This window comes from Aromatoleum aromaticum EbN1, from assembly GCF_000025965.1.
Classification (GTDB): Bacteria; Pseudomonadota; Gammaproteobacteria; order Burkholderiales; family Rhodocyclaceae; genus Aromatoleum; species Aromatoleum aromaticum.
On record NC_006513.1, the window covers coordinates 1,759,217 to 1,816,330 of the forward strand.

Below are 57,114 nucleotides of genomic sequence, written 5' to 3' on the forward strand. Positions count from 1 at the left end.
CCGCAACCCGCACCTGATCTATCCTGGGCAGATCGTCGTGCTCGACCGCAGCGGCCCCTACCTGTCGATCGGTCGGCGGATCGGCGGCCCGCTCTATGAAAAGCGTTTCCCGCAGATCCATTCGGAAGAGGTCGACAGCGCGATCCCGAGCATTCCGATGCAGATCATCGAGCCTTTCCTGACGCGGCCGCTCGTCGTCGACGACGCGAAACTTGCCGGCGCGGGCACCGTCGTCGCCACTGAAACCAGCCGCGTCTTCATGGGCACGGGCGACACGGTGTTCGCCAAGGGCGTGGAAGGCAGCGACGTCTGGCAGGTGTTCCGGCCCGCGCGGCCGCTCGTCGATCCGGTGACGAACGAGGTGCTCGGCCACGAGGCGATGTTCCTCGGTACCGCGCGCGTCACCGGGCACGGCAGGCCGGCGACGCTGAAGCTGGTCTCGAGCGTCGAGGAGATCGGCGTCGGCGACCGCCTCGTCGTCAGCGAGCGGCCCGAGGTTTTCTCCTTCGTGCCGCATGCGCCCGACGCGCAGGTCGAAGGACGGCTGATCGGCATCTACCGCGGCGTCGTCGAGACCGGGCGCCATAACGTCGTCACCCTCAATATCGGCAGCCGCGCCGGGCTCGAGCGCGGGCACGTCCTCGCGTTGCACCGCGAGCGTGGCAGCGTCGTGTACAAGGACGACGAAGGCGGCAAGGAAACATTCGATCTGCCGCAGCAGCGTTACGGCCTCGCGTTCGTGTTCCGCGTGTTCGACCGCGTCGCCTATGCGCTGGTGATGGATGCGGACGGCCCGGTGACGGTCGGCGACAGCGTGCGCAAACCCTGAGCGTGACGCCGAGCGACGACGAACTGGCCGGGTGGCTGCGACTGACGCTGTATCCCGGCGTCGGCACCGAACGCCAGCGCGCGCTGCTGGCGGCGTTCGGACTGCCCGAGCAGATCTTCGCCGCCAGCCGCAGCGCCGTCGCGTCCGTCGTCGGCGCCGAAGTCGCCGACCTGCTGCGCGCGCCGCCCGACAACGAGAAAATCGATGCCGCGCTGACATGGGCCGCCCAACCCGGCAACCGCATCGTCACGCTCGCCGATCCGGAGTACCCGCGCGCGCTGCTCGATATTGCCGATCCGCCCGTCCTGTTGTATGTCAAGGGCGATCCGGCGCGGCTCTGCGGCCCGTCGCTCGCGATCGTCGGCGCGCGCTCGGCGACCGCACCCGGCATCAGCAATGCCGCTGCGTTCGCGAAGAGCCTCGCCGAATCCGGCCTCACGATCGTCAGCGGCCTCGCGCTGGGCATCGACGCCGCAGCGCACCGCGGCGCGCTGGCTCATCCGGAAGGCATCACCGTCGCGGTGATCGGCACCGGCGCCGATCGCGTCTATCCGGCACGCAATCAGGCGCTCGCCCGGCAGATCGCCGAACGCGGCGTGATCATCAGCGAATACCCGCTCGGCACGCCGGCGCTGCCGTACAACTTCCCGCGCCGCAACCGCTTGATCGCCGGCCTCGCGCGCGGCGTGCTGGTCGTCGAAGCCGCAGTCGGCAGCGGCTCACTGATCACCGCGCGGCTCGCGACCGAGAGCGGACGCGAAGTGTTCGCGATCCCGGGCTCGATCCATTCCCCGCTCGCACGCGGCTGCCACCGCCTGATCCGCGACGGCGCAAAGCTCGTCGAGACGGCCGCGGACGTGCTCGACGAGCTCAGCTGGGGCCTTCCGTCGCATACCCATGCGGCCGAAGCGGACGCTCCGGGCCGCCCGGCCCGACCCGCAAGGACGCGCGAAACCCGGCCCGCAGATCCGCCGTTCGAGCCCCGAACGCCGCCTCCCGCAGCGTCCGCCGAGGAGATCCGGGTGCTCGACACGCTCGGCCACGAGGCGCTGGATATCGACACCCTCACGGCCCGTTCCGGCTTGACGCTCGATGCGCTGTACGCCATTCTGCTTGCGCTGGAGCTCGAAGGGCACGTGACCCGCTTGCCGGGAGGCCGGTTCCAGCGCCTTTGATTCCCTCGTGTGCCAAACATGTTCGACATCCTGGTCTACCTCTTCGAGAACTACCTCCACGCCGCCGCGTGCCCCGAATCCGAGCAGCTTGCGCGCAAGCTCTCCGCAGCAGGCTTCGAGGAGGACGAAATCACCGAAGCGCTCGACTGGCTTTCCGGTCTGCGCGCAATCGCCGTGTCGCCGCTCGCGAAAGTGCCGCAACCGGATTCGATCCGCCTCTACGCCGCGGAAGAACAGGCGAAGCTCGACACCAGTTGCCGCGGCTTTCTCGCGTTCCTCGAAAACGCCGGCGCGCTCGATCCGCAGACCCGCGAGCTGATCATCGAACGCACGATGGCGGTCGACGGTTTCCACGTGAACCTGCACCGTTTCAAGGTCATCGTGCTGATGGTCCTGTGGCAGCAGGAGCAACCGCTCGACAGCCTGATCCTCGACGAACTGCTGACCGACGAAGCGGAAGAACTCGCTCCGGTCCTGCAGTAAAGTCTCCGGCCTGCGCTTGCACGTGCCGCAGCGGCGTGCTTATCATGCGCCGCTCGATAACCCTCAACCGAAAACGCCCCGGCGCTTTTCGAAGGCAGCCCTACCGGCATGAGCAAGCAACTGATCATTGCGGAAAAACCCTCCGTCGCGCAGGACATCGCCCGCGCACTCGGCGGTTTCACGAAGGAAAAGGACTATTTCGAGTCCGACGAATACGTGCTTTCATCGGCCGTCGGCCACCTTCTCGAACTGGCCGTGCCCGAGGAATACGAAGTCAAGCGGGGCAAATGGACGTTCGCGCACCTGCCGGTGATCCCGCCGCGCTTCGCACTGAAACCGATCGAGAAGACCGATGACCGGCTGAAGCTGCTGACCCGCCTGATCAAGCGCAAGGACGTCACCGGGCTCATCAACGCGTGTGACGCGGGACGCGAAGGTGAGCTGATCTTCAGCTTCATCGTGCAGCACGCGAAGACCGACAAGCCCATATCGCGGCTGTGGCTGCAGTCGATGACCGCCGGCGCGATCCGCGACGGCTTTGCGCAGCTGCGTTCGGCACAGGAAGTCGAAGGCCTGCGCTCGGCGGCAGTGTGCCGCGCCGAGAGCGACTGGCTGATCGGCATCAACGGCACGCGCGCGATGACTGCGTTCAATTCGAAGACCGGCGGCTTTCACCTGACCACCGTCGGTCGCGTGCAGACGCCGACGCTGGCGATCGTCGTCGAACGCGAAGAGAAGATCCGCCGCTTCAAGCCGCGCGACTACTGGGAGCTCGAAGCGACGTTCGGCTGCAAGGCCGGCCGCTACGTCGGGCGCTGGTTCGACGAAAGTTTCCGCAAACCCGAAGGCGACGAGCACGCGACCGCGTTTCGGCTGTGGGACCGCGCCCGCGCCGACGCGATCAAGGCGAAGTGCGACGGCAAGCCGGGCATCGCCAGCGAGGAATCGAAGCCGTCGACGCAGCTGTCACCGCTGCTGTTCGACCTCACGAGCCTGCAGCGCGACGCCAACGGCCGTTTCGGCTTCTCGGCGCGCGTGACCCTGCAGATCGCGCAGGCGCTGTACGAAAAGCACAAGGCGCTGACCTATCCGCGAACCGATGCGCGCGCATTGCCGGAGGACTACGTCGGCACCGTCAAGGACGTGCTGCACGCGCTGCCCGACGACTACGCGCCGTTCGCCGGCGAAATCATGAAGCAGGGCTGGGTCAGGCCGAACAAGCGCATCTTCAACAACGCGAAGATCTCGGACCACTTCGCGATCATTCCGACCGGCACGGTGCCGAAAAGCCTGTCGGAAGCCGAACAGAAGATCTACGACCTCGTCACCCGGCGCTTCCTCGCGGTGTTCTACCCGGCTGCGGAATACCGCATCACGACCCGCATCACGCGCGTCGAGAACGAAGCGTTCAAGACCGAAGGCAAAGTGCTCGTGAACCCCGGCTGGCTCGCGGTGTACGGAAAGGAAGCGGCGAAGGCCGACGACGAAGGCGGCGCACAGCTCGTCGCCGTCGAGCAGAACGAACGCGTCGCGACCGAGGACATCCTCGTCAAGGCGCTCGTGACGAAGCCTCCCGCACGCTACAACGAAGCGACGCTGCTGTCGGCGATGGAAGGCGCCGGCAAGATGGTCGACGACGAGGAACTGCGTGCGGCGATGGGCGAGCGCGGACTCGGCACGCCGGCCACGCGCGCGCAGATCATCGAAGGGCTGATCGCCGAGCAGTACCTGCACCGCGAAGGCCGCGAGCTGATCCCGAGCGCGAAAGCGTTCTCGCTGATCACGCTGCTCAAAGGCCTCGACGTGTCGTCCCTGACGTCGCCCGAACTCACCGGCGAATGGGAGCACAAGCTCGCGCAGATGGAGCGCGGCCAGCTGTCGCGCCCCGAATTCATGCGCGAGATCGCCGAAATGGCGCGCGAGATGGTCGAGCGCGCGAAGCGCTACGAATCCGACACCGTGCCGGGCGATTTCGCGACGCTGTCCGCGCCGTGCCCGAAATGCGGCGGCGTCGTCCGGGAAAACTACAAGAAGTTCGCGTGTCAGGCGTGCGACTGGAGCGCGTGGAAAATCGTCGCCGGCCGCCAGTTCGAGATCCACGAGATCGAGACCCTGCTGCGCGAACGGCGCGTCGGACCGCTGACCGGCTTTCGCAGCAAGATGGGACGGCTGTTCAACGCCGAGATCCGCCTCAACGACGAGCAGCAGCCGGAGTTCGATTTCGGCCAGCCGAAGGACGACGGCGAAGGCGCCGAGCCGGTCGATTTTTCCGCGCAGGAGCCGCTCGGCCCGTGTCCGAAGTGCGGCGCGCGCGTGTTCGAGCACGGCATGGCGTATGTCTGCGAGAAATCCGTCGGGCCGGAAAAATCCTGCGATTTCCGTTCGGGCAAAGTCATCCTGCAGCAGCCGGTCGAGCGCGAACAGATGGTGAAGCTGCTCGCCGACGGGCGCACGGACCTGCTCAAGGGATTCGTGTCGACGCGCACGCGGCGCAAGTTCTCGGCTTTCCTCGTACGCGGCGGCGACGGCAAAGTCGGCTTCGAATTCGAAGCGAAGACGCCGAAAGCGGGCGCGAAAGGCAAGACGGCAGCCGCCGCGGACGACGAAAAACCCCCGGTCGCCGCCACGGCGACGGCGAAACCCGCGCGCGCGCCGGCGCGCAAGCGCAGCAGCGCCGCCTGACATCGATTCGGCAGGGCTGCGGTTTGTCGCGAAACGGCCTCGGTCGCATACCGTCGTAAGCCGTGCGGCGCGGCTGCGGCCAAGACCGGTTCAGCGACCGAGCTCGCCGAGCAGGCGCTCGGCTGCGGCGACCTGATCGCCGAGCAGCGCGAATCCGCGCAGCGCCCCGCGGCGGTCGCGGAACACTGCCCTGACGCCGCGCTGCGTCGCCGCCTCGTGCCATTCCCCGGCGAGCGGCGGCGGTTCGCAGACGGTCACCGGGCAACTTTCGATCTGCAGGCGTCGTAGCCGCGCCGGCCAGCGCATGCGCCGTTTTCTCCCGCACAGCACCTCGGCAAGCACTTGGGCGCCGGCTTCGATCTCTTCCGCAAGCCTGAACAGGCGGCCGTCGATCTCGGCGCATTCGCCCAGCGCAAAAATGTCCGGATCGACAGTGCCCAGTGCCGGATCGACGACGATTCCGCGCGCCACGGCGAGCCCCGCGTCGCGCGCAAGTTCCGTCCGCGGCACCACGCCGCGCGCCAGCACCAACAGGTCGGCCGGAAACCGCACGCCTGCGAGCGTCGTCAGCTCCAGCTCGTCCGGACCCTGGTCGATGCGCTGGATGCCGTCCTCGGTCATCACCTGCACTCCTGCGGCCTGCAGCGCCTGCGCGACGCGTGCCGCGCTGAGCGCCGGCAACGTTTCCGCGAGCAGCTGGTTCGCGGGTTCGAGGAGCGTCACGTGACAGCTCGAACGCGCGAGATTGTCGGCCAGTTCACAGCCGGCAAGGCCTCCGCCGAGCACGACGACGCGGTTTCGGCCGGCCAGTTCGCTGCGCAGATAGGCATAGTCGGCGAGACTTCCCAGCGTCAGCGCCTGCGACGCCGCCGTTCCCCGCAGCCCCGGCTCGCGCAGCGCCGCGGCGCCGGTCGCGAGCACGAGTTGTCCGTACCCGTGCCGGCCTTCGCGCATCACCAGTTCATGGCGCAGCCGGTCGATCCGCAGGATGTGGCGATGCGCGAGGATCGTCGCCCCGTAGCGGTGCGCCATTTGCTCGACGGTTGCGAGGACGAGGCCCCGGGGCCGTGTGCGCGCGCCGAGCGCGCGCGCCAGGTGGAATTTTTCGTAGGCTGCGCCGTCGTCCCGCGTGATCAGCACCAGCGGCCGGTCGCGATCGATCTGCCGCAGCGCACGCAGCAGCGCGTACCCGGCAGCTCCGGTGCCGACGATGACGAGCGGCGCATTCACCCCGCCGCTCCTGCACATCGGGCGCTCGGGCGCCCGCCTGGGCTTCGTTCGCCGGGCGTGACCGCCTTCAGCGTCACGCCGGCCGCCCGCCGCGTGGCCGGCAGTCCATCGCCCGGAAGTTCATGGTGCTTCCGCCGTTTCCACCGCCGCGAGCCGTCCGATCGGCCGGACTCCGGGCAGCGCGCTTTCGAGGATCGCGGTGCGCAACACGTCGATCGCGCCGCTGCGCGGATACGTCACGCGCCACGCCAGCGCAACGCGCCGGGAAGGCTCCGGCGCCGCGAACGGACGGACTGCGACGAGCGGATTGTGCGCCGGGAGCTCGTCGGCTGCCGAGCTCGGCAACACCGTCACGCCGAGGCCGGTCGCGACCATGTGGCGGATCGTCTCCAGCGAGCTGCCTTCGAGCGTGCGCTGCAACCCGCTGACGTTGCGGCAGTGCGGGCACACTTCGAGCACCTGGTCGCGGAAGCAGTTGCCGGCGCCGAGCAGCAGCAGCTGCTCTTCGGCGAGCATGTCGGGGTCGATCCGCTCCTGGCCGTGCCACGGATGCGCGGCCGGAATCAGGACGCGGAACGGCTCATCGTAGACCGGCTGGGCGACGATCCCGGGCTCGGCGAACGGCAGTGACAGGATCACGACGTCGAGTTCGCCGCGCTTGAGCGCCTCGGCGAGGCGGGCCGTATAGTTTTCCTGGATGATCAGCGGCATGCGCGGCGCGAGTCGATGCACGCGCGGGATCAGGCGCGGCAACAGGTAAGGCCCGATCGTGAAGATGACTCCGAGCCGCAACGGCTCCGCCAGCGGGTCTTTGCCGGCGGATGCGATCTCCGGGATCTGCGCCGCCTCCAGCAGCACTTTCTCGGCCTGCGAGACGATGCGCCGTCCGGTCGCGGTGATCTTCACTTCGGTCGCACTGCGCTCGAACAGTTGTACGCCGAGTTCCTCTTCGATTTTCTTGATCGCGACCGACAGCGTCGGCTGGCTGACATGGCACTTCTCGGCCGCGCGGCCGAAGTGGCGTTCACGGGCAAGCGCTACGAGGTATCGCAGGTCGGTCAGGGTCATCGCGTCGGTCCGCCGCGGAAAAAATATCGAAAGATATTACTCCGTACCCCGCCGGCGCAGACAAGCTCCGCCGGCCGCTTCCGGATCGCTCCCTGCGCAAACGAACCTCTTGGCCGGCGCGATGGAATCTGAAACCCGGCCGGGGACGCTGCCCGCACTGGATCGCACGCCGGTTGCGCCGGCTCCGCCCGCGATGACGCAGGGATCGCCGACGAATTCATGCCGGGAACAATTTGCCTGCCCTGCAAGTCCACCGACGCAGGCAATTTTCTTCAGGGATACAGGAAAAACATGAAAAACCATCCGTTCAGCCGCTCGCTCGTCGTCGCTCTCGCCGCCATTGTGCCGGCCGCAATCGGCCTGCTCCCGTCTCCGCCGGCATTCGCCGCGGCGGAATCCGTGGCGCCCCTGGTCGCGCCAAACTCCTTCGGCCTGCCCGATTTCGGTGACCTCGTCGAGCGCGTCGGCCCGGCGGTGGTCAATATCAGTGTCGTGCAGGAACGCGCCGCACCGGAAGGCGGGGCGCTCGAAGATCCGTTCTACGACTTCCTCCGGCGCTTCGGCGTGCCGGTGCCGGGCATGCCGGGGATGCCGGGCATGCCCGGCCAGGGCGGCCCGCAGATCAGTCGCGGCATCGGATCGGGTTTCATCGTCAGTGCCGACGGTTACGTGCTGACCAATGCGCACGTCGTCGGCGCGGGCGCGGGCGCCGGTGAGGGCGAAGTCCAGTCCGAAGTGACCGTGCGGCTCATCGACAAGCGCGAGTTCAAGGCGAAAGTGGTCGGCACCGATCCGCGCACCGACATCGCGCTGCTCAAGATCGACGCCACCGGCCTGCCGGTGGTGCGCACCGGCAACGCCGAGAAAGCGCGCGTCGGCGAATGGGTGGTCGCGGTCGGTTCGCCATTCGGCTTCGACAACACCGTGACGGCAGGCATCATCTCGGCGAAAGCGCGGCGCCTGCCGGACGAGAACTACGTGCCGTTCATCCAGACCGACGTCGCGATCAACCCCGGCAACTCAGGCGGCCCGCTGTTCAACCTCGCTGGCGAAGTCATCGGCATCAACTCGCAGATCTACTCGCGCTCGGGCGGCTTCATGGGCATCTCGTTCGCGATCCCGATCGATGTCGCGTTGAACGTCAAGGACCAGCTCATCCAGTATGGCCGCGTGCAGCGCGGCAAGCTCGGCGTCACGATCCAGGGCATGACGCGCGAGCTCGCGCAGTCGTTCGGACTTGCCGAACCGAAAGGCGCGCTGGTCTCAAACGTCGAAGCGGGCAGCGCCGCGGACAAGGCCGGCATCAAAGCCGGCGACGTCGTGCTCGGCGTCAACGGCACGAAGATCGATGACTCGGGCGACCTGCCGCGCATCATCGGCGACAAGCGCCCCGGCACCGAGGTGAAGCTTGAACTGTGGCGCGACGGCCGCACCCGCACGGTGACGGCGACGCTCGGCGAGATGCGCGGCGAAGCGATCGCGGGAGGCCGCGGCGAGCCGGGCAGTCCGCAGGGCGAAGACGCCGGCGGCAAGCTCGGCCTCGTCATTCGCCCGCTGACTGCGGAAGAAGCGGCGCAGCTGGACGTGCACGGCGGCATCGTCATCGAGCGCGCAACCGGTCCGGCGCAACGTGCCGGGCTGCAACGCGGCGACGTCATACTCTCGCTGAACAACCAGCCGGTGTCGGACGTCGCGTCGTTCCGCACGATGATCGAAAAAGCCGGCGACCGCTTCGCGCTGCTGATCCAGCGCGGCGGGGCACGCATCTTCGTGCCGATGCGCGTCAACTAGGCGGAACCGGGCGTCGTTCTGGCCGCGCCGGCGGAGAGGGCTCCGCCGGCGTACCCACGGACACCACGCTGCGTGCGGCGAGGAACTCTTTGAGGATCACTGCCGTGTGCGAAGCGAAACACTCGCACACGGCCTCGACCGGCCCCTGCGCGACGATTTCGCCGCCGCCGTCTCCGCCTTCCGGGCCGAGATCGATCAGCCAGTCCGCTTCGGCCATGACGTCCAGATCGTGCTCGATCGCCAGCACCGTATGGCCGGCGTCGGCGAGCCGCTGCAGCACGCGGATCAGCTTGTCGACGTCCGCCATGTGCAGCCCGACGGTCGGCTCGTCGAGAACATACAGCGTGTGCTTTTCCGCCGGCAGCGGCCGTCCGGCGGTCGCCGCACGCATTGGGGTGCTGTCGCCGGCGCGGCTGCGCACTTTCGCCAGTTCGGTGACCAGCTTGATGCGCTGCGCTTCGCCGCCGGACAGCGTCGGGCTCGACTGGCCGAGCGTCAGGTAGCCGAGGCCGACGTCCTGCAGCAGCGCGAGCGGGTGGGCGATCGACGGATGCGCGGCGAAGAACCCGACCGCTTCGTCGACCGGCATCGCGAGCACGTCGGCGACTGTCTTGTCGCGCCAGCGCACCGCAAGCGTCTCGGGATTGAAGCGCGCGCCGCCGCACGCGTCGCACGGCAGCTTGACGTCCGGCAGGAAGCTCATCTCGACCGTCGTCTGGCCCTGCCCTTCGCACACCGGGCAGCGCCCGGCGCCGGTGTTGAACGAGAAGCGCGACGCGCTCCAGCCGCGTGTCCTGGCTTCGAAAGTCTCGGCGAACAGCTTGCGGACTGCGTCCCAGAAGCCGACGTAGGTCGCCGGGCATGAGCGCGGCGTCTTGCCGATCGGCGTCTGGTCGACTTCGAGCACGCGGCCGATCGCCTGCCAGCCTTCGATCGCGCGGCAGCCGAGCAACTCGACATCGCTGCGCTGCGGCTGCGCCTGGCCGCGGCGCCGCGCGCGCGCTGCGTCCGGGTCGCCGAGCAGCTTGCCCAGGTTCGCGTGGATCACGTCGCGCGCGAGCGTCGATTTGCCTGAGCCGGACACGCCTGTGACGACCGTCAGGCGCGCGAGCGGGACGGCGGCCGACACGTCGCGCAGGTTGTGCAGGTTCGCCCCGACGACGCGGATTGCCGGATGCGCGTCGTCGAGCGGCCGGCGCGGACGCAGCGGATGCTGCAGCGGCGCGCGCAGGAAAGCGCCGGTCGCCGATTCGGGCGCAGCGATCAGGTCTGCGAGGCGACCTTCGGCGACGACGCGGCCGCCGCGCACGCCGGCGCCGGGACCGAGGTCGATGACATGGTCGGCGCGGCGGATCGTCTCCTCGTCGTGTTCGACGACGAGCAAGGTGTTGCCGCGGTCGCGGAGCCGCTCGAGCGTGTCGAGCAGCAGGCGGTTGTCGCGTGGATGCAGCCCGATCGTCGGCTCGTCGAGGATGTAGCACACGCCGCGCAGGTTCGAGCCGAGCTGCGCGGCGAGCCGGATGCGCTGCGCCTCGCCGCCCGACAGCGTCGGCGCGCCGCGGTCGAGCGCGAGGTACGCGAGCCCGACCTGCTGCAGGAAGTCGAGCCGGCCGCGAATCTCGGCGACGAGGTCGCGCGCGATGTCGATCTCGCGCCCGACGAGCCGCAGGCCGTCGAAGAACGCGGCGAGCGCCGCGACCGGCTGCGCCGACAGTTCGTGGATGCCGCGCTCGCGGAAACGTACCGCGCGCGCGACCGGGTTCAGCCGCGTGCCCTCGCACGCCGCGCAGACTGCGTCGGTCACCTGCTCGGTGTCGGCGAGATCGAGTTCGTTCGCATCCTCGACGCGGCCGACGACGTGCTGCCCCGTGCCGTAGCAGCTCGGGCACCAACCGTGTTTGGCGTTGTACGAGAACAGGCGCGGATCCGGTTCCGGAAAGCTGTCGCCGCAGCACGGGCAGGCGCGCAGCGTCGAGAACGTGGCCGGACTCGCGCCGAGTTTGCCGAGCTCGAGCACCTTGACGACGCCCTTGCCGTGTTCGAGCGCTTCGGCGAGCTGCATGCGCAGCGCCGCCTCGTGCTCCGGCGCGACGACGACCATGCCGACCGGCAGCTCGATCGTGTGCTCGACGTAGCGGTCGAGGCGCGGCCATTTGGCAGTCGGCACGTACTCGCCATCGACGCGCAGCTGCGTATATCCCTTGCCTTTCGCCCATTTCGCGATCGCCGTGTACAAGCCCTTGCGGTTCGTCACGAGCGGCGCAAGGAGCTCGATCGATGTGCCGCGGTAATCACGCTGGACCTGCGCGGCGATCGCATCGAAGCTCTGCGGCGACACCGGCACGTCGCACTGCGGGCAGTACTGCGTGCCGAGCTTGACGTACAGCAAGCGCAGGAACGGCTGGATCTCGGTCAGCGTGCCGACCGTGCTCTTCCTGCCGCCGCGGCTCACGCGCTGCTCGATCGCGACCGTCGGCGGAATGCCGAACAGCGCATCGACGTCCGGGCGCGCGGCCGGCTGGACGAACTGGCGCGCGTAGGCGTTCAGCGATTCGAGGTAGCGGCGCTGCCCTTCGCCGAACACGATGTCGAATGCGAGCGTCGATTTGCCCGAGCCGGACAGGCCGGTGATCACGGTGAAGCGGTCGCGCGGGATCGACAGGCTGACGTTCTTCAGGTTGTGCTCACGCGCGTGGCGGATCTCGATCGCCGGCGCGGCGGGGCGGTAACGCGCAGCGGGTTCGGCGGCCACGAGGCCATTCGCGGGGGGCGCGCCGGGCGCCTCCGCCGCGAATTCCGCGTCATACGCGCGCAACGCGCGGCCGGTATGCGACGCGGCGCAGGCGATAACGGCGTCCGGCGGCCCGGCGACGACGAGGGTGCCGCCGTCCTCGCCGCCTTCCGGGCCGAGATCGATGATCCAGTCGGCGGCGCGCAGCACGTCGAGGTTGTGTTCGATGACGACCAGCGCATGGCCCGCATCGAGAAGCTTTTCGAACGCCCGCAGCAGCGTCGCGACGTCGTCGAAATGCAGCCCGGTGGTCGGCTCGTCGAACAGGAACAGCAGCCGGCCGGGCGCTTGCGCGTTACTGCGCGCAGCTTTGCCGGCAGGTCGGCGGCCGGCGAGTTTCGCCGAATCGGCGAGATGGCCGGCAAGCTTCAGGCGCTGCGCTTCGCCTCCCGACAGCGTCGGCACCGGCTGGCCGAGCCGCAGGTAGTCGAGGCCGACATCGGCGAGCGGCGCGAGCGCAGCCTGGACCGCAGGCTGGTCGGCGAAGAACGCGAGCGCTTCCGACACCGTCAGCGCGAGCACGTCAGCGACCGACCGGCCGCGCCACGCGAGCTCGAGCACTTCCGGCCGGTAGCGCTTGCCGTCGCAGTCCGGGCAGCGCAGATAGACGTCGGACAGGAACTGCATCTCGACGTGTTCGAAGCCCGAGCCGTTGCAGGTCGGGCAACGGCCGGTGCCGGCGTTGAAGCTGAACGTGCCGGGCGTGTAGCCGCGGCTTGTCGCTTCGGGCAGTGCGGCGAACAGCGCGCGGATCGCGTCCCACGCGCCGACGTAGCTGACCGGATTCGAGCGCGCGCTCTTGCCGATCGCCGACTGGTCGACCATGACGACGCCGGCAAGCGTTTCGGCGCCTTCGAGGCGCGCGAACGCGCCGGTCGCGTCGCTGCCCTGGCCGAAACGCTTCGCCAGCGCCGGGTACAGCACGTCCTGGATCAGGCTCGACTTGCCCGAACCGGACACGCCGCTGACGCATACCAGGCGGCCAAGCGGAAAATCGACATCGATGCCGCGCAGGTTGTGCTCGCGCGCGCCGACGAGCCGCAGCAGCGGGTCGCCCGGCAAGACCGGGCGCAGCCGGCGGCCGGCATCGACGCGCTTGCGCCCGGCGAGATAGGCGCCGGTCAGCGACGCCGGGTCGGCCGTAATCGTGGCGGGCGGCGCGTAGCCGACGATCTCGCCGCCGCGCTCGCCGGGACCGGGTCCGATGTCGAGCAGGCGGTCGGCCGCGCGCATCAGCTGTGGGTCGTGTTCGACGACGACGAGCGTGTTGCCCGCGTCGCGCAGCCGTGTCATTACCGCGAGGATACGGTCGATGTCACGCGGATGCAGGCCGATCGACGGCTCGTCGAGGACGAACAGCGTATTGACGAGCGAAGTGCCGAGCGCAGTCGTCAGGTTGATGCGCTGCACTTCGCCGCCCGACAGCGTGCGCGACTGGCGGTCGAGCGTGAGATACGCCAGCCCGACGTTGGCGAGGTAGTCGAGGCGGCTCCTGATCTCGCCGAGCAGCAGTCCGGTCGCTTCGTCGAGGCCGGCCGGCAGTTCGATGCGGGCGATGAAATCGCGCACGCGGCTGACGGGAAGCGCCATCAGTTCGTGGATCGCAAGGCCGGGGCGGCGCGAATCCGCAGGGTTTCCGTCACCCAACCGCCACAGCAGCGCTTCCGGCTTCAGCCTTGCGCCGTGACAGGCCGGGCACTCCGTGTAGCTGCGGTAACGCGACAGCAGCACGCGGATGTGCATCTTGTAGGCTTTGCTCTCGAGCCAGTCGAAGAAGTGGCGCACGCCGTACCACTTGCGCGGCCAGGACGCGTCCCAGCTTTTCCACTCCGGATCGCCTTCGAGCACCCAGCGACGATGTTCCGGCGGCAGGTCGCGAAACGGGATGTCCATCGCCACGCCGTATTTCTTCGCCATCTTCGCCATGTCTTCCTGGCATTCGCGGTAGCTCGCGGTCTGCCAGGGTTTGACGGCGCCTTCGGCGAGCGTCTTCGATTCGTCCGGGATCACGAGGGCGAAATCGACGCCGATGACGCGGCCGAAACCGCGGCAGGTTTCGCACGCGCCGAGCGGCGAGTTGAACGAGAACAGGCCCGGCGTCGGCTCGGCGTAATGGATGTCGCAGTCGGCGCAGTGCAGGTCGCGGGAAAAGCGCCATACCGTTTCGCCGCCGTCATGCTGGGCGCACACCGCGAGGTGCCCGTGGCCGTGCTGCAACGCCGTCTCGATGGCTTCAATGACGCGGCTGCGCCCCGCGTTCGACAAGCGCAAGCGATCCTGCACGACGTGCAGCAGATCGCCTGCCGGCGCGGATTCGCGCAGGTGGATGCGCGTATAGCCCTGCCGGTTCAGCAGCGCAGTGATCTCGTCCTCGCTGAAATTCGCCGGAACCGGGACCGCGAACGTCAGCACGAGGCGCGGATCGTCCGCGGCGCAGCGCTCGACGAGCGCAGCAAAGATGCTGTCCGGATCGTCACGCCGCACCGGTGCGCCGCAGCCCCGGCAATACAGCCGCGCGGCGCGGGCATAGAGCAGCTTGAAGTGGTCGGCGAGCTCGGTCATCGTGCCGACCGTCGAGCGCGAGCTCTTCACCGGGTTGGTCTGATCGATCGCGATCGCCGGCGGCACGCCTTCGATGCGATCGACCTGCGGTTTGTCCATCCGGTCGAGAAACTGGCGCGCGTACGGCGAGAACGTCTCGACGTAGCGCCGCTGCCCTTCGGCATACAGCGTGTCGAACACCAGCGACGACTTGCCCGACCCCGACACGCCGGTGACCACCGTGATCTCGTTCAACGCGATGTCGAGCGAGAGGTTCTTCAGGTTATTCTGGCGTGCGCCGACGATGCGGATGTGGTCTGACATGGGGCGGAAGCGGACGATCCGGGATGGGGGTCAAGAAAATGGATTCTAGTCTCGCTCCGCGGTTTCCTCGGCGAAATCGGTGATGCGCCGGCACGCCTCTTGCGTTACGGCTTTGCGTCATTTTCGCCGGGTGAGCCCGGAATGCTCGTCCGTTCCGTATCGTGCGCACTGACTGGTAGGCTGTTCAAACACTTGAGACTTGCGATCCGCTGCCGACCGGCGCCGGAATCGCGGGCCGCCGAAGCGGGCGACATCATTCTGGTGCGCGGGATCACCAAAAAGATGCCTCCGTCCGACCAAAGGAGACCGAGATGTTGAGCCTGTTCGACTGCATGGATTTCATCGACCTCGACAGCGACACCATCGATGTCATCGCCCGGCACGATCGCCTCCCTGCAATGCTCGCCGCCCAACGCGGCAGCCAGTTGCTCGCCGACCCGAACGGCATCTGGCAGCTGCATCAGATGCACCGCGAATTGATCGAGCAGGCGGCTCGGCGCGGTCTGCTCGGACAGGAAAAAACGCTGCGCGGGATCTACGCCGCGTTCAGCCGCAAGTACCCGATGCCCCGCCAGATGTAATCACGAAGACCGCCACGGGACCCGCACGCAGCGGGTCCCGTGGCGGCGACATCGGCTTACTTGACGCGGTTCTTGTACTCGTCGGTGCGGGTATCGATTTCGATCTTGTCGCCGATCTCGACGAACGCCGGCACCGGCAATTCGAAGCCGCTGGCGATCTTCGCCGGTTTCATGACCTTGCCCGACGTGTCGCCCTTGACGGCGGGTTCGGTGTAGATCACTTCGCGGACCACCGAATTCGGCAGGTCGACCGAAATCGCCTTGCCGTTGTAGAACACCACTTCACACTGCAGGCCGTCTTCGAGGTACTTCAGCGCGTCGGTCATGTTCTCGGCTTCGACTTCGTACTGCTCGTAGTCCGCGTCCATGAACACGTACATCGGGTCGGCGAAGTACGAGTACGTGACTTCCTTCTTGTCGAGCTGGACGACTTCGAACTTGTCGTCGGCCTTGTACACCGACTCCGAAGGCGCCCCGGTCAGGAGGTTCTTGAGTTTCATCTTCACGACCGCGGAGTTGCGGCCGGACTTGTTGTATTCGGCCTTCTGCACCACGAGCGCGTCGGCGCCCACCATGATGACGTTGCCCGAGCGAAGTTCCTGTGCGGTTTTCATGCTGTTTCCTGTCGAACGGGGCGGCCCCGTAAATATTTAAAAACCGGTCATTTTACTGCGTTCCGCGAAAATTGCACCAGCGAGGAAGCCAGATCCGGCGCGCTCGCAAGCGCCTGCGCCCAGGACCGGTTATGGGCGCGGAGCGCAGGCAACGCGACCTCGAAAAGGCGCCACGCCGCGGCGACGTCGCCCCATCCGTTCCACGCGAGCCAGAACTGCCTGACCGCTGCCGCTGCGCTGCGTTCAATCGTCGCCGTGTAGCGGTCGAGAAAAGCTTCGAGCTTGATCCGGTGGGCGTCCTGTTCCTGCCGGTAAATGTGCCACGCGAACGGCTGGGCGGCCCACTGCGCGCGCACGAACGAGTCTTCGCCGCGGACGAAATTGACGTCGCACGCCCACAGCAGGCGGTCGTAGCGCTCCTGGTCGACGAAAGGCAGGACGGCCGCCGTCAACGCGCCGCGCCGGCGACACGCACCCGGTGCCACTCGCTCATCGCCGAAAAAACGCATCACGTCGCCGACGACGGGGCCTTCGGGCACGAGCAGCAGTACCGGTTCGTCGCCGTCCGCCCAGCGCGCGAGCAGCGCTGCGAGTGCGGGTTGTGCGTAGGCGAACAGCGAGATCAGGCGCGTTCCCGGTGGCGGCGTCGCGACCCCCAGCGAGCGCAGCAGCGCCTCCCGTGCCGCCGGCTGTGCCTGGAAACGGTCGCGCGCATCCAGCAGGCCCCGTTCGCGCAGCAACCCTGCGGTGCGCGGCGAAAAACCCGGAAAAAAGAAATGCTTCACCAGTGGCAGGCGGGGGTGCGGCGACGTCATGCGGTGGCAATCGTCGACCCAGCTTTCGGCCGACAGGTATTCGAGATTGACCCACGGCGGCGGCGATGGGCGCGCCGCCATCGCCGCCAGATAACTTTCCGGCAGCTCGCAGCCGAACGCCTCGATGACCGCGGCGGCCGGCTCGACGGACGGAAAGTCGCGACTCCAGCGACGAATTTCGACGCCGGCGGCAAGGAGTCGTCCGTCGACCGTCGAAATTTCCGGACACAGCCGCGAGAACGCTTCCAGGTCATCGATCCACAGGCGGACTGCGAGCCCGTGATCGCCCGCAAGCCCTTTGGCCAGGCGCCAGCAGACCCCGATATCCCCGAAGTTATCCACAACCCGGCAGAAGATGTCCCAGTCGAAAAGGCGTTCGTCAGCGCAAGCGTTCATTTTGGTGGACAAGCACAGGGAACAAGCGTGAATGCATTGTGGAAAAAGGGCTTCAACGGCGAATAGCCTGAATTCGACCACAATCCGCACACAGGTGAACAGCAGGTTTATCTACGGCTTTGTCCCGCGCCGAATCGCATGGGACTGCTGGAGAAAATCGACTTATCCACAGAAAAGCGGGCACTGTATACTTCTTTATCTTTAATTAATCTTAAAAAACAGAAGAACAAAAACACGAACCCGCGAAACGCGGCAAACGAAAACCCGCAGCCTCACCGAACCTGCGCAAAACCACTTCGAGCGGCGCTGGACGGCGCCCGGACTCTGCTGTACAAAGCGTCTTCAGCGAACGGGAAAATGATTTGGCTGGCAGGTCGCCGAACGTTTCCGGGTGCGGTTTTTCAGTCTGTTGTCGTATCGAAATCGGCCAACCGGGCGAGATCGCCGTCGTCCAGCCAGCGCCACTGGCCGGGGGCGAGGTCGTCGGGCAGCATCAGGCCGCCGATGCCGCTGCGGTGCAGCGACTCGACGCGATTGCCGGCAGCAGCGACCATGCGCTTGACCTGGTGGTACTTGCCTTCGGTGATCGTCAGCTTTAGACTCCGCTCCCCGGTCCGTTCGCAAGCCGCCGCTGCGACCGGTTCGGGATCGTCGTGAAGCTGCACGCCGGCGAGCAGCGCCTCGGTCATCGTCTCGTTGACGGGGTGACGCACGGCGACTTCGTAGATTTTCGGCACGCGTTTCCGGCCCGAGCTCCAGACGTGGATGAACTGGCCGTCATCGGACAACAGCAGCAGGCCGGTGGTGTCCTGGTCCAGCCGGCCGATCGGCTGGACGCCGCGGTTCACCAGCGGTTCCGGCAACAGCGCGAACACCGGCGCATGGAACTGCGGCTGGCGCGAGCACTCGTAACCGGAAGGTTTGTGCAGCATCAGGTAGGCCTTGTCGCGAAACCGCCAGGTCTCGCGATCGACCGTGAAGACCAGGTCTGCGGTCGGCAGGTCGGCAAAAGGATTGTCCTGGATCTGGCCGGAAATCGTCACGCGGCCGGCACGGATCAGGGCGCGACAAACCTTGCGGCTGCCGAAGCCCTGGGAGTGGAGAATTCGTTCGATATGCATCGGCGGATGCTAACCGAAGCGTTGGACTGTTGCCCCCCGCGGTACGGGAGTGGAGTGTGAACTTTGAACATGTGGTGGTGGTGAATGACCCCGCCGACCCCTTGCTCACCGAGCTCAATCGCGAAGAAGTGTGGTTCGGCCTGCTGTGCCGGGCTGAAGATGCGCGGCCGTTCCTGCCCGGGCTCGAAGCGTGCATGATCGTCGAGCGCAGCGAGAGCGAGCTCGTCCGGGAACTGCAGTTCGGCAGCGCGCTGATTCGCGACCGGGTCACGTTGATGCCGATGGAATCGATCCGCTTCGAGTCCGAGCGCACTGCAAGCCATCCCGGAGGCAGCCTGACGATCACGATCGAGGAACCGGCCGAAGGCGTCCTCGTGCTGCGTTTCCGCTACCTGACGACGTTGCCCGAAGAGGCGGGAAGTCCGGACCGGGCTTACGCCGAATACGTCAAGGCCGCTTATCATCAGTCGGATCTCGACACTGTTCGCGTGATCCGCATGATCGCCGAGTCGGGACGCATCCAGTAATCTCTCGTCATGCGCCGCATCGTCGCGAGTGCGCCGGAGCGGCCGTCCGATCATCGAAAATCCGGAAAAATCTTCATGTGGTTCAAGAACCTGCAGGTTTATCGCCTTCCCGCCGGCTGGGACATCAGCGCCGAGACGCTCGAGGACCAGCTGGCGCGCAAGCGGTTCGTGCCATGCGGCAGCCAGGATCAGGAAACCCGCGGCTGGGTGTCGCCGACCGGTGACGAATTCCTGCTGCACCGCGTCGGCGGCCAGTGGCTGATCGCGCTCGGCCTCGAGCAGAAGCTGCTGCCGTCGTCGGTAGTCAAGCAGGAGGCCGAAGAGCGCGCCGAGGACATCGCCGCACGCCAGGGCTACAAGCTCGGCCGCAAGCAGATGAAGGACCTGCGCGAACAGGTGATGCAGGAACTGCTGCCGCGGGCCTTCACGCGACGCCGCAAGGTCTTCGCGTGGATCGACCCTGTCGGCGGGTGGCTGGGCATCGATGCGCCGAGCCAGGCCCGCGCCGAGGACGTGCTGGAGGCATTGCGTCAGTCTCTCGATGCACTCCCGCTCGGTCTGCTGCGCACCGAGCGTTCGCCGACCGGCGCGATGGCCGACTGGCTCGCGGGTGGCGAAGCGCCGGCCGGGTTTACGATCGACCAGGATTGCGAGCTGCGCTCGGTCGGCGAGGACAAGGCTGCGGTGCGCTACGTGCGTCACCCGCTCGAAGGCGACGAGGTGCGCGGCCACCTCGCGGCCGGCAAGCTGCCGACGCGTCTCGCGCTGACGTTCGACGATCGCGTCAGCTTCGTGCTGAGCGAGAAGCTCGAGATCAAGCGCGTCGATTTCCTTGATGTCGTCAGGGAAAAGCTCGACGAGCAGGGGGCGGACGATGCGCGCGCGCTGTTCGACGGCGGTTTCGCGCTGATGACGGCAGAATTCGGCCGATTGCTGCCGGCGCTCATCGACGCCCTGGGCGGCGAGCTGAACGCCGGGGCGAGCGGCGTCGAGCTGCGGCCGGCGGCGTGACCGGCGACGGCACGGCTAGCGCGCGCGTTGGGCGAGCAGCTTTGCGAAATCCTCGGCCGGCAGCGGGCGGCTGAACAGGTAGCCCTGGTACGCGTCGCAGCCCTGCTCGGTGAGGAACGCGAGCTGCGCGTCGGTTTCGACCCCTTCGGCGAGCACCTTGATGTTGAGCTTGCGCGCCAGCGCGATGATGCCGGCGGTGATCTCCATGTCTTTGCGGTCGTCGGGAATGTGGCGGACGAAGCCCTGATCGATCTTCAGCATTTCGATCGGGAAGTTCTTCAGGTACGCGAGCGACGAGTACCCGGTGCCGAAGTCGTCGATCGCCAGCCCCAGCCCCATCGACTTGAGCAGGCCGAGGCGCTGCTCGGCCTGCGCTTCGTGCCCCATGATCATGCTCTCGGTGAGCTCGAGCTCGAGACATTCGGGCGGCAGCCCGGTGCGCTGGAGGATCGCCGCGATGCGGTCCGGCAGCTCGGCCTGCCACAGCTGGCGCGCCGACAGGTTCACGCCCACCCTGAGCGGCGCGAGGCCGGCGTCGCGCCACGTGCGCGCCTGCCGGCAGGCGGTCTCGAGCACCCACTCGCCCAGCGGCACGATCAGGCCGCTTTCCTCGGCGAAAGGAATGAAGCGGTTCGGCGACACCGCGCCTTCGTCCGTGGCCTGCCAGCGCACCAGGGCTTCGCACCCCGTCACGCGGCCGGTGGTGATGTCGATTTGTGGCTGGTAATGGACGACGAACGCCTGCTGTTCGAGCGCGACACGCAGGCGGCGCTCGAGGTCAACGTGCCGTTGCGCCGCCTGGCTCAAGGCTTCGGTGAAGAAGCGGAAAGTGTTGCGTCCCTGCGCCTTGGCCTGGTTCAGCGCGGCGTCGGCATGCTGGATCAGCTCGGCGGCGCTCGTGCCGTCCTGCGGATAGAGGCTGATGCCGACGCTCGCGCCGACATACACGACTTCGCCGCCGGGCAGCGAGAACGGTTCGCCCATCAGGTCGATCAGGTTCTGCGCGACGCTGGCCGATTCGTCGGGTTTCCTGAGGTTGTCGATGATGACGAGGAACTCGTCGCCGCCCCAGCGCGCCAGCGTGTCCTCCGGGCGCAGGCGCGTGCGCAGGCGCCACGAGATCGCGACCAGCAGCTCGTCTCCGGTGGCGTGGCCGAGGCTGTCGTTGATGTTCTTGAAGCGGTCCAGGTCGATGAACAGCACGCCGAGGCCGAGCTGCTGGCGGCTCGCCTGCTCGATCGCGTGTTCGAGGCGCGATTGCACCAGCAGGCGGTTCGGCAAGTTGGTCAGCGGGTCGTAATGCGCAAGGCGCTCGAGTTGGGCCTGGGACTGCTTCAACTGGCTGATGTCGGTCATCACGCCGACGTAGCGGACCGGCTTGTGGTCCTCGTCGTAGACGGTGCTGACGCTCAGCCACTGCGGATAAAGCTCGCCGTTCTTGCGGCGGTTCCAGATCTCGCCCTGCCAGTGGCCGGTGTGCGCGACGGAGTCCCACAGCTGGCGGTAGAACGCGTCGTCCTGCAGGCCGGATTTGAGCATGCTCGGAGTTTTCCCGAGCGCTTCCTCTTCGGAGAAACCGGTGATTTCGCACCACGCCCGATTGACGCTGACGATGCGCTGCGACAGGTCGGTGACCATGACGCCGTCACGCGTGCTCTCGATGACCGCTGCCGTCTGCCGCAATGCCGCTGCGGCGCGGAATTTCTGCACCGCGAGCGACGTCAGGCCCGAGAATTCGTCGATCAGTTCGATCATCGCCGGGTCGATCGGGCGCGGCCGGTAGAAATAGACTGCGACAGTGCCGAGCAGCTTGCCGCCGTCGTCGCGGAACGGGAATGACCAGCAGGCACGAAAATTCGCCTTGCGTGCGAGATCGCGATAAGCGTCCCAGTCCGGGTCGACGAACACGTCTTCAGTGAACACCGGCTCGCCGCGGGCCATTGCAGTGCCGCAGGTCCCCAGTCCTTCCGCCACTTCGAGGTTTTCGATGGCGTCGACGTAAAAGGCGGGAAGGTTCGGCGCGGCGGCATGGACGAGGCGGCTACCGGCTTCGTCGAGGAGCAGGATCGAGACGCGCATTTCCGGTGCGAGGCTTTCGAGCCGCCGCGCGACATCGTCGAGGATCACCGGCAGCGGATCGTCGCCGATGAGCCGGTTCAGCACGGCGCTACGCGCGGCCTGCAGCAGCTCGGTCTGCTTTTGCGCCGTGATCTCGGTCCAGGTGCCGACCACTTCGACCGCTGTCCCGCTGTCGTCACGCAGCACGCGCGCGTCGTCGCGGATCCACGTCACCTGCTCCTTGCCGCCGAGCAGGCGGTATTCGTGGCTGCGGTGCCCTTCGCGCAGCAGCACCGTCTGTGTCGCGATCCACGCCGCGCGCTCGTCCGGATGCACGTGCGCGAGCCACCAGCCCGGTGAAAGGGCATCTGCGGAGCTGACGCCGAGGATCGACACGATGTTGTCGCTGACCCAGCTCGTCTGCGGCTTGCCGTCGTCGCGGATCTGCAGCGTGTAGAGAACCGTCGGGCTCGCCGACAGCAGGTGCGTGAGATGGGCTGTGGTCGCCCGCAGTTCCGCCCGTTCGCGGATCAGTTCGGCGCGTTCGCGCACTTTTTCGAGTGTCGCCGGCAGCGCGTGCAGGTAGCCGGGGTATTTCGCGATGAAATCATCGACGCCCAGTTCCATCGTCCGCGCGACGAGGTCTTCGCCGCCGTGGGCGGAGACCAGCACGAGCGGCAGCGCGAGGCGGCGCTCGTGCCGCACGATGCGCGCGAGTTCCAGGCCGTCGAGGTCGCCGGGGGCGTGATCGAACAGCAGCACGTCGAAGTCGGATGCCGTGTCGAGAGCGGCCGGCAGGCGGGCCAGCACTTCGGCGGCGCTCGTGGCGATGGTCAGGTGGATGTGCGGCGCATAGTGCGCGAGGTGGCGGTGGGTTCGCAGCGCTTCGAGTTCGTCCTGTTCGCCATACAGCACGCGCAGCGGGCGAGTGCGCCGCCCGGCCGGGTCGCGAAATCGCGCCAGGGCGCCGCGCAGCGTGGCGGGCAATTGGTCGAGGTAGTCGGCGCGCTTGACCTGGTACGCATCCGCGCCGGCTTTCAGCGCTGCCATCGCTGCCTCGTGGTTGCCTGCGCCGGTCAGGACGACCACTGCGACCGGCAGATGATTCAGGCGCACGTGCGCAAGCAGGTCGAGGCCGGTGCCGTCGGGCAGATGCAGATCCGACAGCACGACGTCGAACGGCGGCGGCTGCGCTGTGAGGCGAGACAGTCCGCGCTGCAGCGTCGTGACCACTTCCAGCGCGATTTCGGGAGCCCGCTGCGCGAGCCTGCGCCGCGCCAGATCCGCATCCGTTTCGGAGTCCTCGATGTAGAGGACGCGCATCGTCTTCATCTCTGGCTGTGGTTCACCGTGCACCAGTACACCTCGATCTGCTCGGCGACTTCGATGAATTTGCCGAATTCGATCGGTTTGACGATGTAGGAATTCACGCCGGCAGCGTAGGCCGTCCTGACATCCTCGTCTTCGGTCGATGAAGTCAGCATCACCACTGGAATGCGCCGGAAGCGCTCGTGCGTCTTGAGCTTTCGCAGCACGTCGAGGCCGCTGACGCGCGGCAGCTTGTTGTCGAGCAGGATCACTGCGGGCGTCGGATGACCGCTTTCCCAGCGTGGCAGGAAGGCGAGCGCCTCTTCGCCGTCGCGTGCAACCTCGATCGCGAGCGGGCTGGTCCGGTCGCGGCGCGCGAAGGCGCGCAGTGCCAGATCGAGGTCGACGGTGTTGTCCTCGACGAGGAGGATCGGGCCGGAAGCGGCTTCAGTGGTCATAAGGGAAACTCCACGAGGAAGGTGGCGCCTTTGCCGGGCCCGCTTTCGGCCCGCACAGTCCCGCCCATGCGTTCGATCGCCTTGCGCACCAGCGCCAGGCCGACGCCGGTGCCGGGATAGTCGTCGGCGCGGTGCAGCCGCTGGAAGATGCCGAATATGCGATCGTGATATTTCATATCGAAACCGATGCCGTTGTCGCGAACCTCCAGCCGCACCGCGCCCGCTTCCTCGCGGCTGCTGATTGCGATGCGGGGAGGAGCCGCGTCGCGACTGAACTTCAATGCATTGCCGACGAGGTTGCGCAGCGCCAGCGCGAGGCCGTTGCGGTCGACCGAGAGTTCCGGCGTTCGCACATCGACGTCGATTTTTGCGCCGAGCGCGGAGATTTCGTGGGCGTAACTGTCGAGGACCTCGTCGACGAGCTGCTGCAGTGACACCGGTTCAGGTTGCGGCGCCGAGCGCTCGATGTGGGCATAGGCAAGCAGATCCTCGATCAGTTCGTGCATCTGCGCGACGCCGCGGCGGATGTTGGCCAGGAACTGCCGCCCCTCGTCGTCGAGCCGGTCGCGGTAGTCTTCGAGCAGGATCTGGCTGTAGCCGTCGATGCCGCGCAGCGGGGCCTTGAGATCGTGCGAGATGGCGTACGAAAACGATTCGAGTTCGCGGTTGGCTGCTTCCAGCTGTCCGGTGCGCTCGACGACGCGCGCTTCGAGCGTCGCATTGAGGCGCAACAGCGCCGCCTCGGTTTTCTTCAGCGAAGTGACGTCGAGCAGCACGCTGCGGACGTGCGTGACCCTGCCGCTCGCGTCGCGGCTCAGCCAGGTGCGGCCGTCCAGCCAGATCCACTGGCCGCTCACGTGACGCACGCGATGCTCCCCGCGGTAATCATCCGGCCCTCCGGCCAGATGGCTGACCAGGGCGGTCCGCAGGCGCGGGCGGTCTTCGGGGTGAATCAGGTCGCGGTAGCGGACTGCGCCCGACAGCAGTTCGTCCGGCGTGTAGCCCCATTGCCTGACGCTGTCGCTGACATACGTGACGGGCAGGCCGGCTGCGTTGCGCCACTCGATCGCGACGACCGGCGAATGGTCGATCAGCGCGGACAGCTGCTCGAGGTTTGCCTGGCGTATTCGCAGATCGTCGGCCATGCGGTCGAGCGCCCGGCCGATCTGCCCCAGCTCGTCGCGCCCGGCCAGGCCGCTGCGCGTGTCGAATCGCCCTTCCCCGATCGCCGCCACTGCCTGGGTCAGCCGGGCAGTGCGGCTGAACCACAGCACGTGCAGCAATATCGCGAGCGCCGCAGTGAAAAGCAGGATCAGCGCGGTTTCCCGCCAGAGCTCGTAGTGCCCAGCGGCGGCGCGGAGCGCGAGCGGAATGCCGAGATCGTTGCGCACGATCAGCGTCATGTCGGGACGGATCGCCACCCGACCCACCAGCGCGAAGTCGCCGTGCGGCTCGACGATCTCGATCCCTTTCCCCCGGCTCGACGCGATTGCCAGCAGGCCGGCGCGAACCGCCGGAGCTTCGGAGGCGATCGCATCGGTGAGAGGGCGGTGGAGCCGCGCGCGCAACATCGCGCCGACGACCTGGCCGTTGGCATCGACCAGCAATGCGTTCGTGAGCGCGGAGCGAAGGCCCATGCTGGCGACGATACGGCTGAGGTGAAAGCGGCTTGCCAGTCCGATCTGGATCTCGAGCCGGTTCTGTTCGAAGTTCAGGATCTCGGTGAGCCGTCGCCGCTGCTCGCTGGCGACCTGGTCGCGGAACTCCTGCACCTGGATCACGTAATTCAGCGCCGCGCCGATGAGCGCAAACCCAGCCAGCAGCAGCGGCGCGAGGATGCGGCCGGGCAGGACCGTCAGCGCTGGCCAGACCATGACCCGCTTTCCGTTCGTTTCACGGCCGCGCGCGCCGGCCTGTCATCGATCAGCGCTTGCCAGTCCGGTAGCCCGTCGATCATTTCGAGATCGACCAGCAGTTCTGCGAGCGCCGCGTGACGGGCGGCGAACCGAGCCGGCTGGCCGGCGAGGAGTTCCACGCTCTGCCGCAGCGGCACCAACGTCAGCCCGTCGAGCGCCGCGCGGTATTGCGCCGGGGTGAGGCTCGTGCTCGGCGCAAGGAAGTCGGCGAAGGCGTCGGGGGTCGTGTGCAGCGCCGTGACGCCTCGTTGCCACCCTGCCAGGAGGGCCACGACATCGTCGAGACGACGCTCGAGCACGTCGGCACGCACGACCAGCACATCGATGAGCTCTCCGGACATCGCGCTGCTGTCGAATATCACCTGGTAGCCGTCGCCCTGCAGGCGCGACTTCATCGGTTCGTAGGTGATCACCGCATCGACCCAGCCGTCGCGCAGCGCGTCTTCCTGCTGCGAAGCTTCGAGCCGCAGCAGCAGCACGTCGCCGGATCGAAGCGGGCTCCTCTCGATCATCCGCGCGAGCACCAGCCTGCCGGCTGCGCTGTCCTCGATGCCGATGCGCTTGCCCTTGAGCTGCGCGGGTTTGGTGATCGGTGCGCGCGCGACGACCGCGTCGGCGCCGTGCGAGATGCCGAGCACCGCGACGATGCGGATCGCCGCCCCCTTGTCCGCGAGCCGCAGTGCCTCGTCGAGCGTCAGCGCCGCGGCATCGAGCAGGCCGTTGTCGAGCGTACGCAACGCCTGGGAGTTCGATGCGAGTTCGACGACCTTGATGCGGTTGCGGTCGATATAACGGCGTTCATATGCAAAAACGAATGGATCGTTGCCAATCCATGGACTGACGCCGACGCTCAGCGGCAGCGGTGACGGCGCTTCACTGCACCCGGCAAGAAACATCATCGCGAGGCCGAAGGCCGCCGCGACAAAGGCGTTGTACATCACTGATCCTCACCTGAAACCGGTTCCGCGGGGCCGGTTCGGCGCCCCGCCTCATGTTTGCGGTAGGAGCGTGATTCTACAAGCGAAATTTCGAACCCGAGCATGCGAAGCTGCGTCGGCACACGTGTCGATCGTCGTGTCCGGGGCACGATCGGGAGGCGGGAAGCGCAGGCCGGGAGGCGCTCAGATTACTTCGTCATGCCTCAGGCGGGCGATGCGTTCGGCCGGCAAGCCCAGCAGCGAGGCGAGAATTTCGTCGGTATGTTCGCCGAGAAGGGGCGGCGGGAGACGGTATTCGACCGGGGTCGCCGACAGGCGCATCGGACTGGCGACCTGCGGCACGCGGCCGGCGAGCGGGTGCGGCAGGTCGATGCGCAGTCCGCGCGCGCGTACTTGCGGGTCGGCGAACACGTCGGCGAGCGTGTTGATCGGTCCGCACGGCACGCCGAGCGCTTCGAGCCGCGCGATCCAGTCGGTCGTCGTGCGCCGGATCGTCAGCTTGTTGAGCAGCGGGATCAGCACTGCGCGGTGGCCGACGCGAGCCTTGTTGGTGGCGAATCGGGCGTCGGTCGCGAGCGAGGGGTCACCGGCCGCTTCACAAAAGCGTGCGAACTGCGCGTCGTTGCCGATCGCGAGGATCATGTAGCCGTCGTCGGTCGGGAAGTCCTGGTACGGCACGATGTTGGGATGGGCGTTGCCGAGCCGGCCCGGTGACACGCCGGTGGTGAGGTAATTCATCGCCTGGTTCGCGAGGCACGCGATCTGCACGTCGAGCAGCGCGAGATCGATGTGCTGGCCTTCGCCGGTCCTGTCGCGCGCGGCGAGTGCCGCCTGCACCGCGTTGGCCGCGTACAGGCCCGTCAGGATGTCGGTCAGCGCGACGCCGACTTTCATCGGGCCGCCGCCCGGCTCGTCGCCGGGCCGTCCGGTCAGGCTCATCAGGCCGCCGAGGCCCTGGATCAGGAAGTCGTAGCCGGCGCGTGCCGCGTACGGTCCATCCTGGCCGAAACCGGTGATCGAGCAATACACGAGGCGCGGATTGACGGTTTTCAGCGACGCGTAGTCGAGGCCGTGGCGCGCGAGCCCGCCCTGCTTGAAATTCTCCAGCACGACGTCGCATTTGCCGGCGAGGTCGCGCAGCAGTTGCCGTCCGTCCGGCTTCGTCATGTCTACCGTGATCGAGCGCTTGTTGCGATTCGCGCAGAGGAAATACGCGGCAACGTCGGTGTCGTGGCCGTGGGTGTCCTTGAGGAACGGCGGACCCCAGTGGCGGGTGTCGTCGCCTTCGCCCGGACGCTCGACCTTGATGACGTCGGCGCCGAGGTCGGCGAGGATCTGGCCGGCCCACGGGCCGGCCAGAATCCTCGACAGGTCGAGCACCCGGATATGCGACAGGGCGCCCGACATGGGGTGGATCAGTTCGAGAACGCCGCGATGTCGGTGATCGCGCGGCCGAGGATCAGCGCATGCACGTCGTGCGTGCCTTCGTAGGTATTCACGACTTCGAGGTTCACGAGGTGACGCGCGACGCAGAACTCGTCGGAGATGCCATTGCCGCCGAGCATGTCGCGCGCGACGCGGGCGATGTCGAGCGACTTGCCGCACGAATTGCGCTTCATGATCGACGTGATCTCGACCGCGGCCGTGCCTTCGTCCTTCATGCGGCCCAGGCGCAGGCAACCCTGCAGGCCGAGCGTGATCTCGGTCAGCATGTCGGCGAGCTTCTTCTGGATCAGCTGGTTCGCGGCGAGCGGACGGCCGAACTGCTTGCGGTCGAGCGTGTACTGGCGGGCGGTCTCGTAGCACGCTTCGGCGGCGCCGAGCGCACCCCAGGCGATGCCGAAGCGCGCCGAGTTCAGGCACGTGAACGGGCCCTTGAGGCCGCGCACCGTCGGGAAGGCGTTCTCTTCCGGCACGAACACTTCGTCCATGACTATTTCGCCGGTGATCGACGCGCGCAGGCCGACTTTGCCGTGGATCGCCGGAGCAGACAGGCCTTTCCAGCCTTTTTCGAGGACGAAGCCGCGGATCTGGCCTTCGTCGTCCTTCGCCCAGACGACGAACACGTCGGCGATCGGGCTGTTCGTGATCCACATTTTCGAGCCGGACAGGCTGTAGCCGCCGTCGACTTTCTTCGCGCGGGTCACCATGCTGCCGGGATCGGAGCCGTGGTTCGGCTCGGTCAGGCCGAAGCAGCCGACCCATTCGCCGGTCGCGAGCTTCGGCAGGTACTTCTTCTTCTGCGCTTCGGTGCCGAATTCGTTGATCGGCACCATCACCAGCGACGACTGCACGCTCATCATCGAGCGATAGCCGGAATCGACGCGCTCGACTTCACGCGCAATCAGGCCGTAGCACACGTAGTTCATGCCGGAGCCGCCGTATTCCTCGGGGATCGTTGCGCCGAGCAGGCCCAGTTCGCCCATCTCGTTGAAGATCGCGCGGTCGGTCTTTTCATGGCGGAAAGCTTCCTGCACGCGCGGCAGCAGGCGTTCCTGGCTGTACGCCCGCGCGGTGTCGCGCACCAGGCGCTCGGTTTCGGTCAGCTGCTCGTCGAGGTGCAGGGGGTCTGCCCAGTTGAAGGTCACGCGGTTCGTTGCCATTTGGAAAGTCTCCTCAATGCTGCGGATATTCGAACATGCGCCGGCGCGATGCAAAAGTGCGCCACGCTTTGCCTGTGTCCGCACTGTAGCGAATCGAAGGCGCTCGGGACAACCGAAAATTCCGCCACACGTTGTGCAAAAAAATCACTTCGTAAATCGGCCGAAACGCGGACGCGGTTAAGATATCACGGTGAAACCACGCGCTTTCCGGCGTTCCAGCATTACCTCGCGTCCGCTCGTAAGCGTTTGGCTTGCACATCGTGCATTTTCAGGAGGTTCGCGAATGCGACGCAGGATACCCAGTACGACGGCGCTGCTGGCTTTCGAGCTCGCCGCGCGGCATGAAAGCTTCACCCGCGCGGCCGAGGAGCTGTCGCTGACGCAGAGCGCGATCTGCCGCCAGATCGCCGGGCTCGAGGAGTTTCTCGGCCTGCGCCTGTTTCGGCGCACGAAGCGCGGCGTGACGCTGACCGAAGCCGGGCTGTCGTACAGCCGGCAGATCACGGCGCGGCTCGATGCGGTCGAGCGCGACACGCTGTCGGTGATGGCGCACCACGGCCGCGGCGCGACGATCGAGCTCGCGGTCGTGCCGACGTTCGCGACGCGCTGGCTGTTGCCGCGCCTTGGCGACTTCCTCGCCGGCCATCCCGGCGTCACGGTGAATCTGACGAACCGCAGCCGTCCGTTCCTGTTCGCCGAAACCGAGCTCGACGCGGCGCTGTATTTCGGCGACGCCGGCTGGCCCGGCACCGAAGGACATTTCCTGATGCGCGAGAACCCGGTGCCGGTCTGCAGCCCGCGCCTGCTCGCCGGCAGAGCCGGCCTCGCGCCCGACGAGATCGCCGCGTTGCCGCTGTTGCAGCAGACGACGCGCCCGTACGCGTGGCGGCTGTGGTTCGAGTCGCTCGGCATGCGCGTCGCGCACGACCTGACCGGCGCGCGCCACGAACTTTTCACGATGCTCGCGCAGGCTGCGATGTACGACATGGGGGTCGCGCTGATCCCGCCGTTCCTGATCCAGGAAGAACTCGACAGCGGCCGCCTCGTGATCCCGTTCCGCCACGGCTACCTCAGCGACAAGGCGTACTACCTGATCATTCCCGAGCGCAAGGCCGAAACCACTGCGCTCGCGGCGTTCCGCGACTGGCTGCTGGAAGCGGCGGCCGAATACCGCGTCGAGGCGGGGCTGGAGTGAACTGCGCATGCGGCGGCCGAAGCGCCCCCGGCCGCCTGCGCCGCGGCGACTGCGAGGAAGCCTACTGCACGCCGCCCATGCACAGATACTTGATCTCGAGGTAATCCTCGATGCCGTATTTCGAACCTTCGCGGCCGAGTCCGGAGGATTTCATGCCGCCGAACGGCGCCACTTCAGTCGAGATGATGCCGGTGTTGATGCCGACGATGCCGTATTCGAGCGCGCCGGACACGCGCCACACGCGGTTCATTCCAACCGAATAGAAATAGGCGGCGAGGCCGAACTCGGTATCGTTCGCCATGCGGATCGCCTCGGCCTCGTCCTTGAAGCGGAACAGCGGCGCGACCGGGCCGAACGTCTCCTCGCGCGCGACTTTCATCTGCGGCGTGACGTCGGCGAGGATCGTCGGCTCGAAGAAAGTGCGGCCCAGTGCGTGGCGCCCTCCGCCGGTGACGACGCGAGCGCCTTTCGCCAGCGCGTCGGCGATGTGCTCCTCGACTTTCTCGACCGCCCGCATGTCGATCAGCGGTCCCTGCGTGACGCCTTCATCGACGCCGTTGCCTACTTTCAGCTTAGCGACCGCGGCGGTGAGCTTTTCGGCGAAGGCGTCATACACGCTGTCCTGCACCAGCAGCCGGTTCGCGCACACGCAAGTCTGGCCGGTGTTGCGGTATTTCGACGCCAGTGCGCCGTCGACGGCGGCGTCGAGGTCTGCGTCGTCGAAGACGATGAACGGCGCGTTGCCGCCGAGCTCGAGCGAGAGCTTCTTGATCGTCGGGGCGCATTGCGCGGCGAGCTTGATGCCGACTTCGGTCGATCCGGTGAAAGTGAGCTTGCGCACGATCGGGTTGGCGGTGAGCTCGCCGCCGATCTCGGTCGCGGAGCCGGTCAGCACGCTGAACACGCCCGCCGGCACGCCGGCGCGTTCGGCGAGGACGGCGAGCGCGAGCGCCGAATAGGGCGTCTGCGTGGCCGGCTTCAGGACCATCGTGCAGCCCGCGGCGAGCGCCGGACCCGCTTTGCGCGTGATCATCGCGAGCGGAAAATTCCACGGCGTGATCGCAGCGCACACGCCGACCGGCTCCTTCGTCACGACGATGCGCTTGTCGGGCTGGTGGCCGGGGATCACGTCGCCGTATATGCGCTTGGCCTCTTCGGCGAACCATTCGACGAACGAGGCGGCGTACAGGACTTCGCCGCGCGCCTCACCGAGCGGCTTGCCCTGTTCGGACGTCATCAGCAGCGCGAGATCTTCCTGGTGTTCGACGATCAGGTCGAACCACTTGCGCAGCACGCGCGCCCGGGCGCCAGCGGTCAGCGCGCGCCACGCCGGCCACGCGCGACTGGCGGCATCGATCGCGCGGCGCGTCTCCGCGGCGCCCATCTTCGGGATTGTGCCGAGCTGCTCACCGGTGGCCGGGTTGTGGATCGCGATCGTCGCGCCGCTGTCGGCATCGGCCCACGTGCCGCCGACGAGGCAGCGGCTGCGGAAGAGGTCGGGGTCATTTAACGCGAGAGTCATGGAAAGGCTCCTTGGTCGGGTTGGTGCCGCACGAATCCGGTGTCGAGACTGCCCGCGTGGTAGAGGTCGAACGTCCGTTTCACGCGCATCTTCAGCACGTCGAGCATCTCGAACCACTTGTGCGCATCCCTAGGCGGGGTCGCGCAGGTTGTCAAAATGCGCGCCAGGCAGCGTAGCATTTTCGTCCGGGCCCGGCTGCAGATGAAGAGATCTTCAGCTTGTTCCGCGCCCGAGACCCGACCATTCCAGGGATGCCGACGACTTTGCCGGGACGACGCTGAGCGCAATTTTTCGCGACCTGGTTAGATATCTTGTATAAGATGCATGACTTGACGCTGCCTATGTCGCAAGATGCAATATCGGTTTGACTTCGTAGCGGTTAGCCCCTAGTATTGCCGGAATTTTTGAAGCGGTCTGCGCACGCTGCGCATCGCCTCGGCGGATCCCATGTTCAAAATGGTTTTCCTGCAGCTTGGCGCGACGATCGCAGCTACGGCCATTGCGGCCGTTTTTTTCGGCCTGCGCGGCGGAATTTCCGCAGCCCTCGGAGGGCTTTCCTGCGTCTTGCCGAATGCGGTTTTCGCGCTCCGGCTGCACCTGGCCGCGAAGCGACAGGGCGGAGCGAATGTGATCGTTTTCTTTATCGGCGAGTTCCTCAAGATCGCGTCGATCGTGGGATTGTTGGTGCTGGTTGGGCAGTTTTATGAAGGCGTCCATTGGGGCGGCATCTTCATCGGCCTGATCCTGGCACTCAAGGCGAATTTATTTGCATTTTTGGTGAAGACCTGACCATGGCTACCGAAACACCGACCTCCGGCGAATACATCGTCCACCACCTGACCCATATGAACTCCACCGGCCACGCCCAGACGGCAGTGGTGGACTGGAGCGTATGGAACCTCGACACCCTGTTCTTCTCGATCGCGCTCGGCGTCATCACACTGTTCTTCCTGATTCGCGCCGCCCGCAAGGCGACTCCCGGCGTCCCCGGCCGCTTCCAGGCCGCCGTCGAGATCCTCGTCGAAATGGTTGCCGACCAGGCAAAGGGCATCATCCACAGCGCCGAATCGCGCAAGTTCGTCGCACCGGTCGCACTGACGGTGTTCCTGTGGATCTTCCTCATGAACTCGATGGACTTCCTGCCGGTCGATCTGCTGCCGCGCCTGTGGGCGATGATTTCCGGCAACGAGCATGCCTACCTGCGCGTCGTGCCGACCGCCGACCTGAACGGCACGCTCGGCCTGTCGATGGGCGTGCTGCTGATCTGCCTCTACTACAACGTCAAGATCAAGGGCCTCTCGGGCTGGGTGCATGAGCTCTTCACCGCCCCGTTCGGCAGCCACCCGCTGCTGTGGCCGGTCAACTTCCTGATGCAGATCATCGAGTTCGTCGCCAAGACCGTCTCCCACGGCATGCGGCTGTTCGGCAACATGTACGCCGGCGAGCTGATCTTCATGCTGATCGCGCTGCTCGGCGGCACCGCCACGGTGTTCGGTTTCCTCGGCCACATCGTCGCCGGCTCGATCTGGGCGGTCTTCCACATCCTGATCGTCGCGCTGCAGGCCTTCATCTTCATGATGCTGACGCTGGTCTATATCGGCCAGGCTCACGAGAGCCACTAACGGTTTATTTGCAGTACCTGGTTTTTCAACTTCATCAATCTTTTACTCAAGGAGTCGTCATGGAAAACGTTCTGGGTTTTGTTGCTCTGGCTGCTGGTCTGATCATCGGTCTGGGTGCCATCGGTGCTTGTATCGGTATCGGCATCATGGGCTCCAAGTACCTCGAAGCTTCCGCCCGTCAGCCCGAGCTGATGAACGCGCTGCAAACCAAGATGTTCCTGCTGGCTGGTCTGATCGACGCGGCGTTCCTGATCGGTGTCGGTATCGCAATGATGTTCGCCTTCGCCAACCCGTTCCAGCTCGTCTGATCGGTTCGCTTATTTCGCCTCTTTCGGCCTCTCCGACCACAACCGAGGGACAAGAACAGTGAATTTGAACGCAACCCTGATCGCTCAGCTCGTTGTGTTCTTCATTCTGGCGTGGGTCACGATGAAGTTCGTGTGGCCCCCCATCGTGAAGGCGCTCGACGAGCGCGCGAAGAAGATCGCAGACGGGCTGGCAGCTGCGGACAAGGCCAAGGCCGACCTCTCGCTCGCCGAGAAGAAGGTCGTCGATGAACTGCGCAAGGCTCGCGAATCCGCGGGCGATGTGCGTGCCTCCGCCGAAAAGCAGGCGGCGAAGTTCCTCGACGACGCCCGTGCCGAAGCTGCCCGCATCATCGCCCAGGCCCGCGAAGCCGCCGAAGCCGAAGCCGGCACGGCCGCTCAGCGTGCCAAGGAAGCGCTGCGCGACCAGGTCGCCCATCTGGCTGTCGCCGGCGCCGAGAAGATCCTGCGTCGCGAAATCAACGCCCAGGTGCATGCCGACCTGCTCGCCAACCTGAAAACGGAACTGCAATAAGCCATGGCCGAGAACGTCACCATCGCGCGCCCCTATGCGGATGCCGCCTTCGAGCTGGCCCGCGGGGCAGGTGCGCTGGGGCCTTGGTCGGAAGCACTCGATCGTCTCGCCGCCGCTGCCGCGGATGCGTCGATGAAAGCCTGCATCAGCAATCCCAAGCTGTCCGCCGACCAGCTGTATCAGCTGTTCATCGACGTTGCGGGGCAAGGCTTCACTCCCGAGCTGCAGAATTTCGTTCGTGTCCTCGTCGACAACGAGCGCCTGCAGATGCTTCCGGAGATCCGTGACCTGTTCGTTGAACTCAAGAACGAACACGAAGGCGTCCAGGAGGCGGAAATCGCCTCCGCGTTCCCGCTCGACGATGCCACGCTGGCGAACCTGAAAGCCGATCTTGAAACGCGTTTCAAGACCAGGCTGAACACCAAGGTCAGCCTCGACCCCGAACTCATCGGCGGGGTCCGCATCGCGATCGGCGACGAAGTGATCGACGCCTCGGTCCGCGGCAAGCTCGCGAACATGGCCGCTGCGCTAAAGAACTAGGAGCATATACATGCAACTCAACCCCTCTGAAATCAGTGATCTGATTAAGAGCCGGATCCAGAACCTGCAGCTCGCAGCCACGTCGCGCAACGAAGGCACTGTCGTGTCGGTTACCGACGGCATCACGCGCGTTCACGGTCTCGCCGACGTCATGCAGGGCGAAATGCTGGAGTTCCCCGGCAATACCTTCGGCCTCGCGCTGAACCTCGAGCGCGACTCGGTCGGTGCAGTGGTCCTGGGTGAATACGAACACATCACCGAAGGCGACCCGGTCAAGGCGACCGGCCGCATTCTCGAAGTGCCGGTCGGCCCCGAGCTGATCGGCCGCGTCGTAAACGCCTTGGGCCAGCCGATCGACGGCAAGGGCCCGATCAACGCCAAGCTGACCGACAAGATCGAAAAAGTCGCGCCGGGCGTGATCTGGCGCCAGTCGGTGTCGCAGCCGGTGCAGACCGGCCTGAAGTCGGTCGATGCGATGGTGCCGATCGGCCGTGGCCAGCGCGAGCTGATCATCGGCGATCGCCAGACCGGCAAGACGGCTGTCGCGGTCGATGCGATCATCAACCAGAAAGGCCAGGACATGTTCTGCGTCTACGTCGCGATCGGCCAGAAGGCCTCGACGATCGCGAACGTGGTGCGCAAGCTCGAAGAGCACGGCGCGATGGAATATACCATCGTCGTCGCTGCGACCGCTTCCGAATCGGCCGCGATGCAGTTCATCGCGCCGTACTCGGGCTGCACGATGGGCGAGTACTTCCGCGACCGCGGCCAGGACGCGCTGATCATTTATGACGATCTGACCAAGCAGGCGTGGGCCTACCGCCAGATCTCGCTGCTGTTGCGCCGCCCGCCGGGCCGCGAAGCCTATCCCGGCGACGTGTTCTATCTGCACTCGCGCCTGCTCGAGCGTGCGTCGCGCGTGTCCGCCGATCACGTCGAGAAGTTCACGAACGGCGAAGTCAAGGGCAAGACCGGTTCGCTGACCGCGCTGCCGATCATCGAGACGCAAGCCGGCGACGTGTCCGCGTTCGTGCCGACGAACGTGATCTCGATTACCGACGGCCAGATCTTCCTCGACACCGACCTCTTCAACGCCGGTATCCGTCCCGCGATCAACGCCGGTATCTCGGTGTCCCGCGTGGGTGGCGCCGCGCAGACCAAAGTCATCAAGAAGCTGTCCGGCGGCATTCGTACCGACCTCGCGCAGTATCGCGAACTCGCGGCGTTCGCGCAGTTCGCGTCCGACCTCGACGACGCCACGCGCAAGCAGCTCGAGCGCGGCCGCCGCGTCACAGAACTGATGAAGCAGCCGCAGTACGCGCCGCTGTCGGTCGCCGACATGGCGATCACGCTGTACGCGGTCAACAACGGCTATTTCGACGACGTCGAAGTGCCGCGCCTGCTGGCGTTCGAATCCGGGCTGCAGCAGTACGTCAAGGCCAAGAATCCGGCTCTCGTGACCAAGATCATGACTTCCAAGGAGCTCGACGCCGACGGCGAGAAGCAACTGGTCGCAGTGATCGACGAGTTCAAGAAGAGCTGGGCCTAAGGCCGCGGACGGAGACGGAATATGGCTAGCGGTAAGGAAATCCGTACCAAGATCAAGAGCGTGCAAAACACGCGCAAGATCACCAAGGCGATGGAAATGGTAGCGGCATCCAAGATGCGCAAGGCGCAGGACCGGATGCGTGCCGCCCGTCCCTATGCCGAGAAGATCCGCCGCCTCGCCGCGAACCTGTCCCAGGCCAATGTGACCGACTACAAGCACGCTTTCCTCGTCCAGAAGGACGAGGTGAAGCGCGTGGGTCTGATTCTGGTCACCACCGACAAGGGTCTTTGCGGCGGTCTCAACACCAACATCCAGCGTGTCGCGCTGAACGCGATGAAAGGGTGGGACGCTTCCGGCACAACCGAAATCCAGGCCTGCTGCATCGGCAACAAAGGCTTCGGTTTCATGCAGCGGATGGGGGCGAAAGTCGTGTCTCACGTCGTGCAGCTCGGCGACACGCCCCATCTCGAAAAGATGATCGGCCCGGTCAAGATCATGCTCGATGCGTTCCAGAACGGCGAGCTCGACGCGGTCTATGTGGCTTACACGCGTTTCATCAACACGATGAAGCAGGAACCGGTGCTCGAGCAGCTGCTGCCGCTGACCGGTGAGAAGCTCGGCACGCCGGAAGGTTCGTGGGACTACCTGTACGAGCCCGACCCGCAGGTCGTCATCGACGAGATGCTGGTGCGCTACGTCGAGGCGCTGGTCTATCAGGCGGTCGCCGAGAACATGGCTTCGGAGCAGAGCGCGCGCATGGTGGCGATGAAGGCCGCGTCCGACAACGCGAAGAATGTGATCGGGGAACTGCAGCTGGTCTACAACAAGACCCGCCAGGCAGCGATCACGAAAGAGCTGTCGGAGATCGTCAGCGGCGCCGCCGCGGTGTAACGCATAACTGATTTAAGGAAATGACGATGAGTCAAGGAACGATCGTTCAGTGCATCGGCGCCGTGGTGGATATCCAGTTCCCCCGCGAAGCGATGCCCAAGGTGTATGACGCGCTGAAGCTCGAGAATGCCGCCGGTTCGTTCGCCGAAGAGGGGCTGACCTTCGAAGTCCAGCAACAGCTCGGCGACGGCGTGGTGCGTACGATTGCAATGGGTTCGTCCGACGGCCTGCGCCGCGGCATGAAAGTCGCCAGCACCGGCAAGGGGATCTCGATCCCGGTCGGCCACGGCACGCTCGGCCGCATCATGGACGTGCTCGGCCGCCCGATCGACGAAGCTGGCCCGATCGAGGCCGACGAGCTGCGTCCGATCCATGCGAAAGCGCCGAAGTTCGACGAGCTGTCACCTTCAGTCGACCTGCTCGAAACCGGCATCAAGGTTATCGACCTCGTCTGCCCGTTCGCGAAAGGCGGCAAGGTCGGCCTGTTCGGCGGCGCCGGCGTCGGCAAGACCGTGAACATGATGGAGCTGATCAACAACATCGCCAAGCAGCACTCGGGCCTGTCGGTGTTCGCAGGCGTGGGCGAGCGGACCCGTGAAGGGAACGACTTCTACCACGAGATGAAGGACTCCAACGTTCTCGACAAGGTCGCGATGGTGTTCGGTCAGATGAACGAACCGCCGGGCAACCGCCTGCGCGTCGCGCTGACGGGCCTGACGATGGCCGAGCGCTTCCGCGACGAAGGCCGCGACATCCTGTTCTTCGTGGACAACATCTACCGCTACACGCTGGCCGGTACCGAAGTGTCCGCGCTGCTCGGCCGGATGCCGTCCGCGGTGGGTTACCAGCCGACGCTGGCGGAAGAAATGGGTCGCCTGCAGGAGCGCATCACTTCGACGAAAGTCGGCTCGATCACGTCGATCCAAGCTGTATACGTTCCTGCGGACGACTTGACCGACCCGTCGCCGGCGACGACCTTCCTGCACCTCGACTCGACCGTCGTGCTGTCGCGTGACATCGCTGCGCTGGGTATCTACCCCGCCGTCGATCCGCTCGACTCGACGAGCCGCCAGCTCGATCCGCTGGTGGTCGGCGAAGAGCACTACAACGTCGCTCGCCAGGTGCAGGTGACGCTGCAACGCTACAAGGAACTGCGCGACATCATCGCGATTCTGGGCATGGACGAACTGTCGCCGGAAGACAAGCTCGCGGTGTCCCGCGCGCGGAAGATCCAGCGCTTCCTGTCGCAGCCGTTCCACGTCGCGGAAGTGTTCACCGGTTCGCCGGGCAAGTACGTGCCGCTCAAGGACACGATCAACGGCTTCAAGATGATCGTGAACGGCGAGTGCGACCACCTGCCCGAACAGGCGTTCTACATGGTCGGCGGTATCGAAGAGGCCATGGAAAAGGCCAAGAAGCTTCAGTAATCGGGCCCGCCGCGCGGCAGACGACCGCCGCGCGGCCTTGAAAAGGACATCACTATGGCTATGACGGTTCATGTAGACATCGTCAGCGCGGAAGAGCAGATCTTTTCCGGCCTGGCTGAATTCGTCGCGCTTCCGGGCGAAGCGGGTGAGCTTGGGATACTGCCCGGCCACATGCCGCTGATGACCCGGATCAAGCCGGGTGCAGTACGGGTGAAGCGTCCCGACCAGGCAGAGGAAGAACTCGTTTTCGTCGCCGGCGGCATTCTCGAAGTGCAGCCGGGACTGGTCACGGTGCTTGCGGACACGGCGATCCGGGGCAAGGATCTGGACGAGGCGAAAGCTCTCGAAGCCAAGCGCATCGCGGAAGAGGCGCTGAAAAACCAATCGACTGAAATCGATTACGCCAAGGCACAGGCGGAACTCGCCGAAGCGATCGCACAGATCGCAGCGATCCAGAAGCTGCGCAAACGCGGCCACTGAGCCGGACGGCGAGCGAAAGAAAAAGGGCAGCTCCGTCAGGACTGCCCTTTTTGTTTGCGTGCTTTCCTGCCTGCGGCGAAATTAGCGCTCGCTCGGTGGGACAGTCAGGGCGGAGGCACGCTGGTCACGGCGCGACGGGGACTGTCGGGAGGTGGAGAGCCGCTCGACGCGCTTGTCGAGGCGCGCGAGGTCGTCACGCAGGTTGCCCAGTTCCCCCCCATGCCCGTCGAGCGCTGCGCGCGTGACGAGGAGCGGCTGCTCTTCGGTGAGGTATTCCGCGAAGTTTCCGCCCAACGCCTGGCACGCCCTCAAACCTCCGTCCCTGAGGGCCTGCGCGCCGAGCACGACGCGACGGGCGAGGATGTCGCCAAGCACGCGCGACAGGTCTTCCTCGGCGTCCCAGCGCAAGTTGCGGAACACGAAGCCGAGCGCGTCGGCGAACTCGGCATTGCCGTCGATGCGCACTTCGCTCATTGCCTTGCCCGGATCTCCGGCGAGGAGGCCGGGCAGCGCGCCGAGTGGAAGCGAAAGCGTGATCGAAGGAGCCGTCCCTGCGTCCGCGGCCGTGAGGAAACCGTCCGGCAGGACCGTGAACATGATATCGAAAGGGTCGGCATGCAGCAGCGCGTGCCGACCCGCATAGGGCGAAAGCCGTTCCCGGGCCCAAGGCGCCGGGCCGAGCAGGTGGTTGATGGCGGTGAGAAAACCGCGGCGTGCGACGGACATCGTTTTCTGCCGGACCCCGGCGATCCGGGGTCCGCGGTAGAAGAGGGTTCAGGAAAGCTGCTGGATGCCCGCAACGACCCACCCGACGTTTCCGGTGCTGGGTTTGGTCAGATGCCACACTTCGTCGAACGCCGCCGGCGCTGCGCCTTCTTCTTCGCGCAGCAGGCCGGAGAAGCGGATGCTGACGACGTAGCGCTGCGCCTCTTCGACGACTTCGAGGACTTCGCCGTTCAGCTCCACGACATCGGTGCGCTGTGTTCCCGGGCCGCGCTCGGTCAGCTGCATGCGAATTTCAGCAAACATCTCGGGTGACGTGAATTCGCGGATGTCTTCGAGATTGCCGGCATCGTTGGCGGCCTGCAGGCGGATGAACTGGACTTTGGCCTGCCGCACGAACGCTTCGGCATCGAAGTTCGTCGGGATTTTGCCCGCCGGGGCCGGCGCCGCCGCGCTGCTGGCAGCGGGGAAGCTGGTCGGCGCAGAAGCAGGGAAATTTCCGCCGGCAGGAGCGCCGGCGTACTGCATCGCGCCCCCCGAGCGCGCTGCTGCATTGCGACGCGACAGCATGCGGAACAGCATCAGCGCGGCAAAGACCAGCAGCGCGATCATCAGCAACGAGCCCATTTCGGCGCCGAACCCCAGATGCGAGAAGAGCGCGGCCAAGCCGAGGCCGGCGGCCAGCCCGGCGAGCGGACCCATCCACGAGCGCTTCTGCGGCACGGCATTCGCGCCCTGCGGCGTCTGCTGCGGAGCGGCTGACGGCTGGCGCGGCGTGGGCGGGGTCATCTGGCGCTGCATGCCGAAGCTGCCACCACCGCCCAGACGCTTGGCGTCGGCGTCGGGGATGCCGAAGCCGAGGGTGAAAATGACCGCGATGAGGCCGAGAAGCAGGTTTTTCATGTGTGACGGGTCTCCGTTCATTGTGAAGCCGGCCGGCCGCCCCCGCAGGAAAGGAAGCGGGCGCACGCTGCGGAATCAGAGCTTGTAGCCGCGGTGCAGGGCGACGACGCCCCCGGTCAGGTTGAAGTAATCGACTCGCTTCAGGCCGACTCGTTCCATCAGCTCCTTCAGCTCGTTCTGGGAAGGGTGCATCCGGATCGATTCGGCCAGATAGCGGTAGCTGTCCGCGTCGTGGGCGACTTTGTCGCCCATCCATGGCAGGATCTTGAACGAATAGAGATCGTAGGCGGGCGCGAGCGGCGCCCAGACTTTCGAGAATTCGAGCACGAGCAGACGGCCGCCCGGACGCAGCACGCGCCGCATCTCGGCGAGCGCGACGTCTTTGTGGGTCATGTTGCGCAGGCCGAACGCGACTGTCACGCAGTCGAACCAGTTGTCGGGAAACGGCAGCTTCTCGGCGTCGCATTGCGCGACCGGCAGCGCGAAGCCGCGGTCGAGCACCCGGTCGCGCCCGCGCGACAGCATCGCGTGATTGATGTCGGTGAGCCACACCTGGCCGTCGCGGCCGACCCGCTTCGCGAACGCGAGCGACAGGTCCGCGGTGCCGCCGGCGACGTCGAGCACGCGGTCACCGCGACCGACTCCCGATATCTGGATCGTGAACGCCTTCCACAGCCGATGCAGGCCGAAGGACATGAGATCGTTCATGACGTCGTAGCGGCGAGCGACCGAGGAAAACACCTCGGCGACTTTTTTGTGCTTTTCGCCTTCCGCTACCGTCTCGAAGCCGAAGTGGGTCGTCTTTTCGTTCATGCTCAGTGCTTGTGACCGCCGCAGCCGGATTTTGGCGGAGGGGGGGGATTTTCAGCGGGATCGCGGCTGCGGCCTTCCTGCGCGAGCCGGTCGAGATACTGCTGCCATAGCGCGTCGTGCTGCGTCGCGAGCCGGTGCAGGTAGTCCCACGAATACAGCCCGCTGTCGTGTCCGTCCGAAAACACCGGTTTCACGGCGTAGTTGCCGACCGGTTCGAGATCGACGATGTCGACGTCGCGTTTGCCGACCTGAAGCACTTCCTGGCCGGCTCCGTGTCCGCGCACCTCGGCCGAAGGGGAATACACCCTCAGATACTCGAACGGCAGCGAAAACTCGCTGCCATCGTCGAACGCGATTTCGAGCACGCGGGATTTGCGGTGCAGCGTGAGGGCAGTGGGGATCGGTGTCTTGTCGTCGAGTCCGGCCATGGTGACTGGTGAGTCCGGCGATGTCGGGAATCCAATCATACCCGAATCGGCGCAGCCCGGCCGCGCCCGGCGGGCAGCGCTCCGATTGCGCCGGGACGGTTTGTCACAAAAAATTCAAATGCCCGCAATACACTGCGTCGACCAACATGGAGTGATGCGATGCCCGCGAACATTCTGCTAGTGGAAGACGAACTGGCCATTCAGGAGCTCATCGCCGCCAGCCTGAGCCGGGCCGGCCACCGCGTCGTACGCGCATCCGACGCCGAGGAGGCAGCGCAGCGTCTGCGCGACGCACTACCCGACCTGGTGCTGCTCGACTGGATGCTGCCGGGCATGACCGGCATCGAGTTCGCGCGCCGGCTCAGGGGCGACGAACGGACCCGCGAGATTCCGATCATCATGCTGACGGCGCGCGGCGAAGAGCAGGACAAGGTTGCCGGCCTCGAGAGCGGCGCCGACGACTACATCACCAAGCCGTTCAGCCCGCGCGAACTCGCGGCCCGGATCACCGCTGTGCTGCGCCGGCGCGCCCCGCAAACCACCGAAGACGCAGTCGAGGCCGGCGACCTGCGGCTCGACCCCGTGACGCACAGGGTCGGCTGCGGGGACAGGCCGGTTGCGCTCGGCCCGACTGAATTCCGCCTGCTGCATTTCTTCATGACTCATCCCGAACGCGTGCATTCGCGCGCCCAGTTGCTCGACAAGGTCTGGGGCGATCATGTCTTCGTCGAGGACCGCACCGTGGACGTGCATGTGCGGCGCTTGCGTGCGGCGCTCGAGCCGAGCGGGCACGATCAGCTGATCCAGACGGTGCGCGGCAGTGGCTACCGTTTCTCGCTCCGGATCGAGCGCGGCAGCGTGCAATAATCCGGCCCTGACTGCCTGCCGGAGCCCGCCATCCCCCCTTCTGCCCGTTACGTCCGCAGCGTTGCGGCCGGCACGCTTGCGCTCATCGTCGCCGCGGCGCTGGCCGTCGGGCTCGCCGCAGGTCCGCTCGCCGGGCTGCTGACGATGAGCGGCAGCGTGCTGCTGCTGTATGTGCACCACGTGCGCAATCTCTGCCGCCTCGCCGTATGGGCGCAGGAACCGGTCGGCACGCCGCCGCCGCACGGCGCGGGAACCTGGCACTACGCGTTCGCCGGGCTGGCACGGCGCGCACGGGTCGGCGACGAGGCGCGCGAGCAGCTATCGGTCGCGCTGGAACGTTTTCGCGAAGCGAGCGAAGCGATGCCCGATGGCGTGATGTACCTTTCCGCCAGCGACCAGATCGAGTGGATCAACACCACGGCGGGGCAGCATTTCGGCCTCGACGCCTCGCGGGACCAGGGAGCGCCGGTCACGACTCTCGTGCGCGAACCCGAGTTCGTGCGCCTGCTCGGGAGGCGGGATGGCACTGAGCCGGCGATCCTGCGCTCGGGTCGCCGCCCGGGTCTGACGCTGCTGGTGCAGGCCGTGCCATTCGGCGACGGGCAGAAAATGATCGTGTCGCGCGATATCAGCCAGCTCGAAAAACTCGAAACCATGCGCCGCGATTTCATCGCGAATGTCTCGCACGAATTGCGCACGCCGCTGACGGTCGTCATCGGTTTCCTCGAAACACTGATCGACGCGCACGAGGACCTGGAGCCCGCCGAAGCGATGCGCTATCTTCGGCTCGCGTTCGACCAGTCGTGGCGGATGCAGTCCCTGATCGAAGACCTGCTGACGCTGTCCGCGCTCGAAACGGGCGCTCCGGCAGCGGTCGAAGAGAAGATCGCAGTCGGCCCGTTGCTCGCCGACATCGCCCGCGACACCGAATTGCTGTCGGGCGGACGCCACGAAGTCAGCCTTGTCGTCGCGGAAGGAAGCGAAAACGCATTGCTTCTCGGCAGCGGAAAGGAACTGCGTTCGGCGTTTGCGAACCTCGCGAGCAATGCGGTGCGCTACACGCCGGGCGGCGGGCGGATCCGCTTGGTGTGGCGACGGGCCGGCAGCGGAGCCGAATTCGCGGTCGAAGACACCGGGATCGGTATCGAAGCCCGACATCTTCCGCGGCTGACGGAACGCTTCTACCGCATCGACCGCGGACGCTCGCGCGAAACCGGCGGCACCGGGCTCGGCCTCGCGATCGTCAAGCACATCCTGTCGCGCCATGATGCGCAGCTGCATATCGAAAGCGAGTATGGCAAGGGCAGCCGCTTCAGTGCCCGGTTTCCTGCGGCGCGTCTCGCGCGGGATCGGTCAGCGCTTCGAAACTGACCTGATCGAAATTCGTGCCGCGCGCCAGCAGCCCGGTCAGCCTCACCTGCGCCGCCTCGTCATCATGGACTTCGATGACGCGCCGGGCCTGGAACCACCCGCCGGGCAGCACCAGCGACGCCGGGGCTTTCAGCGCTGGCGTCGCCGGCAGCAGGAAGACCTGCTGGTAGGCGACATGCGTGCCGATGTTCAAGCCGAACAGGCGGGCGGCGACGACTTTCGGCAGGCCCGCCAGAACGTGGATACCGGCTTCCATCACGCCGTCCTCCCGGTACATCAGCCAGGTCACCTGGCCGAGCAGGAAACGTTCGCCGTCGGGCGGGCGGATGCCGACGAGCTGGTGATGCTCGAGACGCTCAGTGTGCGGGTGTTGCTGCAGGCGAAAGCCGTTCACCGAATGGTCGACGATGTCCCAGTGTCCGCAGACGAAGCCGAGTGTCGCGGCGAGGCGTTGCCGCAGCTGTTCCGGCCGCCCCGGAACTGCCTCCGGCCCCCGCTCGCCGAACGTCAGCAGCGAAATGTCACGTGCCAAGTTGCCGGCCATCACGCCCCCGGTGGGTTGCTCGAAAGTCCTGCCGCCGATGTGAAAGCCGATCGTCAGCCAGTCGCCGCACAGCTCCGCGCTTCCCTTGCCGCTCCGCCGCGGAAACCGTCGCGCGGCCGATGCCAGCCCCCACGGGCGATAAAGGGACAACAGCAGCGCCGCGCAGGCATCGGTCGGACAGTCCGCGCCGAGGCCGAGCGAAGCCGGGGCGACACCCTGCCTGAACTGCGTCAGCACCGCCCGGATCTGCCCGGCGAGCCGGCTGGCGTCGAAGCGGCGCACGCCAGCGCCCGGCGGCCCGATTAACCACAGCGGGCGCGGTCCGTGGTCGCCGGCAAGATCGATGCCGAATGCAGCCGCTTCCGTCCGCCCGGTGTCGGGCTCCGCGTCGAGGCTGCAATAGGGGGCGAAGCGCTGCGCCCAGCGGTATACCCATCTGAACTCCCGCTCGCCGCGGCCGAACGGATTTGCGAGATCGACGAGCAGCGCCGAGACGTAAGCTTCCAGCGCACTTTGCGCTTTCCATACTTCGTTGAGCGAATCCGGCACGCGAACGCCGGCGACGCCGCGCGCTTCCGCCACCGAATAGCTGTCGTGCAGCTCGGCCCAGGTGCCATGCGGCGGTGCCCGGTGAGCACGGAAGTACTCCAACAGCGCCCTGCCGGTGTAATCGACGCGCCGCTGCGCGAGCAGCGCGCGCTGGTCGTCGAGAGTGCCGGAGGCTGCGTCCTGGCGGCTTATCTGCGCGTATGAACGCGCCATCCCGCGCCACAGCGAAACCACCCGCGCGAGCGTCTCGTTTTCGCTGCTGTCGGGAGGGAGCGGGTGAGCGGCATAGCGCTTCGCCATTTCGGCCTGCACGAAGTCGACCTGCGCCCGCGCGGCTTCGAGGACTTCGAGGTGCTGGTTCGGCGCCGGCAACGCGCGCAGCAGCGCGGCGACGATGTCCGCGAGCGTGCGCTGCGTCGCATCGATGTCGAGCATGCGCAGGCGCTTGAGCAGATCGAGGCATTCGGCCGGATTGCCGCAGTCGATCGGGGATTCGTGCGCCATGCGATCCTTGGGTTGCCGATGCTCGACGTGGCGGCTTGGATGGCGCGGATTCAGCCTGCGGTGAGTTCGGTCAGGGCAGTGACGATCGCGCCGGCGAGCGCCTGGACCGCAGGTGTTTCGTGCCGCGCGCCTTCGCGCTGCGGAATGCCCCAGATCGGCTGCGGGAAATGCCTGTCGTTGCGAAAGCGCGGAACGACGTGCCAGTGAAGGTGCGGCACGACATTGCCGAGGCTCGCGAGGTTGATCTTGTCCGGCTGCATCAGCTGGCGCAGCGCGGTTTCGGTCGCGAGCACGACATTCATCAGGTGGCGCTGCGCCGGCGCAGTGAGGTCGCTCATTTCGGCGACGTGTTCATGCCACACGACGCGGCAGAAACCGGGGTAGTCGTGATCCCTGACCAGAATGACGCGACAGCTGCCGTCGCGCCAGATCGGGGTTTCCATTTCGGCAAGACACAAGGTGCAGTCCATCGTCGGCGGCTCCGCAGTCATCGGAATCTGGCAAACGCCAACTCTAGCCTTTCACCATTCCGCGATGAAGCAAAATTTACCTGCTTCCGGTGGCGCGGGACGGTTGCGAGGCGATCGTGGGGGTGTCACCGAGCGGCACGGGGGCGCCGTGCCGGAAAGCCACCAGCGAGCCGGGAGTCATCTGCTGCCAGGTTTCATTGTCGGTCAGCGGCACGGTCGCGATGACCGCGACGCGGTCGTTCGGCGTGGTGTGGCGGCTGAAGTCGACAGTCATGTCCTGATCCGCGAGGTGGGCGACCGTGAATGGCGCTTCGCGCACGATGAACGCGAGCCGTGACGAGCAATGGGCGAACAGGTGTTCTCCGTCCGACAGCAGGTAGTTGAACTCGCCATGCTGTCCGATTTCGATCGTCAGTTCGCGCAGCGTCTCGTGCAGCGCGACGGCGCTCGGCGGGCCGTCCGGAAAGCGCTGCGCCAAGCACTGCAGGATGTGGCAGAACGCGGCTTCGGAGTCGGTGCTGCCGACCGGCAGGAAGCGCCCGGTGAGCGCCGGCGCGTAGTCGAGCAGGTTGCCGTTGTGCGCGAAAATCCAGTAGCGCCCCCACAGTTCGCGCTGGAACGGATGTGTGTTGTCGAGGCGCACCTGGCCTTGGGTGGCCTTGCGGATATGGGCGATGACGTTGAGCGAGCGGATCGGGTAATTGCGAACGAGTTCGGCGACCGGGGAATTCGCGCTCGGCTGCGGGTCGAGGAAAACGCGCACGCCGCGCCCTTCGAAAAACGCGATGCCCCACCCGTCACGATGGTGATCGGTGACGCCGCCGCGCGCCTGGAAGCCCGCGAACGAGAAACAGATGTCCGTGGGCACGTTGCAGTTCATGCCGAGGAGCTGACACATCGCCGGTCCTTTCAGGTCGCTGATCGCTATTTGCCATTATAGCGAGCGGCGCGCAGGGTCATTCCGGCGACGCCCGCCCCTGCCTTGGGCGGCATGCCGATCGATCAGGCGTCGAGCTTGCGCTTGAGCATCTCGTTGACCTGCGCCGGATTCGCCTTGCCCCGGCTCGCTTTCATGACCTGGCCGACGAGCGCGTTGAACGCCTTCTCCTTGCCGGCGCGGAATTCGTCGACGGATTTCCGGTTCGCGGCGAGCACTTCGTCGATGAGCGGTTCGAGCGCGCTGCTGTCGTTCACCTGCCGCAGGCCCTGCGCTTCGATGATGCGATCGGCGGCATCGGCGCCGGAGCCGCCTTCGCCGTTCCACAGCGCGGCGAACACTTTGCGCGCGATGTTGTTCGAAATCGTGCCGTCGGCGATGCGCTGCACGAGCCCCGCGAGCTGCGCGGGTGTGACGGGCGAGTCGCCGATGTCGCGTTCGGCGCGGTTGAGCTGCGCGGCGAGTTCGCCCATGACCCAGTTCGCCCCCAGCTTCGGCACCTGACTCCCCGGTTTCGTGTCGGCAGTGGCGAGCATCGCCTGGTAGTACGCGGCGATTTCCTTCGCCGCAGTGAGGCTCGCCGCGTCGTAGGCGGACAGGCCGTAGTCGTTGATGAACCGTGCCTTCATCGCGCCCGGCAACTCCGGCATCTCGCTGCGCACGCGTGCGATCCATTCGGACGGGATCACCAGCGGCAGCAGATCGGGGTCGGGGAAGTAGCGGTAATCGTGCGCGTCTTCCTTCGAGCGCATCATGCGCGTCTCGCCCGTGTCGGGGTCGAACAGCACGGTCGCCTGCTGGATCCTGCCGCCGTCCTCGATCGTGCCGATCTGCCACTGCACTTCGAAGTCGATCGCCTGCTGCAGGAAGCGGAACGAGTTCAGGTTCTTGATTTCGCGGCGCGTGCCGAGCGGCCCGCCGGGGCGGCGCACCGAGACGTTCGCGTCGCAGCGGAACGAGCCTTCCTGCATGTTGCCGTCGCAGATGTCGATCCAGCGCACCAGCGCGTGCAGTGCGCGCGCGTACGCGACGGCCTCGGCCGACGAGCGCATGTCGGGTTCGGAGACGATTTCGAGCAGCGGCGTGCCGGCGCGGTTCAGGTCGATGCCGCTCATGCCGTGGAAGTCTTCGTGCAGCGACTTGCCGGCATCTTCCTCGAGGTGCGCGCGCGTGAGCTGCACGGTCTTCTCGTAGGCTTTGTCACCGTCGCCGACGCGGATCGTGATCGCGCCGCCCTGCACGACCGGCAGCTCGAACTGGCTGATCTGGTAGCCTTTCGGCAGATCCGGGTAGAAGTAGTTCTTGCGCGCGAAAACGCTTTTTGGTGCGACCGTCGCGCCGATCGCAACGCCGAAGCGGATCGCCCGCTCGACCGCACCGCCGTTCAGGACCGGCAGCACGCCCGGCAGTGCGATGTCGACGGCGCTCGCCTGCACGTTCGGCTCGGCGCCGAACGCGGTCGAGGCGGCGGAAAAAATCTTCGACGCGGTGTTCAGCTGCGCATGGACTTCCAGTCCGATGACCACTTCCCAGTCGTTTCTGCTCATGGTGTCAAACTCTCGTTCAGGCGGCGATCGCCGGCCGGCGCAGGTGCCAGTCGCTCGCCTGCTGGAAGCGGTGCGCGGCGTTCAGCAGGCGCGCCTCGGAAAAGTAGTCGCCGACGAGCTGCAGGCCGACCGGCAGCTCGCCCGCGCCGAAGCCGCACGGGTGCGACAGGCCCGGCAGGCCGGCGAGGTTCACCGCGATCGTGTAGATGTCCGACAGGTACATCTGCACCGGATCGTCGGACTTCTCCCCGATCGTCCACGCGGTCGTCGGGCTCGTCGGGCCGGCGATGACATCGCAGCCGGCGAGCGCAGCCTGGAAATCCTGCGCGATCAGGCGGCGCAGCTTCTGCGCCTGCAGGTAGTACGCGTCGTAGTAGCCGTGGGACAGCACGTAAGTGCCGACGAGGATGCGGCGCTTGACTTCGGCGCCGAAGCCTTCGGCGCGGCTCTTCGAATACATCTCGGCAAGGTCGCGGTATTCGGCGGCGCGGTGGCCGTAGCGCACGCCGTCGAAGCGCGACAGGTTGCTCGACGCTTCGGCCGGCGCGATCACGTAATAAGCAGGGATCGCGAGCTGCGCGTTCGGCAGGCTCACGTCCACCGTCGTCGCGCCGAGCGCGCGGTAGCCGTCGAGCGCCGCCTCGACCGCGGCGCGCACGTCGTCGGCCATGCCCGCGCCGAAAAACTCCTTCGGCAGGCCGATGCGCAGGCCCGCGAGCGGGCGGGCAGCGGCCGGCGCGGCGAGTTCGCGCGAATAGTCTTCGGCCGGCCGTTCGAGGCTCGTCGAGTCGCGCGGATCGAAACCCGCCATTGCGGTCAGGAGCTGCGCGCAGTCGGCCGCGGACGCGCCGAAGGCGCCGCCCTGGTCGAGCGAACTCGCGTACGCGATCATGCCGTAGCGGCTGACGACGCCGTAGGTCGGCTTGATGCCGGTGACCCCGGTCAGCGCCGCCGGCTGGCGCACCGAGCCGCCGGTGTCGGTGCCGGTAGCGATCGGCACGAGGCGCGCAGCGACTGCGGCCGCCGAACCGCCAGACGAGCCGCCGGGAATGCGGGTCGTGTCCCAGGGGTTCTTCGCCGGGCCGAAGTGGGAGTTCTCGTTCGACGAGCCCATCGCGAACTCGTCCATGTTGGTTTTGCCGAGGCTCACCGCGCCGGCGGTTTTGAGCAGGCTGACGACGTGCGCGTCGTACGGGCTGACGAAGTTCGCGAGCATCTTCGAGCCGCAGGTGGTCAGCACGCCTTCCGTGCAGAATACGTCCTTGTGCGCGAGCGGGATGCCGGTGAGCGGCCCGGCATCTCCCGCGGCGATGCGCGCATCGGCGGCGCGGGCAGCTTCGAGCGCGCCGTCGCGGTCGACGGTGATGAAGGCGTTGAGGCTCGCATCGAGCCGCTCGATGCGGTCGAGGAAGAGCGTCGCGAGTTCGACGCTCGAGATTTTTCGGGCGTCGAGCGCGGCGCGCAGTTCGGTGAGGCTGGCGTTGATCATATGTCGTGGGAGCGCCGCGCAGCCGGGACGAAAATGATTCGTGCGATCCCTGCCGCTGCCCGGCGCCCGCTGTTCCTTACTCGATAACCTTGGGAACGAGATACAGTCCGGCTTCGGTCTGCGGCGCGATGCGCTGGAACGCTTCGCGGCGATCGGACTCGGTGGCGACGTCGGGGCGCAGGCGCTGCGCGACGTCCTGCGGGTGGCTCATCGGCTCGACGCCGGTGGTGTCGACCGCCTGCATCTGCTCGATCAGGCCGAAAATGCCATTCAGCTTGCCGCGGGTCGCTTCGGCGTCGGCGTCGGAGAGTTCGATGCGGGCGAGCGTGGCGATGCGCCGGACCTGTTCAGTGGAGAGCGACATGAGGTAATAAAACCTGCTTAAGTCACAAAGATTTGTAGGTTATCATATTCGTTTGCCGCCTGTTCTGGCCGGTACATCTGCCCGTCTTCATTGGTCTCGGAATTGTCCATGTTTGGTTTCCTGCGCTCTTATTTTTCCAACGATCTGGCGATCGACCTCGGCACTGCGAACACGCTGATCTACGTGCGGGGCAAAGGCATCGTGCTCGACGAACCGTCGGTGGTCGCGATCCGTACCGAAGGCGGCCCGAACGCGAAACGCACGATCCAGGCTGTCGGACACGCGGCCAAACAGATGCTCGGCAAGACTCCCGGCAACATCACCGCGATCCGGCCGATGAAAGATGGCGTGATCGCGGACTTCGTCGTGACCGAACAGATGATCAAGCAGTTCATCAAGAAGGTGCATGACTCGCGGATGTTCTCGCCTTCCCCGCGCATCATCGTCTGCGTTCCCTGCGGCTCGACGCAGGTCGAGCGGCGCGCGATCCGCGACGCCGCGCTCGCTGCCGGCGCGAGCCAGGTGTACCTCATCGAGGAGCCGATGGCCGCGGCGATCGGCGCGGGACTGCCGGTGTCGGACGCGACCGGTTCGATGGTCGTCGACATCGGCGGTGGCACGACCGAAGTCGGCGTGATCTCGCTGGGTGGCATGGTCTATGCGGGGTCGGTGCGGGTCGGCGGCGACAAGTTCGACGACTCGATCGTCAATTACATCCGCCGCAACTACGGCATGCTGATCGGCGACACGACTGCGGAGAACATCAAGAAGGGAATCGGCTCCGCTTTTCCGGGCTCGGAAGTGCGCGAGATGGAAGTCAAAGGCCGCAACCTCGCCGAAGGCATTCCGCGCAGCTTCACGATTTCCAGCAACGAGATCCTCGAAGCGCTGACCGAGCCGCTGAACCAGATCGTCTCCGCGGTGAAGATCGCGCTCGAACAGACGCCGCCTGAACTCGGTGCCGACATCGCCGACCGCGGCATGGTGCTGACCGGTGGCGGCGCGCTGCTGCGCGACCTCGACCGGCTGCTGATGGAAGAAACCGGTCTGCCGGTGATCGTCGCCGACGAGCCCTTGACATGCGTCGCGCGCGGCTGCGGCATGGCGCTCGAGAAAATGGACAAGCTTGGTTCCATCTTCGCTTCGGAATAAGACGAACCCCGGGCCGCGGCGCCTGCCGCTCGCTGCTCGCCCCGCCTAGTCGCCGCGATGTCGCTGGCCGGCCATCAGTCTCCGCCCGTTTTCAAGCAAGGCCCGACGCCGCTCGTGCGGCTGCTCGTGCTCGTCTCGGTGTGCCTGGCGATGCTGGTGGCGGACCTGCGGTTCCGCTACCTCGAAGTGGTGCGCCAGGGGCTGTCGGTCGCGACCTGGCCGCTGCAGATGGCGGCAGCCGCGCCGGTCGATTTCGTCCGTGACGCGGCAGTCTATTTCGCGACGCTCGTCGAAGTGCAGCAGGACAACGCCGAGCTGCGGCGCAGCCAGCTCGATGCGGCACAACGGCTGCTGCGCTTCGAGCAGCTCGAACGCGACAACGCGCAGTTGCGGGAACTGCTGCAGATGGCTCCGGCACCGGGCGTGCGCAGCGTCGCGGCCGAAGTCCTTTACGACGCCCCCGATCCGTTCTCGCGCAAGGTGATCCTCGACCGCGGCAGCCAGCACGGCGTCGCGGCCGGGATGGCGGTCGTCAACGCGCAGGGCATGATCGGGCAGGTCACGCGCGCGTATCCGGTGCAGGCCGAAGTCACGCTGCTGACCGACAAGGACCAGGCGGTGCCGGTGCAGGTCGCGCGCAACGGCCTGCGCGGCGTGCTGTTCGGCGCGGGACTGGGGCGCATGGAGCTGCGCTTCACGTTGTCCGGAGTCGATGTGCTCCCTGGCGACCGGCTGGAAACGTCGGGGCTCGACGGCATCTTCCTCGCCGGGCTGCCGGTGGCCGAAGTCGTCAGCGTCGATCGCGAATCGCAGACTTTTGCCGTCGTCCTGTGCGATCCGGTCGCTGCCGTCGAGCGCACGACGCAGGTGCTGGTGCTCGGACGTGCCGAAGCCCCGCCGCCCCGGCCGCAGCCGCAGCCGCAGTCCCCGGCGCTGCGCCGCCCCGAGCGGAAAGGATAATCGTGCAGCCGACCCATCGATCGAGCCGCATCCTGCAGCCGGCGAAGAACTGGTTCGTGTTCCTGAGCCTGTTCGTCGCGCTCGGGCTGGCGTACATCCCGACCGGCCGCCTGCCCGGCGTGCCGGACTGGGTACCGTTGGTACTGGCTTTCTGGTGCATCCGCGAGCCGCTGCGCGTCGGCATGGGGACGGCTTTCGTGTTCGGCGTGCTGGTCGATATCGGGCAGGGCGCGGCGATGGGGCAGCACGCGCTCGCCTATGTCGTGCTCGCCTACCTCGCGACGTCCATCGCGCGCCGCGTGCTGTGGTTTCCGCCGTTGCAGCAGGCGCTGCACATCCTGCCGATGTTTTTCCTGACGCAGCTCATCATGGTGCTGGTGCGGCTCGTGGCCGGCGCCGAATTTCCCGGCTGGGAGTATTTCCTGTCGAGCTTCACGAGCGCCGCATTGTGGATTCCGCTGCACTTCCTGCTGTTGCTGCCGCAGTATCGGCCAGTGGACCGGGACGATAACCGGCCGATCTGACGATGACCGAATTCCGCACTCCCGAGGAGGAACTGGGGCGCTTTCGCCGCCGGGTGCTGGTTGCGGGCATCGTCGCGCTGGTGTGCTTCGGCCTGCTCGCGGCGCGCTTCTATTACCTCCAGGTGGTCCGCCACGACTACTTTCTCACGCGCGCCGAGGACAACCGCATCGGCCTCGTGCCGATCGTGCCGACGCGCGGTGCGATCCTCGACCGCAACGGCGTGACGCTGGCGCGCAACTTCGCCGCCTACACGCTCGAGATCACGCCGTCGCAGGTCGCCGATCTCGACGAGACGATCGATGCCTTGAGCGAGATCGTGACGATCGATGCGCGCGACCGGCGGCGCTTTCGCAAGCTGCTCGAGGAGAGCCGCAACTTCGAGAGCGTGCCGATCCGCACGCGCCTCGACGACGCCGAAGTCGCGCGCTTCGTCGCCCGGCGCTACCGCTTTCCCGGCGTCGAAGTCCAGGCGCGCCTGTTCCGCGACTACCCTCAGGGCGAAGTCGCTTCGCACGTCATCGGCTACATCGGGCGGATCAACCTGCGCGACCAGGAACGCATCGAGGAGCGCGGCGACACCGCGAACTATCGCGGCTCGGACCACATCGGCAAGAGCGGGCTGGAGCTCAGCTACGAGACAGAACTCCATGGCGTGACCGGCGTCGAGCAGGTCGAGGTGAACGCCGGCGGGCGCGCGGTGCGGGTGATATCGCGCACGCCCGCGACGACGGGCAGCGATCTCGAGCTGACGCTCGACATCGAGCTGCAGAAAGTCGCCGAGGCCGCGTTCGGCGACCGGCGCGGCGCGCTCGTCGCGATCGACCCGCGCACTGGCGGCGTGCTGGCGCTCGCGTCGAAACCGGCATTCGACCCGAACCTGTTCGTCGACGGCATCTCCACCGCCGACTGGAATGAACTCAACGATTCGCCGGACCATCCGCTGCTCAACCGCGCGATCTTCAGCGCCTATCCGCCCGGATCGACGTTCAAGCCGTTCATGGCGCTCGCGGCGCTGACGACCGGCAAGCGCACCGCGAACCAGGCGATCGCCGATCCAGGTTACTTCAGCTTCGCCGGACGCCGCTTCATGGACGACAAGGTCGGCGGCCACGGCACGGTCGACCTGCACAAGTCGATCGTCGTGTCGTGCAACACCTATTATTACCAGCTCGCGAACGATCTCGGCATCGAAGAGATCGCCGGGTTCATGGCACCGCTCGGCTTCGGTTCGCGCACCGGCATCGACATTCCCGGCGAAGCCGAAGGCGTGCTGCCGTCGCCGGCGTGGAAGCGCGGCCGCTTCAAGAAGCCCGAGCAGCAACGCTGGTACGGCGGCGAGACGATCTCGGTCGGCATCGGCCAGGGGTACAACGCCTACACTCCGGTGCAGCTCGCGAACGCGCTGGCCACGATCGTCAACGGCGGAAAGGTGTTCCGGCCGCATGTCGTGCGCCACGTGATCGACACGGCGAGCGGCGAGCGGCGAGCGATCCAGCCCGAGCCGCTCCGCCAGCTCGCGATCAAGCCGGCGCATCTGGCCGCGGTGCGCGAGGCGATGGTCGACGTCAATAAGTCCGGGACCGGTGCGCGCGCCTTCGCCGGCGCCCCGTACAGTGCCGGCGGCAAGACCGGCACCGCGCAGGTGTATTCGCTCAAAGGGTCGAAATACGTCGCCGGCCGGGTCCGCGAGCGGCTGCGCGACCACTCGTGGTTCATCGCGTACGCGCCGGCGGAGAATCCGACGATCGCGCTCGCGGTGCTGGTCGAGAACGGCGGCTTCGGCGCCCAGTCGGCAGCGCCGATCGCGCGCCAGGTCATCGACTACCATCTGCTCGGCGCGCGTCTCGACGCACCCGCGCGCGAAGACGCCGAGGCGGCGGAAGCCGAGGACGACACCCACGCCGGACACGACGCGGAGCCGACTCCGTGACCGAACCGCGCTTCAGCCCGCTCCGTCTGCTCGTCGCCGCGATCCGGCCGATCGACCCGATCCTGTTCGGCCTGCTCGCAGTGCTGCTCGGCTACGCGTTCGTGCTGATGCACAGCGCCTCGCCGGAGCGCATCGCGTCGCTGCTGGTCAATGCCGGCGTCGCCCTCGCGGCGATGTGGCTCGCTGCCCGCGTGCCGCCGCAGCGGCTGCTGTCGCTGGCGCTGCCGCTGTACGCCGCGGGCGTGCTGTTGCTGATCGCGGTCGACCTGTTCGGCGAGACGTCCAAAGGCGCGACGCGCTGGCTCGACATCGGCATCACCCGCATCCAGCCGTCCGAGATCATGAAGATCGCGATGCCGTTGATGCTGGCGTGGTATTTCCAGCAGCGCGAGGGGCACATCCGGCTGCGCGAGTTCCTCGTCGCCGGCGCGCTGCTCGCAGTGCCGGTCGCGCTGATCCTGGTCCAGCCGGACCTCGGCACGAGCCTGCTCGTCGCCGCTGCCGGCTTCTACGTGATCTTCTTCGCCGGCCTGTCGTGGAAGCTGATCGTGCCGGTCGCGCTGGTCGGCATCGTCGGCATCGGCGCGATCGTCGGCTTTGGCGACCAGCTGTGCCAGCCCGGCGTGGACTGGCAAGTGCTGCGCGAGTACCAGAAGCATCGCATCTGCACGCTGCTCGATCCGACCCAGGATCCGCTCGGCCGGGGTTTTCACATCATCCAGTCGACGATCGCGATCGGCTCCGGCGGCGTCCTCGGCAAAGGCTGGACCGAAGGGACGCAGACCCATCTCGCGTTCCTCCCCGAGCGCCACACCGATTTCATCTTCTCGGTGCTCGCCGAGGAGTTCGGCCTGCTCGGCGCGCTGCTGCTGCTGGCGAGCTATCTGCTGCTGCTGCTGCGCGGCTTCGTCATCGCGGCGCAGGCGCCTTCGCTGGCGACGCGCCTGCTGGCCGGTTCGATCACGATGATCTTCTTCACTTACGCTTTCGTGAACATGGGCATGGTCAGCGGCATCCTGCCGGTCGTGGGGGTGCCGTTGCCGTTCATCAGTTACGGCGGCACCGCACTGGTGACCTTGTGCCTCGGGGTCGGTATCCTCATGAGCATCCAGCGCAGCCGTGTGCTCGCAAAAGCTTGAAAGAAGAAGAGGAACTCGAGTGCGTTCGAACGATTGCGATCCGATGACTGCGGCCGGCGTGCGGTCCCTGGTGCTGGCGCTGGCCCTTGCCGGGGCGTTTGCGGCAGGGCTGTCCGGCTGCGGCTCGACCCCGTCGCGAGACACGACGATGCAGGCGCCTGCGGGCGCCGGCTCGGCAGCGCGGCGCGGCGGGTACTACAAGGACGACGGCCCCGGCAGCGACATCCCGGCGAACCTCGATGCCATTGCGGATGCCGAACCGCGCCTCGAGCCGCTGCATCGTTTCGCCAACCGGCCGTACAGCGTTTTCGGCCAGGAGTACGTTCCGGCGACCGAGCTGAGCGCGTTCCGCCAGCGCGGGCGCGCGAGCTGGTACGGGCGGCGCTTCCACGGCAAGCCGACGTCCAGCGGCGAGCCCTACGACATGTACGCGATGACTGCGGCACATCCGACGCTGCCGATCCCGAGCTATGCGCGCGTGACGAACCCGGCCAACGGTCGGACGATCGTGGTCCGCATCAACGATCGGGGCCCGTTCCACAAGGACCGCATCATCGACCTCTCGTATGCCGG

The 57,114-nt window shown here is 66.5% G+C and carries 49 protein-coding genes (2 of these 49 only partly in view); 26 read left to right on the top strand and 23 right to left on the bottom strand.

Translation table 11 applies throughout. The annotated features are described in order from the left end of the window. From EBN1_RS08325 to EBN1_RS08340, 4 genes are all read left to right on the top strand, one after another. Window positions 1–829, top strand: the 3' portion of a protein-coding gene (locus tag EBN1_RS08325) for a LysM peptidoglycan-binding domain-containing protein (protein WP_041646042.1). The gene continues 203 nt to the left of window position 1, outside the view; only the last 829 of its 1,032 coding nucleotides appear in the window; its start codon lies off the left edge, out of view; it ends in the stop codon at window positions 827–829. Window positions 830–831: 2 nt separating this feature from the next. Continuing rightward, on the top strand, window positions 832–2,004 hold the full coding sequence (gene dprA / locus EBN1_RS08330) for a DNA-processing protein DprA (protein WP_011237504.1): 1,173 nt from the start codon (window positions 832–834) through the stop codon (window positions 2,002–2,004). A gap of 18 nt (window positions 2,005–2,022) precedes the next feature. Then, entirely contained in the window at window positions 2,023–2,487 is a 465-nt protein-coding gene (locus EBN1_RS08335; protein WP_041647065.1) for a Smg family protein, read from the top strand. A 108-nt stretch (window positions 2,488–2,595) separates the two neighbouring features. After that, entirely contained in the window at window positions 2,596–5,169 is a 2,574-nt protein-coding gene (locus EBN1_RS08340) for a DNA topoisomerase III (RefSeq protein WP_011237506.1), read from the top strand. Between the two features lie 90 nt (window positions 5,170–5,259). Here EBN1_RS08340 and EBN1_RS08345 read toward each other — a convergent pair whose 3' ends face one another. Beyond that, window positions 5,260–6,399 carry an NAD(P)/FAD-dependent oxidoreductase gene (locus EBN1_RS08345; RefSeq protein WP_011237507.1) on the bottom strand — a complete coding sequence of 380 codons (1,140 nt, stop codon included), beginning with the start codon at window positions 6,397–6,399 and terminating at the stop codon, window positions 5,260–5,262. A 120-nt stretch (window positions 6,400–6,519) separates the two neighbouring features. Further along, the gene (locus tag EBN1_RS08350; RefSeq protein WP_011237508.1) at window positions 6,520–7,467 is read right to left on the bottom strand and encodes a hydrogen peroxide-inducible genes activator; all 948 of its coding nucleotides are present in this window, start codon (window positions 7,465–7,467) and stop codon (window positions 6,520–6,522) included. 291 nt (window positions 7,468–7,758) lie between these two features. Here EBN1_RS08350 and EBN1_RS08355 point away from each other — a divergent pair, with 291 nt between their 5' ends. Beyond that, window positions 7,759–9,258 carry a DegQ family serine endoprotease gene (locus tag EBN1_RS08355; RefSeq protein WP_011237510.1) on the top strand — a complete coding sequence of 500 codons (1,500 nt, stop codon included), beginning with the start codon at window positions 7,759–7,761 and terminating at the stop codon, window positions 9,256–9,258. Here EBN1_RS08355 and uvrA read toward each other — a convergent pair. Beyond that, a complete protein-coding gene (gene uvrA / locus EBN1_RS08360; protein ID WP_011237511.1) occupies window positions 9,251–14,914 on the bottom strand; it encodes an excinuclease ABC subunit UvrA in 5,664 nt (1,887 codons plus the stop codon). The two genes, EBN1_RS08355 and uvrA, sit on opposite strands and share 8 nt — an antisense overlap. 311 nt (window positions 14,915–15,225) lie before the next feature. On the opposite strand from uvrA, the gene EBN1_RS08365 reads away from it, so the two are divergent. Further along, window positions 15,226–15,495 carry a hypothetical protein gene (locus EBN1_RS08365; RefSeq protein WP_041646044.1) on the top strand — a complete coding sequence of 90 codons (270 nt, stop codon included), beginning with the start codon at window positions 15,226–15,228 and terminating at the stop codon, window positions 15,493–15,495. Between the two features lie 56 nt (window positions 15,496–15,551). Here the strand turns inward: EBN1_RS08365 and efp are convergent, their stop codons facing one another. From efp to EBN1_RS08380, 3 genes are all read right to left on the bottom strand, one after another. Continuing rightward, window positions 15,552–16,109, bottom strand: a complete 558-nt coding sequence (gene efp / locus EBN1_RS08370) for an elongation factor P (RefSeq protein WP_011237513.1) — start codon at window positions 16,107–16,109, stop codon at window positions 15,552–15,554. Window positions 16,110–16,156: 47 nt separating this feature from the next. Then, a complete protein-coding gene (gene earP / locus EBN1_RS08375; RefSeq protein ID WP_011237514.1) occupies window positions 16,157–17,320 on the bottom strand; it encodes an elongation factor P maturation arginine rhamnosyltransferase EarP in 1,164 nt (387 codons plus the stop codon). 401 nt (window positions 17,321–17,721) lie between these two features. After that, window positions 17,722–18,441 (bottom strand): 16S rRNA pseudouridine(516) synthase, encoded by a 720-nt coding sequence (locus EBN1_RS08380; RefSeq protein WP_011237515.1) that lies wholly within the window; start codon window positions 18,439–18,441, stop codon window positions 17,722–17,724. A 56-nt stretch (window positions 18,442–18,497) separates the two neighbouring features. Between EBN1_RS08380 and EBN1_RS08385 the strand changes: the two genes are divergently transcribed. Continuing rightward, window positions 18,498–18,968, top strand: a complete 471-nt coding sequence (locus EBN1_RS08385; RefSeq protein ID WP_011237516.1) for an SRPBCC family protein — start codon at window positions 18,498–18,500, stop codon at window positions 18,966–18,968. Between the two features lie 75 nt (window positions 18,969–19,043). Then, window positions 19,044–19,979: a recombination-associated protein RdgC gene (locus EBN1_RS08390; RefSeq protein ID WP_011237517.1), complete on the top strand. Its 936-nt coding sequence runs from the start codon at window positions 19,044–19,046 to the stop codon at window positions 19,977–19,979. A 15-nt stretch (window positions 19,980–19,994) separates the two neighbouring features. Here the strand turns inward: EBN1_RS08390 and EBN1_RS08395 are convergent, their stop codons facing one another. The 6 genes from EBN1_RS08395 to EBN1_RS08420 all read right to left on the bottom strand — a co-directional run bounded on the left by EBN1_RS08395 (window position 19,995) and on the right by EBN1_RS08420 (window position 29,260). After that, window positions 19,995–23,360 carry an EAL domain-containing protein gene (locus tag EBN1_RS08395; protein WP_011237518.1) on the bottom strand — a complete coding sequence of 1,122 codons (3,366 nt, stop codon included), beginning with the start codon at window positions 23,358–23,360 and terminating at the stop codon, window positions 19,995–19,997. A 5-nt stretch (window positions 23,361–23,365) separates the two neighbouring features. Then, window positions 23,366–23,803, bottom strand: coding sequence for a response regulator (locus tag EBN1_RS08400; protein WP_011237519.1), 438 nt, complete (start codon window positions 23,801–23,803; stop codon window positions 23,366–23,368). Next, window positions 23,800–25,677: a sensor histidine kinase gene (locus EBN1_RS08405; protein WP_011237520.1), complete on the bottom strand. Its 1,878-nt coding sequence runs from the start codon at window positions 25,675–25,677 to the stop codon at window positions 23,800–23,802. Before EBN1_RS08405 ends, EBN1_RS08400 begins: the two co-directional genes overlap by 4 nt. Further along, window positions 25,659–26,657, bottom strand: coding sequence for an ABC transporter substrate-binding protein (locus tag EBN1_RS08410; protein ID WP_011237521.1), 999 nt, complete (start codon window positions 26,655–26,657; stop codon window positions 25,659–25,661). The genes EBN1_RS08405 and EBN1_RS08410 overlap by 19 nt, the downstream gene beginning before the upstream one ends. 183 nt (window positions 26,658–26,840) lie before the next feature. Next, complete coding sequence (locus EBN1_RS08415) at window positions 26,841–28,064, bottom strand: CaiB/BaiF CoA transferase family protein (RefSeq protein WP_011237523.1); 1,224 nt, start codon at window positions 28,062–28,064, stop codon at window positions 26,841–26,843. Window positions 28,065–28,072: 8 nt separating this feature from the next. After that, window positions 28,073–29,260 (bottom strand): acyl-CoA dehydrogenase, encoded by a 1,188-nt coding sequence (locus tag EBN1_RS08420; protein ID WP_011237524.1) that lies wholly within the window; start codon window positions 29,258–29,260, stop codon window positions 28,073–28,075. Between the two features lie 283 nt (window positions 29,261–29,543). Here EBN1_RS08420 and EBN1_RS08425 point away from each other — a divergent pair, with 283 nt between their 5' ends. Then, window positions 29,544–30,455 carry a LysR family transcriptional regulator gene (locus EBN1_RS08425; RefSeq protein ID WP_011237525.1) on the top strand — a complete coding sequence of 304 codons (912 nt, stop codon included), beginning with the start codon at window positions 29,544–29,546 and terminating at the stop codon, window positions 30,453–30,455. Window positions 30,456–30,516: 61 nt separating this feature from the next. Here the strand turns inward: EBN1_RS08425 and gabD are convergent, their stop codons facing one another. Continuing rightward, entirely contained in the window at window positions 30,517–31,977 is a 1,461-nt protein-coding gene (gene gabD / locus EBN1_RS08430; protein WP_011237526.1) for an NADP-dependent succinate-semialdehyde dehydrogenase, read from the bottom strand. A gap of 447 nt (window positions 31,978–32,424) precedes the next feature. Here gabD and EBN1_RS08435 point away from each other — a divergent pair, with 447 nt between their 5' ends. From EBN1_RS08435 to EBN1_RS08475, 9 genes are read left to right on the top strand one after another with little or no spacing between them, the layout of a single operon-like run. After that, on the top strand, window positions 32,425–32,766 hold the full coding sequence (locus EBN1_RS08435) for an ATP synthase subunit I (RefSeq protein ID WP_011237528.1): 342 nt from the start codon (window positions 32,425–32,427) through the stop codon (window positions 32,764–32,766). Window positions 32,767–32,768: 2 nt separating this feature from the next. Beyond that, a complete protein-coding gene (gene atpB, locus EBN1_RS08440) occupies window positions 32,769–33,599 on the top strand; it encodes a F0F1 ATP synthase subunit A (RefSeq protein WP_011237529.1) in 831 nt (276 codons plus the stop codon). A gap of 59 nt (window positions 33,600–33,658) precedes the next feature. Further along, complete coding sequence (gene atpE, locus EBN1_RS08445) at window positions 33,659–33,907, top strand: F0F1 ATP synthase subunit C (protein WP_011237530.1); 249 nt, start codon at window positions 33,659–33,661, stop codon at window positions 33,905–33,907. A gap of 58 nt (window positions 33,908–33,965) precedes the next feature. Continuing rightward, a complete protein-coding gene (locus EBN1_RS08450; RefSeq protein ID WP_011237531.1) occupies window positions 33,966–34,439 on the top strand; it encodes a F0F1 ATP synthase subunit B in 474 nt (157 codons plus the stop codon). Between the two features lie 3 nt (window positions 34,440–34,442). Beyond that, entirely contained in the window at window positions 34,443–34,979 is a 537-nt protein-coding gene (locus tag EBN1_RS08455; RefSeq protein ID WP_011237532.1) for a F0F1 ATP synthase subunit delta, read from the top strand. A gap of 10 nt (window positions 34,980–34,989) precedes the next feature. Next, a complete protein-coding gene (gene atpA, locus EBN1_RS08460) occupies window positions 34,990–36,528 on the top strand; it encodes a F0F1 ATP synthase subunit alpha (protein ID WP_011237533.1) in 1,539 nt (512 codons plus the stop codon). A 21-nt stretch (window positions 36,529–36,549) separates the two neighbouring features. After that, window positions 36,550–37,419, top strand: coding sequence for a F0F1 ATP synthase subunit gamma (atpG, locus tag EBN1_RS08465; RefSeq protein ID WP_011237534.1), 870 nt, complete (start codon window positions 36,550–36,552; stop codon window positions 37,417–37,419). A 26-nt stretch (window positions 37,420–37,445) separates the two neighbouring features. After that, on the top strand, window positions 37,446–38,846 hold the full coding sequence (atpD, locus tag EBN1_RS08470) for a F0F1 ATP synthase subunit beta (RefSeq protein ID WP_011237535.1): 1,401 nt from the start codon (window positions 37,446–37,448) through the stop codon (window positions 38,844–38,846). A gap of 54 nt (window positions 38,847–38,900) precedes the next feature. Then, window positions 38,901–39,326, top strand: a complete 426-nt coding sequence (locus EBN1_RS08475; RefSeq protein ID WP_011237536.1) for a F0F1 ATP synthase subunit epsilon — start codon at window positions 38,901–38,903, stop codon at window positions 39,324–39,326. An 81-nt stretch (window positions 39,327–39,407) separates the two neighbouring features. On the opposite strand, the gene EBN1_RS08480 is transcribed toward EBN1_RS08475, so the two are convergent. From EBN1_RS08480 to EBN1_RS08495, 4 genes are all read right to left on the bottom strand, one after another. Next, complete coding sequence (locus EBN1_RS08480; RefSeq protein WP_011237537.1) at window positions 39,408–40,052, bottom strand: ubiquinone biosynthesis accessory factor UbiJ; 645 nt, start codon at window positions 40,050–40,052, stop codon at window positions 39,408–39,410. Between the two features lie 48 nt (window positions 40,053–40,100). Then, window positions 40,101–40,952, bottom strand: a complete 852-nt coding sequence (locus EBN1_RS08485; protein WP_011237538.1) for a Tim44 domain-containing protein — start codon at window positions 40,950–40,952, stop codon at window positions 40,101–40,103. 75 nt (window positions 40,953–41,027) lie between these two features. Beyond that, window positions 41,028–41,765: a bifunctional demethylmenaquinone methyltransferase/2-methoxy-6-polyprenyl-1,4-benzoquinol methylase UbiE gene (ubiE, locus tag EBN1_RS08490; RefSeq protein ID WP_011237539.1), complete on the bottom strand. Its 738-nt coding sequence runs from the start codon at window positions 41,763–41,765 to the stop codon at window positions 41,028–41,030. A 2-nt stretch (window positions 41,766–41,767) separates the two neighbouring features. Next, window positions 41,768–42,193: a gamma-butyrobetaine hydroxylase family protein gene (locus EBN1_RS08495; RefSeq protein ID WP_011237540.1), complete on the bottom strand. Its 426-nt coding sequence runs from the start codon at window positions 42,191–42,193 to the stop codon at window positions 41,768–41,770. 159 nt (window positions 42,194–42,352) lie between these two features. Here EBN1_RS08495 and phoB point away from each other — a divergent pair, with 159 nt between their 5' ends. Continuing rightward, a complete protein-coding gene (phoB, locus tag EBN1_RS08500) occupies window positions 42,353–43,060 on the top strand; it encodes a phosphate regulon transcriptional regulator PhoB (RefSeq protein ID WP_011237541.1) in 708 nt (235 codons plus the stop codon). A gap of 30 nt (window positions 43,061–43,090) precedes the next feature. Continuing rightward, a complete protein-coding gene (phoR, locus tag EBN1_RS08505) occupies window positions 43,091–44,431 on the top strand; it encodes a phosphate regulon sensor histidine kinase PhoR (RefSeq protein WP_049780229.1) in 1,341 nt (446 codons plus the stop codon). Here the strand turns inward: phoR and EBN1_RS08510 are convergent. The 6 genes from EBN1_RS08510 to gatC form a co-directional block, all read right to left on the bottom strand. Continuing rightward, entirely contained in the window at window positions 44,373–46,028 is a 1,656-nt protein-coding gene (locus tag EBN1_RS08510; protein WP_011237543.1) for a hypothetical protein, read from the bottom strand. The genes phoR and EBN1_RS08510 overlap by 59 nt on opposite strands. 50 nt (window positions 46,029–46,078) lie before the next feature. Further along, window positions 46,079–46,498: an HIT family protein gene (locus EBN1_RS08515; protein ID WP_011237544.1), complete on the bottom strand. Its 420-nt coding sequence runs from the start codon at window positions 46,496–46,498 to the stop codon at window positions 46,079–46,081. Between the two features lie 76 nt (window positions 46,499–46,574). Next, on the bottom strand, window positions 46,575–47,396 hold the full coding sequence (locus EBN1_RS08520) for a class II glutamine amidotransferase (protein ID WP_011237545.1): 822 nt from the start codon (window positions 47,394–47,396) through the stop codon (window positions 46,575–46,577). Window positions 47,397–47,500: 104 nt separating this feature from the next. Next, on the bottom strand, window positions 47,501–48,982 hold the full coding sequence (gatB, locus tag EBN1_RS08525) for an Asp-tRNA(Asn)/Glu-tRNA(Gln) amidotransferase subunit GatB (protein WP_011237546.1): 1,482 nt from the start codon (window positions 48,980–48,982) through the stop codon (window positions 47,501–47,503). A gap of 16 nt (window positions 48,983–48,998) precedes the next feature. After that, window positions 48,999–50,471 (bottom strand): Asp-tRNA(Asn)/Glu-tRNA(Gln) amidotransferase subunit GatA, encoded by a 1,473-nt coding sequence (gatA, locus tag EBN1_RS08530; protein ID WP_011237547.1) that lies wholly within the window; start codon window positions 50,469–50,471, stop codon window positions 48,999–49,001. Window positions 50,472–50,547: 76 nt separating this feature from the next. Next, window positions 50,548–50,835 carry an Asp-tRNA(Asn)/Glu-tRNA(Gln) amidotransferase subunit GatC gene (gatC, locus tag EBN1_RS08535; RefSeq protein ID WP_041646059.1) on the bottom strand — a complete coding sequence of 96 codons (288 nt, stop codon included), beginning with the start codon at window positions 50,833–50,835 and terminating at the stop codon, window positions 50,548–50,550. Window positions 50,836–50,943: 108 nt separating this feature from the next. On the opposite strand from gatC, the gene EBN1_RS08540 reads away from it, so the two are divergent. The 6 genes in view from EBN1_RS08540 to EBN1_RS08565 are tightly spaced (at most 57 nt apart) and all read left to right on the top strand, a layout consistent with a single transcriptional unit that may run on beyond the window. Continuing rightward, entirely contained in the window at window positions 50,944–51,987 is a 1,044-nt protein-coding gene (locus EBN1_RS08540; protein ID WP_011237549.1) for a rod shape-determining protein, read from the top strand. A 57-nt stretch (window positions 51,988–52,044) separates the two neighbouring features. Beyond that, the gene (gene mreC / locus EBN1_RS08545; protein ID WP_011237550.1) at window positions 52,045–52,947 is read left to right on the top strand and encodes a rod shape-determining protein MreC; all 903 of its coding nucleotides are present in this window, start codon (window positions 52,045–52,047) and stop codon (window positions 52,945–52,947) included. Between the two features lie 2 nt (window positions 52,948–52,949). Further along, the gene (gene mreD / locus EBN1_RS08550; protein WP_011237551.1) at window positions 52,950–53,471 is read left to right on the top strand and encodes a rod shape-determining protein MreD; all 522 of its coding nucleotides are present in this window, start codon (window positions 52,950–52,952) and stop codon (window positions 53,469–53,471) included. Window positions 53,472–53,473: 2 nt separating this feature from the next. Beyond that, complete coding sequence (mrdA, locus tag EBN1_RS08555) at window positions 53,474–55,402, top strand: penicillin-binding protein 2 (RefSeq protein WP_011237552.1); 1,929 nt, start codon at window positions 53,474–53,476, stop codon at window positions 55,400–55,402. Further along, entirely contained in the window at window positions 55,399–56,541 is a 1,143-nt protein-coding gene (gene rodA / locus EBN1_RS08560; RefSeq protein WP_011237553.1) for a rod shape-determining protein RodA, read from the top strand. The genes mrdA and rodA overlap by 4 nt, the downstream gene beginning before the upstream one ends. A 19-nt stretch (window positions 56,542–56,560) precedes the next feature. After that, window positions 56,561–57,114, top strand: partial view of a septal ring lytic transglycosylase RlpA family protein gene (locus EBN1_RS08565; protein ID WP_011237554.1) — the 5' portion only. It continues 358 nt past the right edge of the window; 554 of the gene's 912 nt are visible here — the first part of the coding sequence; its start codon is at window positions 56,561–56,563; its stop codon lies off the right edge, out of view.

What these genes read in the sequence shown, in the direction of transcription:
- EBN1_RS08510 (WP_011237543.1), bottom strand. Translation starts at nt 46,028, where the DNA reads ATGGCGCACGAATCCCCGATCGACTGCGGCAATCCGGCCGAATGCCTC.
- atpA (WP_011237533.1), top strand. Translation starts at nt 34,990, where the DNA reads ATGCAACTCAACCCCTCTGAAATCAGTGATCTGATTAAGAGCCGGATC.
- mreC (WP_011237550.1), top strand. Translation starts at nt 52,045, where the DNA reads ATGTCGCTGGCCGGCCATCAGTCTCCGCCCGTTTTCAAGCAAGGCCCG.
- ubiE (WP_011237539.1), bottom strand. Translation starts at nt 41,765, where the DNA reads ATGAACGAAAAGACGACCCACTTCGGCTTCGAGACGGTAGCGGAAGGC.
- uvrA (WP_011237511.1), bottom strand. Translation starts at nt 14,914, where the DNA reads ATGTCAGACCACATCCGCATCGTCGGCGCACGCCAGAATAACCTGAAG.
- gatC (WP_041646059.1), bottom strand. Translation starts at nt 50,835, where the DNA reads ATGTCGCTCTCCACTGAACAGGTCCGGCGCATCGCCACGCTCGCCCGC.
- EBN1_RS08475 (WP_011237536.1), top strand. Translation starts at nt 38,901, where the DNA reads ATGGCTATGACGGTTCATGTAGACATCGTCAGCGCGGAAGAGCAGATC.
- earP (WP_011237514.1), bottom strand. Translation starts at nt 17,320, where the DNA reads ATGAACGCTTGCGCTGACGAACGCCTTTTCGACTGGGACATCTTCTGC.
- mrdA (WP_011237552.1), top strand. Translation starts at nt 53,474, where the DNA reads ATGACCGAATTCCGCACTCCCGAGGAGGAACTGGGGCGCTTTCGCCGC.
- atpB (WP_011237529.1), top strand. Translation starts at nt 32,769, where the DNA reads ATGGCTACCGAAACACCGACCTCCGGCGAATACATCGTCCACCACCTG.
- gatB (WP_011237546.1), bottom strand. Translation starts at nt 48,982, where the DNA reads ATGAGCAGAAACGACTGGGAAGTGGTCATCGGACTGGAAGTCCATGCG.
- EBN1_RS08420 (WP_011237524.1), bottom strand. Translation starts at nt 29,260, where the DNA reads ATGGCAACGAACCGCGTGACCTTCAACTGGGCAGACCCCCTGCACCTC.
- gabD (WP_011237526.1), bottom strand. Translation starts at nt 31,977, where the DNA reads ATGACTCTCGCGTTAAATGACCCCGACCTCTTCCGCAGCCGCTGCCTC.
- EBN1_RS08410 (WP_011237521.1), bottom strand. Translation starts at nt 26,657, where the DNA reads ATGTACAACGCCTTTGTCGCGGCGGCCTTCGGCCTCGCGATGATGTTT.
- EBN1_RS08480 (WP_011237537.1), bottom strand. Translation starts at nt 40,052, where the DNA reads ATGTCCGTCGCACGCCGCGGTTTTCTCACCGCCATCAACCACCTGCTC.
- EBN1_RS08425 (WP_011237525.1), top strand. Translation starts at nt 29,544, where the DNA reads ATGCGACGCAGGATACCCAGTACGACGGCGCTGCTGGCTTTCGAGCTC.
- EBN1_RS08365 (WP_041646044.1), top strand. Translation starts at nt 15,226, where the DNA reads ATGTTGAGCCTGTTCGACTGCATGGATTTCATCGACCTCGACAGCGAC.
- atpE (WP_011237530.1), top strand. Translation starts at nt 33,659, where the DNA reads ATGGAAAACGTTCTGGGTTTTGTTGCTCTGGCTGCTGGTCTGATCATC.
- EBN1_RS08515 (WP_011237544.1), bottom strand. Translation starts at nt 46,498, where the DNA reads ATGGACTGCACCTTGTGTCTTGCCGAAATGGAAACCCCGATCTGGCGC.
- EBN1_RS08395 (WP_011237518.1), bottom strand. Translation starts at nt 23,360, where the DNA reads ATGCGCGTCCTCTACATCGAGGACTCCGAAACGGATGCGGATCTGGCG.
- EBN1_RS08520 (WP_011237545.1), bottom strand. Translation starts at nt 47,396, where the DNA reads ATGTGTCAGCTCCTCGGCATGAACTGCAACGTGCCCACGGACATCTGT.
- EBN1_RS08415 (WP_011237523.1), bottom strand. Translation starts at nt 28,064, where the DNA reads ATGTCGGGCGCCCTGTCGCATATCCGGGTGCTCGACCTGTCGAGGATT.
- atpD (WP_011237535.1), top strand. Translation starts at nt 37,446, where the DNA reads ATGAGTCAAGGAACGATCGTTCAGTGCATCGGCGCCGTGGTGGATATC.
- gatA (WP_011237547.1), bottom strand. Translation starts at nt 50,471, where the DNA reads ATGATCAACGCCAGCCTCACCGAACTGCGCGCCGCGCTCGACGCCCGA.
- EBN1_RS08405 (WP_011237520.1), bottom strand. Translation starts at nt 25,677, where the DNA reads ATGGTCTGGCCAGCGCTGACGGTCCTGCCCGGCCGCATCCTCGCGCCG.
- EBN1_RS08495 (WP_011237540.1), bottom strand. Translation starts at nt 42,193, where the DNA reads ATGGCCGGACTCGACGACAAGACACCGATCCCCACTGCCCTCACGCTG.
- efp (WP_011237513.1), bottom strand. Translation starts at nt 16,109, where the DNA reads ATGAAAACCGCACAGGAACTTCGCTCGGGCAACGTCATCATGGTGGGC.
- phoB (WP_011237541.1), top strand. Translation starts at nt 42,353, where the DNA reads ATGCCCGCGAACATTCTGCTAGTGGAAGACGAACTGGCCATTCAGGAG.
- EBN1_RS08400 (WP_011237519.1), bottom strand. Translation starts at nt 23,803, where the DNA reads ATGACCACTGAAGCCGCTTCCGGCCCGATCCTCCTCGTCGAGGACAAC.
- EBN1_RS08350 (WP_011237508.1), bottom strand. Translation starts at nt 7,467, where the DNA reads ATGACCCTGACCGACCTGCGATACCTCGTAGCGCTTGCCCGTGAACGC.
- EBN1_RS08380 (WP_011237515.1), bottom strand. Translation starts at nt 18,441, where the DNA reads ATGCATATCGAACGAATTCTCCACTCCCAGGGCTTCGGCAGCCGCAAG.
- atpG (WP_011237534.1), top strand. Translation starts at nt 36,550, where the DNA reads ATGGCTAGCGGTAAGGAAATCCGTACCAAGATCAAGAGCGTGCAAAAC.
- EBN1_RS08540 (WP_011237549.1), top strand. Translation starts at nt 50,944, where the DNA reads ATGTTTGGTTTCCTGCGCTCTTATTTTTCCAACGATCTGGCGATCGAC.
- EBN1_RS08340 (WP_011237506.1), top strand. Translation starts at nt 2,596, where the DNA reads ATGAGCAAGCAACTGATCATTGCGGAAAAACCCTCCGTCGCGCAGGAC.
- EBN1_RS08485 (WP_011237538.1), bottom strand. Translation starts at nt 40,952, where the DNA reads ATGAAAAACCTGCTTCTCGGCCTCATCGCGGTCATTTTCACCCTCGGC.
- EBN1_RS08355 (WP_011237510.1), top strand. Translation starts at nt 7,759, where the DNA reads ATGAAAAACCATCCGTTCAGCCGCTCGCTCGTCGTCGCTCTCGCCGCC.
- EBN1_RS08455 (WP_011237532.1), top strand. Translation starts at nt 34,443, where the DNA reads ATGGCCGAGAACGTCACCATCGCGCGCCCCTATGCGGATGCCGCCTTC.
- EBN1_RS08390 (WP_011237517.1), top strand. Translation starts at nt 19,044, where the DNA reads ATGTGGTTCAAGAACCTGCAGGTTTATCGCCTTCCCGCCGGCTGGGAC.
- EBN1_RS08435 (WP_011237528.1), top strand. Translation starts at nt 32,425, where the DNA reads ATGTTCAAAATGGTTTTCCTGCAGCTTGGCGCGACGATCGCAGCTACG.
- EBN1_RS08335 (WP_041647065.1), top strand. Translation starts at nt 2,023, where the DNA reads ATGTTCGACATCCTGGTCTACCTCTTCGAGAACTACCTCCACGCCGCC.